The organism is Kitasatospora sp. NPDC091207 (assembly GCF_044768625.1).
GTDB lineage: Bacteria > Actinomycetota > Actinomycetes > Streptomycetales > Streptomycetaceae > Kitasatospora.
In genome coordinates this window covers 55,274-109,992 of sequence record NZ_JBIVVS010000027.1, presented here as the reverse complement: position 1 = coordinate 109,992, position 54,719 = coordinate 55,274, and the positions used below count along the sequence as shown (strand labels likewise).

56 protein-coding genes (2 of these 56 running past the window's edge) are annotated in these 54,719 nt (G+C 73.8%); 15 read left to right on the top strand and 41 right to left on the bottom strand.

The annotated features are described in order from the left end of the window. From ACIQTO_RS32180 to ACIQTO_RS32150, 7 genes are all read right to left on the bottom strand, one after another. A protein-coding gene (locus tag ACIQTO_RS32180) for a PQQ-binding-like beta-propeller repeat protein (protein ID WP_402395561.1) crosses the window boundary here: on the bottom strand, positions 1 to 425 show its 5' portion. The gene continues 1,555 nt to the left of window position 1, outside the view; the window shows 425 of its 1,980 coding nt (coding positions 1–425); the start codon lies at positions 423 to 425; its stop codon lies off the left edge, out of view. Between the two features lie 179 nt (positions 426 to 604). Further along, entirely contained in the window at positions 605 to 907 is a 303-nt protein-coding gene (locus ACIQTO_RS32175) for a 4a-hydroxytetrahydrobiopterin dehydratase (protein ID WP_402395558.1), read from the bottom strand. Positions 908 to 945: 38 nt separating this feature from the next. Next, positions 946 to 1,122 carry a DUF1272 domain-containing protein gene (locus ACIQTO_RS32170; RefSeq protein WP_402395555.1) on the bottom strand — a complete coding sequence of 59 codons (177 nt, stop codon included), beginning with the start codon at positions 1,120 to 1,122 and terminating at the stop codon, positions 946 to 948. 73 nt (positions 1,123 to 1,195) lie between these two features. Next, complete coding sequence (locus ACIQTO_RS32165) at positions 1,196 to 1,954, bottom strand: sulfite exporter TauE/SafE family protein (RefSeq protein ID WP_402395552.1); 759 nt, start codon at positions 1,952 to 1,954, stop codon at positions 1,196 to 1,198. Positions 1,955 to 2,205: 251 nt separating this feature from the next. Beyond that, complete coding sequence (locus ACIQTO_RS32160; RefSeq protein ID WP_380574247.1) at positions 2,206 to 3,249, bottom strand: SPFH domain-containing protein; 1,044 nt, start codon at positions 3,247 to 3,249, stop codon at positions 2,206 to 2,208. 10 nt (positions 3,250 to 3,259) lie between these two features. Beyond that, positions 3,260 to 3,682 (bottom strand): NfeD family protein, encoded by a 423-nt coding sequence (locus tag ACIQTO_RS32155; RefSeq protein ID WP_402395549.1) that lies wholly within the window; start codon positions 3,680 to 3,682, stop codon positions 3,260 to 3,262. Between the two features lie 199 nt (positions 3,683 to 3,881). Beyond that, a complete protein-coding gene (locus ACIQTO_RS32150; RefSeq protein WP_402395546.1) occupies positions 3,882 to 4,673 on the bottom strand; it encodes an ABC transporter ATP-binding protein in 792 nt (263 codons plus the stop codon). 148 nt (positions 4,674 to 4,821) lie between these two features. Here ACIQTO_RS32150 and ACIQTO_RS32145 point away from each other — a divergent pair, with 148 nt between their 5' ends. After that, on the top strand, positions 4,822 to 5,619 hold the full coding sequence (locus tag ACIQTO_RS32145; RefSeq protein ID WP_402395543.1) for a hypothetical protein: 798 nt from the start codon (positions 4,822 to 4,824) through the stop codon (positions 5,617 to 5,619). A gap of 67 nt (positions 5,620 to 5,686) precedes the next feature. Here ACIQTO_RS32145 and ACIQTO_RS32140 read toward each other — a convergent pair whose 3' ends face one another. From ACIQTO_RS32140 to ACIQTO_RS32130, 3 genes are all read right to left on the bottom strand, one after another. Beyond that, positions 5,687 to 6,343: a response regulator gene (locus ACIQTO_RS32140; RefSeq protein ID WP_402395540.1), complete on the bottom strand. Its 657-nt coding sequence runs from the start codon at positions 6,341 to 6,343 to the stop codon at positions 5,687 to 5,689. Further along, positions 6,336 to 7,433 (bottom strand): GAF domain-containing sensor histidine kinase, encoded by a 1,098-nt coding sequence (locus ACIQTO_RS32135; RefSeq protein ID WP_402395578.1) that lies wholly within the window; start codon positions 7,431 to 7,433, stop codon positions 6,336 to 6,338. Before ACIQTO_RS32135 ends, ACIQTO_RS32140 begins: the two co-directional genes overlap by 8 nt. 286 nt (positions 7,434 to 7,719) lie before the next feature. Next, a complete protein-coding gene (locus ACIQTO_RS32130; RefSeq protein WP_402395537.1) occupies positions 7,720 to 10,320 on the bottom strand; it encodes an FHA domain-containing protein in 2,601 nt (866 codons plus the stop codon). A 299-nt stretch (positions 10,321 to 10,619) separates the two neighbouring features. On the opposite strand from ACIQTO_RS32130, the gene serB reads away from it, so the two are divergent. Continuing rightward, positions 10,620 to 11,876 (top strand): phosphoserine phosphatase SerB, encoded by a 1,257-nt coding sequence (gene serB, locus ACIQTO_RS32125; protein ID WP_402395534.1) that lies wholly within the window; start codon positions 10,620 to 10,622, stop codon positions 11,874 to 11,876. A 71-nt stretch (positions 11,877 to 11,947) separates the two neighbouring features. Here serB and ACIQTO_RS32120 read toward each other — a convergent pair whose 3' ends face one another. The 3 genes from ACIQTO_RS32120 to ACIQTO_RS32110 all read right to left on the bottom strand — a co-directional run bounded on the left by ACIQTO_RS32120 (position 11,948) and on the right by ACIQTO_RS32110 (position 14,170). Continuing rightward, positions 11,948 to 12,475 (bottom strand): SixA phosphatase family protein, encoded by a 528-nt coding sequence (locus ACIQTO_RS32120; protein WP_402395531.1) that lies wholly within the window; start codon positions 12,473 to 12,475, stop codon positions 11,948 to 11,950. A gap of 204 nt (positions 12,476 to 12,679) precedes the next feature. Then, a complete protein-coding gene (locus ACIQTO_RS32115; protein WP_402395528.1) occupies positions 12,680 to 12,802 on the bottom strand; it encodes an SGM_5486 family transporter-associated protein in 123 nt (40 codons plus the stop codon). A gap of 66 nt (positions 12,803 to 12,868) precedes the next feature. Continuing rightward, positions 12,869 to 14,170: a CynX/NimT family MFS transporter gene (locus ACIQTO_RS32110; protein WP_402395527.1), complete on the bottom strand. Its 1,302-nt coding sequence runs from the start codon at positions 14,168 to 14,170 to the stop codon at positions 12,869 to 12,871. Positions 14,171 to 14,300: 130 nt separating this feature from the next. On the opposite strand from ACIQTO_RS32110, the gene ACIQTO_RS32105 reads away from it, so the two are divergent. Beyond that, on the top strand, positions 14,301 to 14,975 hold the full coding sequence (locus ACIQTO_RS32105; RefSeq protein WP_402395525.1) for a FadR/GntR family transcriptional regulator: 675 nt from the start codon (positions 14,301 to 14,303) through the stop codon (positions 14,973 to 14,975). A gap of 105 nt (positions 14,976 to 15,080) precedes the next feature. Here ACIQTO_RS32105 and fabI read toward each other — a convergent pair whose 3' ends face one another. Then, positions 15,081 to 15,848, bottom strand: coding sequence for an enoyl-ACP reductase FabI (gene fabI, locus ACIQTO_RS32100; protein WP_402395523.1), 768 nt, complete (start codon positions 15,846 to 15,848; stop codon positions 15,081 to 15,083). 2 nt (positions 15,849 to 15,850) lie between these two features. Beyond that, positions 15,851 to 16,570 carry a 3-oxoacyl-[acyl-carrier-protein] reductase gene (gene fabG / locus ACIQTO_RS32095; protein ID WP_402395520.1) on the bottom strand — a complete coding sequence of 240 codons (720 nt, stop codon included), beginning with the start codon at positions 16,568 to 16,570 and terminating at the stop codon, positions 15,851 to 15,853. Between the two features lie 359 nt (positions 16,571 to 16,929). On the opposite strand from fabG, the gene ACIQTO_RS32090 reads away from it, so the two are divergent. The 6 genes from ACIQTO_RS32090 to ACIQTO_RS32065 all read left to right on the top strand — a co-directional run bounded on the left by ACIQTO_RS32090 (position 16,930) and on the right by ACIQTO_RS32065 (position 22,764). Next, positions 16,930 to 18,075 carry an MBL fold metallo-hydrolase gene (locus ACIQTO_RS32090; protein ID WP_402395518.1) on the top strand — a complete coding sequence of 382 codons (1,146 nt, stop codon included), beginning with the start codon at positions 16,930 to 16,932 and terminating at the stop codon, positions 18,073 to 18,075. Between the two features lie 148 nt (positions 18,076 to 18,223). Then, positions 18,224 to 19,777 carry a TldD/PmbA family protein gene (locus ACIQTO_RS32085; protein ID WP_402395575.1) on the top strand — a complete coding sequence of 518 codons (1,554 nt, stop codon included), beginning with the start codon at positions 18,224 to 18,226 and terminating at the stop codon, positions 19,775 to 19,777. Further along, the gene (locus ACIQTO_RS32080) at positions 19,777 to 21,174 is read left to right on the top strand and encodes a metallopeptidase TldD-related protein (RefSeq protein WP_402395515.1); all 1,398 of its coding nucleotides are present in this window, start codon (positions 19,777 to 19,779) and stop codon (positions 21,172 to 21,174) included. Before ACIQTO_RS32085 ends, ACIQTO_RS32080 begins: the two co-directional genes overlap by 1 nt. Positions 21,175 to 21,207: 33 nt before the next feature. After that, positions 21,208 to 21,756, top strand: coding sequence for an RNA 2'-phosphotransferase (locus tag ACIQTO_RS32075; RefSeq protein WP_402395512.1), 549 nt, complete (start codon positions 21,208 to 21,210; stop codon positions 21,754 to 21,756). Between the two features lie 102 nt (positions 21,757 to 21,858). Continuing rightward, a complete protein-coding gene (locus ACIQTO_RS32070; RefSeq protein WP_402395511.1) occupies positions 21,859 to 22,242 on the top strand; it encodes a DUF3099 domain-containing protein in 384 nt (127 codons plus the stop codon). 264 nt (positions 22,243 to 22,506) lie between these two features. After that, on the top strand, positions 22,507 to 22,764 hold the full coding sequence (locus ACIQTO_RS32065; protein ID WP_402395509.1) for a hypothetical protein: 258 nt from the start codon (positions 22,507 to 22,509) through the stop codon (positions 22,762 to 22,764). A gap of 75 nt (positions 22,765 to 22,839) precedes the next feature. Here the strand turns inward: ACIQTO_RS32065 and moaA are convergent, their stop codons facing one another. The 4 genes from moaA to ACIQTO_RS32045 form a co-directional block, all read right to left on the bottom strand. Further along, entirely contained in the window at positions 22,840 to 23,829 is a 990-nt protein-coding gene (gene moaA, locus ACIQTO_RS32060) for a GTP 3',8-cyclase MoaA (RefSeq protein ID WP_402395506.1), read from the bottom strand. A gap of 93 nt (positions 23,830 to 23,922) precedes the next feature. Beyond that, positions 23,923 to 25,533, bottom strand: coding sequence for a cation acetate symporter (locus ACIQTO_RS32055; protein WP_402395503.1), 1,611 nt, complete (start codon positions 25,531 to 25,533; stop codon positions 23,923 to 23,925). Further along, complete coding sequence (locus tag ACIQTO_RS32050; RefSeq protein ID WP_402395501.1) at positions 25,530 to 25,886, bottom strand: DUF485 domain-containing protein; 357 nt, start codon at positions 25,884 to 25,886, stop codon at positions 25,530 to 25,532. Before ACIQTO_RS32050 ends, ACIQTO_RS32055 begins: the two co-directional genes overlap by 4 nt. Positions 25,887 to 26,136: 250 nt before the next feature. Beyond that, positions 26,137 to 27,180 (bottom strand): zinc-dependent alcohol dehydrogenase family protein, encoded by a 1,044-nt coding sequence (locus ACIQTO_RS32045; RefSeq protein ID WP_402395498.1) that lies wholly within the window; start codon positions 27,178 to 27,180, stop codon positions 26,137 to 26,139. A gap of 158 nt (positions 27,181 to 27,338) precedes the next feature. Here ACIQTO_RS32045 and ACIQTO_RS32040 point away from each other — a divergent pair, with 158 nt between their 5' ends. Both ACIQTO_RS32040 and ACIQTO_RS32035 read left to right on the top strand, forming a co-directional pair. After that, positions 27,339 to 28,334, top strand: coding sequence for a DEDDh family exonuclease (locus ACIQTO_RS32040; protein WP_402395496.1), 996 nt, complete (start codon positions 27,339 to 27,341; stop codon positions 28,332 to 28,334). A gap of 31 nt (positions 28,335 to 28,365) precedes the next feature. Continuing rightward, positions 28,366 to 29,160 (top strand): SURF1 family protein, encoded by a 795-nt coding sequence (locus ACIQTO_RS32035; RefSeq protein WP_402395493.1) that lies wholly within the window; start codon positions 28,366 to 28,368, stop codon positions 29,158 to 29,160. Positions 29,161 to 29,178: 18 nt separating this feature from the next. Here the strand turns inward: ACIQTO_RS32035 and ACIQTO_RS32030 are convergent, their stop codons facing one another. Together ACIQTO_RS32030 and ACIQTO_RS32025 are read right to left on the bottom strand one after the other, a co-directional pair. After that, positions 29,179 to 29,511, bottom strand: coding sequence for a thioredoxin family protein (locus ACIQTO_RS32030; RefSeq protein ID WP_380574280.1), 333 nt, complete (start codon positions 29,509 to 29,511; stop codon positions 29,179 to 29,181). Continuing rightward, on the bottom strand, positions 29,512 to 29,937 hold the full coding sequence (locus ACIQTO_RS32025) for a MerR family transcriptional regulator (protein ID WP_402395490.1): 426 nt from the start codon (positions 29,935 to 29,937) through the stop codon (positions 29,512 to 29,514). Positions 29,938 to 30,115: 178 nt separating this feature from the next. Between ACIQTO_RS32025 and ACIQTO_RS32020 the strand changes: the two genes are divergently transcribed. Then, complete coding sequence (locus ACIQTO_RS32020; protein WP_402395488.1) at positions 30,116 to 30,883, top strand: SDR family oxidoreductase; 768 nt, start codon at positions 30,116 to 30,118, stop codon at positions 30,881 to 30,883. A gap of 26 nt (positions 30,884 to 30,909) precedes the next feature. Here ACIQTO_RS32020 and ACIQTO_RS32015 read toward each other — a convergent pair whose 3' ends face one another. The 9 genes from ACIQTO_RS32015 to ACIQTO_RS31975 all read right to left on the bottom strand — a co-directional run bounded on the left by ACIQTO_RS32015 (position 30,910) and on the right by ACIQTO_RS31975 (position 38,046). Continuing rightward, entirely contained in the window at positions 30,910 to 31,551 is a 642-nt protein-coding gene (locus ACIQTO_RS32015) for an alkaline shock response membrane anchor protein AmaP (protein WP_402395485.1), read from the bottom strand. Positions 31,552 to 31,627: 76 nt separating this feature from the next. Then, positions 31,628 to 32,431, bottom strand: a complete 804-nt coding sequence (locus tag ACIQTO_RS32010; RefSeq protein ID WP_402395482.1) for a DUF6286 domain-containing protein — start codon at positions 32,429 to 32,431, stop codon at positions 31,628 to 31,630. Then, on the bottom strand, positions 32,428 to 32,781 hold the full coding sequence (locus ACIQTO_RS32005; RefSeq protein WP_402395480.1) for a hypothetical protein: 354 nt from the start codon (positions 32,779 to 32,781) through the stop codon (positions 32,428 to 32,430). Before ACIQTO_RS32005 ends, ACIQTO_RS32010 begins: the two co-directional genes overlap by 4 nt. Next, the gene (locus ACIQTO_RS32000; RefSeq protein ID WP_329490120.1) at positions 32,781 to 32,972 is read right to left on the bottom strand and encodes a hypothetical protein; all 192 of its coding nucleotides are present in this window, start codon (positions 32,970 to 32,972) and stop codon (positions 32,781 to 32,783) included. The genes ACIQTO_RS32005 and ACIQTO_RS32000 overlap by 1 nt, the downstream gene beginning before the upstream one ends. Positions 32,973 to 33,012: 40 nt before the next feature. Next, complete coding sequence (locus ACIQTO_RS31995) at positions 33,013 to 33,525, bottom strand: Asp23/Gls24 family envelope stress response protein (protein ID WP_402395477.1); 513 nt, start codon at positions 33,523 to 33,525, stop codon at positions 33,013 to 33,015. Between the two features lie 166 nt (positions 33,526 to 33,691). Next, complete coding sequence (locus ACIQTO_RS31990) at positions 33,692 to 34,498, bottom strand: enoyl-CoA hydratase/isomerase family protein (protein ID WP_402395474.1); 807 nt, start codon at positions 34,496 to 34,498, stop codon at positions 33,692 to 33,694. 232 nt (positions 34,499 to 34,730) lie between these two features. Continuing rightward, positions 34,731 to 34,964, bottom strand: coding sequence for a helix-turn-helix domain-containing protein (locus ACIQTO_RS31985; protein WP_049658450.1), 234 nt, complete (start codon positions 34,962 to 34,964; stop codon positions 34,731 to 34,733). Positions 34,965 to 35,313: 349 nt separating this feature from the next. Then, the gene (locus ACIQTO_RS31980) at positions 35,314 to 36,912 is read right to left on the bottom strand and encodes an ABC-F family ATP-binding cassette domain-containing protein (protein ID WP_402395471.1); all 1,599 of its coding nucleotides are present in this window, start codon (positions 36,910 to 36,912) and stop codon (positions 35,314 to 35,316) included. A gap of 204 nt (positions 36,913 to 37,116) precedes the next feature. Next, on the bottom strand, positions 37,117 to 38,046 hold the full coding sequence (locus ACIQTO_RS31975; protein WP_402395468.1) for a hypothetical protein: 930 nt from the start codon (positions 38,044 to 38,046) through the stop codon (positions 37,117 to 37,119). Positions 38,047 to 38,400: 354 nt separating this feature from the next. Between ACIQTO_RS31975 and ACIQTO_RS31970 the strand changes: the two genes are divergently transcribed. After that, the gene (locus tag ACIQTO_RS31970) at positions 38,401 to 39,693 is read left to right on the top strand and encodes a glycoside hydrolase family 26 protein (protein WP_402395465.1); all 1,293 of its coding nucleotides are present in this window, start codon (positions 38,401 to 38,403) and stop codon (positions 39,691 to 39,693) included. Positions 39,694 to 39,723: 30 nt separating this feature from the next. On the opposite strand, the gene ACIQTO_RS31965 is transcribed toward ACIQTO_RS31970, so the two are convergent. From ACIQTO_RS31965 to ACIQTO_RS31925, 9 genes are all read right to left on the bottom strand, one after another. Further along, the gene (locus ACIQTO_RS31965; protein WP_402395463.1) at positions 39,724 to 40,887 is read right to left on the bottom strand and encodes a GNAT family N-acetyltransferase; all 1,164 of its coding nucleotides are present in this window, start codon (positions 40,885 to 40,887) and stop codon (positions 39,724 to 39,726) included. Beyond that, positions 40,884 to 41,615 carry a Wzz/FepE/Etk N-terminal domain-containing protein gene (locus ACIQTO_RS31960; RefSeq protein ID WP_402395461.1) on the bottom strand — a complete coding sequence of 244 codons (732 nt, stop codon included), beginning with the start codon at positions 41,613 to 41,615 and terminating at the stop codon, positions 40,884 to 40,886. The genes ACIQTO_RS31965 and ACIQTO_RS31960 overlap by 4 nt, the downstream gene beginning before the upstream one ends. Positions 41,616 to 41,680: 65 nt before the next feature. After that, positions 41,681 to 42,796 carry a glycosyltransferase gene (locus tag ACIQTO_RS31955; protein WP_402395459.1) on the bottom strand — a complete coding sequence of 372 codons (1,116 nt, stop codon included), beginning with the start codon at positions 42,794 to 42,796 and terminating at the stop codon, positions 41,681 to 41,683. Continuing rightward, complete coding sequence (locus ACIQTO_RS31950; protein WP_402395456.1) at positions 42,793 to 43,626, bottom strand: polysaccharide deacetylase family protein; 834 nt, start codon at positions 43,624 to 43,626, stop codon at positions 42,793 to 42,795. Before ACIQTO_RS31950 ends, ACIQTO_RS31955 begins: the two co-directional genes overlap by 4 nt. A 178-nt stretch (positions 43,627 to 43,804) precedes the next feature. Continuing rightward, positions 43,805 to 45,544 carry a lipid II flippase MurJ gene (locus tag ACIQTO_RS31945; protein WP_402395453.1) on the bottom strand — a complete coding sequence of 580 codons (1,740 nt, stop codon included), beginning with the start codon at positions 45,542 to 45,544 and terminating at the stop codon, positions 43,805 to 43,807. Continuing rightward, positions 45,541 to 46,857 (bottom strand): O-antigen ligase family protein, encoded by a 1,317-nt coding sequence (locus tag ACIQTO_RS31940; protein WP_402395450.1) that lies wholly within the window; start codon positions 46,855 to 46,857, stop codon positions 45,541 to 45,543. Before ACIQTO_RS31940 ends, ACIQTO_RS31945 begins: the two co-directional genes overlap by 4 nt. Before the next feature lie 5 nt (positions 46,858 to 46,862). Further along, positions 46,863 to 48,386, bottom strand: coding sequence for an exopolysaccharide biosynthesis polyprenyl glycosylphosphotransferase (locus ACIQTO_RS31935; RefSeq protein ID WP_402395447.1), 1,524 nt, complete (start codon positions 48,384 to 48,386; stop codon positions 46,863 to 46,865). A 334-nt stretch (positions 48,387 to 48,720) separates the two neighbouring features. Beyond that, on the bottom strand, positions 48,721 to 49,875 hold the full coding sequence (locus ACIQTO_RS31930) for a glycosyltransferase (RefSeq protein WP_402395446.1): 1,155 nt from the start codon (positions 49,873 to 49,875) through the stop codon (positions 48,721 to 48,723). Positions 49,876 to 50,082: 207 nt separating this feature from the next. After that, positions 50,083 to 50,523, bottom strand: a complete 441-nt coding sequence (locus ACIQTO_RS31925; protein ID WP_402395443.1) for an SRPBCC family protein — start codon at positions 50,521 to 50,523, stop codon at positions 50,083 to 50,085. A gap of 526 nt (positions 50,524 to 51,049) precedes the next feature. Here ACIQTO_RS31925 and ACIQTO_RS31920 point away from each other — a divergent pair. Beyond that, positions 51,050 to 51,937, top strand: coding sequence for a winged helix-turn-helix transcriptional regulator (locus ACIQTO_RS31920; RefSeq protein WP_402395441.1), 888 nt, complete (start codon positions 51,050 to 51,052; stop codon positions 51,935 to 51,937). Between the two features lie 41 nt (positions 51,938 to 51,978). Beyond that, positions 51,979 to 52,872, top strand: a complete 894-nt coding sequence (locus ACIQTO_RS31915) for a HipA family kinase (RefSeq protein ID WP_402395572.1) — start codon at positions 51,979 to 51,981, stop codon at positions 52,870 to 52,872. 59 nt (positions 52,873 to 52,931) lie between these two features. Here ACIQTO_RS31915 and ACIQTO_RS31910 read toward each other — a convergent pair whose 3' ends face one another. Further along, the gene (locus ACIQTO_RS31910; RefSeq protein ID WP_402395438.1) at positions 52,932 to 53,297 is read right to left on the bottom strand and encodes a hypothetical protein; all 366 of its coding nucleotides are present in this window, start codon (positions 53,295 to 53,297) and stop codon (positions 52,932 to 52,934) included. A 220-nt stretch (positions 53,298 to 53,517) separates the two neighbouring features. Then, positions 53,518 to 54,719 carry the 3' portion of a S8 family peptidase gene (locus tag ACIQTO_RS31905; RefSeq protein WP_402395435.1) on the bottom strand. It continues 289 nt past the right edge of the window, so the window shows 1,202 of its 1,491 coding nt (coding positions 290–1,491); its start codon lies off the right edge, out of view — the gene reads right to left on this strand; the stop codon is at positions 53,518 to 53,520.

The window sequence follows — 54,719 nt, the reverse complement described above, 5'->3', positions numbered from 1 at the left end:
CCGTCCGCGGAGTACTCGGCACCCGCCGGCGCGTACAACTCCTCCCCGGTCGGCTGCTGCGGGACGGCGTACGGGGCGTACTGCTGCTGCCCGTAGTCGTCGTACCGGTAGTACGGCTGGTGCCGGCCGTCCGGGTGTCCGCCCTGGCCGTACCCGGTGTCCGGATGTCCGGGCCCGGGCTCCGCGTACCCGGCCTGCGGGTAACCGTCCTGCCCGTACCCGCCCTGCCCGTACCCGTGCTGCGCCTGGCCGTGCTGCGCCTGGTCATGCTCCGGGTAGCCGGTTTCCGCGTACCCGGTACCGGCGTCGTACCCGTGGCCGCCCTGCCACTGCTGCTGGTCCGAGTACCCCGTCTGCCAGTCCTGCTGCGCCTGCTGCGGGTACCACGGCTGCTGTGCGGCGTCTCCGAGGGGATCCTGCGCCATCCGTTCCGTCCCTCCCGACCGCCGGCAATGCGGCAGCCAGCATCTCACGCCACCCGGAGCGCCTCCTTCCGGCCTCCACAAGGCCGGTTCGGAGCCGGTTCGGAGCCGGCCCGGGACCGCTCGGGGGCCGGGCGGGCGGCACGGGACAGTCGGGACGGGACGGAACAGGAACGGGACCGTCAGGCGGACTCGGCCCGCAGGGCGGTGTCGATGCGGCCGGCGAGGGTGACGTCCAGCTCGGTGAGGCCCCCCGCGCTGTGGGTGGAGAGCGCGAAGCGCAGGGTCCTCCAGCGGATGTCGATGTCGGGGTGGTGGTCCAGCGCCTCGGCCTGCTCGGCGACCGCGACGACCACCCGGATCGCCGCGGGGAAGTCGGCCGCGTCGGCGGTGCGGACGATGGTGTCGCCGTCCCGGTTCCACTCCGGCAGGCCGGCCAGGGCGGCCGTGATCTCGTCCTCCGTCAGACGCGCTCTGCTGCTCATCGAACCGCTCCCGGGGGTCGGGGGTGAGTGGTGAAGGGTCAGGCCTTCCGGCGCGGACGGGGCACCAGCTCGCCACCGCAGTTGGGGCAGACGGCGGCCATGGCCTCGGTGCAGTCCGGACAGAAGGTGCACTCGTAGGAGCATAGGGACGCCGGGCCGTCCGCCGTCAGCGACACCGCGCAGCGTTCGCAGGTGTCGCGCATCTCCGGGGCCATGGTCTTCTCCGGATCGAACGCAGCCGAACACAACAGGGCAGAGCGGGCGACACCGACGGGCACGGACCGTCGATCAGCTGACGAGCAGCTTGGTGACGGCCACCAGGCCGACCACCACGATCACCCCGCGCAGCGCCGGCGGCGGCAGCTTGCGGCCGACCTTGGCGCCGAGCAGGCCGCCGCAGAGCGAGCCGACGGCGATCAACCCGGCGGCGGCCCAGTTGATGGTCGAGGTGAAGAGGAAGAACAGGGCGGCGACACCGTTGACGATCAGGGCCAGCGCGTTCTTCACGCCGTTGATCCGCTGCAGGTCCTCCTGGAGCAGCATGCCCATCAGGGCCAGCAGCAGGACGCCCTGCGCGGCGCCGAAGTAACCGCCGTAGATGCCGGTCAGGAAGACACCGGTGAGCAGGGTCAGGCCGCCGTCGGGGTCTCCCCCGGGCCGGCGCCGGGCGGCGACCGCCTTGGCCACCCGGGGCTGGATCACCACCAGGACGAGGGCCAGCAGGATCAGCGCCGGGACGATCGCGTCGAAGGCGCTGCTCGGCAGTTCGATCAGCAGCACGGCGCCGACCAGCCCGCCGAGCATGGCCGCGATGCCGAGGCGGACCAGTCGCCGGCCCTGGTCGGCCAGTTCCCTCCGGTAGCCGATCACGCCGCTGAGCGAGCCGGGCACCAGGCCGAAGGCGTTGGAGACGTTGGCGGTGACCGGCGGGACGCCGACGGCGAGCAGCACCGGGAAGGTGATCAGGGTCCCGGAGCCGACGATCACATTGATCATCCCCGCACCGACTCCCGCCACCAGGACGGCGATCGCCTCCCAGAGCGTCATGGGTCACCTCTCGTCTCGGACCTGTCCGAGGCGATCATGCCGGACGCCGGGGTGTGCCTACCAGAGCCCGCCCACGATTCGGGACGTACACCACACGCCCGTTCACCGGACGAAACGACCGCGCCACACGGCCGCCCCGGCCGGACACCGTCTCCCCCGGCGGGAACGCCGAGGGCCCGCCCCCCGTACCGCACGGGAGGCGGGCCCTCGGTCCCGGGCGCGACGGCGACGCGTCACGCGACGGGTTCAGCTCACTCCGGGTCGATCTTCCGGTACTCGCGGGCCGGGTCCACCCGGGGGCGGGCGGCGCCCTTGGTGTCGGTGTCCAGCGGACGCGGACCGGCCGCCGGGTCGAGCGGGACCTGGGTGGCGGCCGGCGCCGGGGCGCTGGGAGCCGCGGCCGCGCCGCCGTTGATGCCGCCGCCGTTCAGACCGGTGAACGCGCCGCCGAGGCCCTTGAGCGCGTCGCCGACCTCGCTGGGGATGATCCACAGCTTGTTGGAGTCGCCCTTGGCCAACTCGGGCAGGGTCTGCAGGTACTGGTAGGCGAGCAGCTTCTGGTCGGCGTCGCCGTCGTGGATCGCCTCGAAGACGGTACGGATCGCGGCCGCCTCACCGTCGGCGCGCAGCACCGCGGCCTGTGCCTCACCCTCGGCCTTGAGCACCTCGGCCTGCTTCTCACCCTCGGCCCGCAGGATCTGCGCCTGCCGGGCACCCTCGGCGGTGAGGATCGCGGCGCGCTTGTCGCGGTCGGCGCGCATCTGCTTCTCCATCGAGTCCTGGATGGAGGTCGGCGGCTCGATCGCCTTCAGCTCGACGCGGTTGACGCGGATGCCCCACTTGCCGGTGGCCTCGTCCAGCACGCCACGCAGACCGGCGTTGATCACCTCGCGGGAGGTCAGCGTCGACTCCAGGTCCATCGAGCCGATGATGTTGCGCAGCGTGGTGACGGTCAGCTGCTCGATCGCCTGGATGTAGCTGGCGACCTCGTAGGTGGCGGCCCGGGCGTCGGTGACCTGGTAATAGATCACCGTGTCGATGTTGACCACCAGGTTGTCCTGGGTGATCACCGGCTGCGGCGGGAAGGGCACGACCTGCTCACGCAGGTCGATCCTGTTGCGGACCCGGTCGATGAACGGGACGACGATGTTCAGCCCTGCGTTGAGCGTCCGGGTGTAGCGGCCGAAGCGCTCCACGATCGCGGCGCTGGCCTGCGGGATGACCTGAATCGTCTTGATCAGCGCGATGAATGCCACCACGACCAGGACGACCAGGACGATAAGGACGGGTTCCACGGACTCTCCCCTAGACGACCAGGGCGGTCGCGCCCTGGATTTCGACGACGTCGACCTGCTGCCCCGGCTCGTAGACACTGCCGGGGTTGAGCGCGCGGGCCGACCAGATCTCGCCCTTGAGCTTGATCCGCCCGCCCTCCCCGTCGACTCTTTCCGCGACGACCGCGGTGGCGCCCGGAAGCGCCTCGATACCCATCTTGATCTGCGGGCCCTTCCTGATCTGCCGGTACGCGATGGGGCGCACCACGACCACCAGGGCGGCCGAGACCGCGACGAACGTCAGGACCTGCCACACCGCCCCGGCACCCAGCCCGGCCACGCCGGCCGCGGCGAGCGCGCCGACCGCGAACATCGCGAACTCCGGCATCGCGGTGACGACCAGCGGTATGCCGAGGCCTACGGCGGCCAGGAGCCACCAGATCCAGCTGTCCACGTGTCCATCCTAGGGAGCGAAGGGCCTTCGAGGCGGTCAGTTCCCGCAGGTGGAGGGGTGGAAACCGGTCGCACGTGCGACCGGTCCGAGTTCAGCCGAGTTCAGCGGCTTCCGAAAGGGCCCGGCGCACGTCCGACACACGTCCGCCGGACGGCCCGCCGGATGTCCGACGTGCGTCCGGCGCGGGCTCCGGGGCTCCTCAGCCGAGCGGCAGGCCCTGCGCGGACCAGCGGTCGCCGTGGCGCTCCAGGGTCAGCGGCAGGCCGAAGCACTTGGAGAGGTTGCGTGCCGTCAGCTCGGTGTCGATCGGACCGGCGGTGAGCACCTTGCCCTGGCGGATCATCAGCACGTGCGTGAAGCCCGGCGCGATCTCCTCGACGTGGTGGGTGACCATCGCCATGGCCGGCGCGAACTCGTCCTGGGCCAGCGCGCCGAGGCGGCGCACCAGGTCCTCGCGGCCGCCGAGGTCCAGACCGGCGGCGGGCTCGTCCAGGAGCAGCAGCTCGGGGTCGGTCATCAGGGCGCGGGCGATCAGGGTGCGCTTCTTCTCGCCCTCGGAGAGGGTGCCGAACTTGCGCTCGGTCAGCCCGGCCATGCCGAGCCGGTCCAGCAGGGCGAGCGCGCGCGACTCGTCGGCCTGCTCGTACTGCTCCTGCCAGCTGACCGTCATGCCGTAGGCGGCGGTGAGCACCGTCTGCAGCACGCTCTGGCCGGCGGGCAGCTTGTCGAACATGGCGGCGCCGGCCAGACCGATCCGGGAGCGCAGCTCGAAGACGTCGACCTCGCCGAGCTTCTCGCCGAGGACGGACACCTTGCCGGCGGTCGGGAAGAGGTACGTGGAGGCGATCTGCAGCAACGTGGTCTTGCCGGCGCCGTTGGGGCCGAGGATGACCCAGCGCTCGCCCTCGGAGATGGACCACGAGACCTGATCGACCAGCGCGCGCCCCTCCCGGACCACGGATACGTCCACCAGCTCCAGCACGTCGCTCATGCCTATGCCTTCCCCAAAACAGAAATTCGGCCGTCGGTGCGGGCGGGGCAGCCTACTCCGGCGGCCGGTGGGCACGGAGTGGGTGCGCCGCACGCGCATGGGCAAACCTACGCCACGCGGATGACCGCCGATTCCGTAGGCTGGCCGGATGCTCGCGACTCCTGCCGACAATCCGTACGAAGAGCCCCGTTCGGGGCGGCTGGCCGCTTGGGGCAACGCCCTGTTGACCGGTCTGGTGCCGCCCGACAACGCCGCCGCGGCGGTGCTGGGCGGTGACGAGAGCCACCGGGTGACCGGGCTGCCCGGAGACGCGCCGGGCGAGCGGCACGGGCTCACCTGGGCGCTGGGGCGGCTGCGGGTGCTGGGGGTGAAGGGGCTGCGGCTGGCCCTGCCGTCCGCCGGGCACCCGCTGGGGCTGACCGGTCCGGCACCGTTCAACGAGCGCGCCCTGGGCGCGGGCGAGGCCGTGCTGGCGGTCGGGGCGCCGCTCGGGCTGGTGCCGGAGGTCGAGGTGTTCGGGCCGGTCGGGGACCGCTCGGCGACGGTGCTCTGGCGCTGCTCCGAGGTCAACGACGCGCCGCCGGCCGACGTGCCGTCGCTGCACGAGGCCGAGCGCGAGCTGGCGGAGGGGCTGCGGGAGGCGACGGCGCTGCTGGCCCGCCTCGACGTGGCCGGCGCGGGGCCCGAGGCGCTGCGGGCGCTGGAGGCGTTCAGGCGGCGCGGGCACGTCGAGCTGCTCGCTCCCGGGTACCCGCCGCGCGCCGTCCGGGTGCTGGAGTCGGCCCGGCAGGTGACGGCGCTGCTGTCGATCGCCTCGGGCGGCCACGGCGCGGCGGTCAGCGCCTCCGAGATGGCCTCCCGCCAGGCGGTGCTGGACCCCCTGCGGCGGACCGCCCGCCGGGCCCAGGTGGCGGCGTACAACGCGCTGGTGGACGAGAAGGGGTGAATTCCGCCCCTCGGATCAGCGGGCGGGGTCCGGGAGCGGGCTCCGGGCGGCGGGGTCCGGCCCCCGCCTAGGTCTCCCGGGCCTCGCCGTGCCGGACCGCCCAGAGCGCGGCCTGGGTCCGGTCGGCGAGGTCCAGCTTCATCAGGATGTTGGAGACGTGCGTCTTCACCGTCTTCTCCGAGAGGTGCAGGCTCCGGGCGATCTCCCGGTTGGAGCGCCCGTCGGCGATGTGACCGAGCACCTCGCGCTCGCGCTCGGTCAGGGCGGCCCCGCGGCCCTGCGGCTGGCGGGGGCCGTCGTCGGCGAGCAGGGCCTCGGCCAGCTCGGGCTGGAGCAGCACGTGCCCGGCGTGGACCGAGCGGATCGCACCGGCCAGCGCCTCCGGGTCGACGTCCTTGTACACGTACCCGGCGGCGCCGGCCCGCAGCGCGGGGACCATGGTGCGGTGCTCGGTGACGCTGGTGACGATCAGGATCCGGGCCCGGCTGCCCTCGCCCTTGAGCGTGCGCAGCGCCTCGATGCCGTCGACGCCGGGCATCTTGAGGTCCATCAGGACGACGTCCGGGTCGAGCTCCCGGGCCCGGTCGACACCGTCCGCGCCGTCGGCGGCCTCGCCGACCACCTCGATGTCGTCCTGCACCTCCAGGAAGGTACGCAGACCGCGGCGGACCACCTGGTGGTCGTCGACCAGCAGGACGCGGATCACTGGCGTGCTGTCAGGCACCGGGAACCTCCATCTCGACGACCGTCCCCTTCCCGGGGGCCGAGTCCAGGGTGAGCGTGCCGCCGACGGCGGCGGCGCGGTCGCGCATCGAGGCCAGGCCGAGGTGACGGCCGGCCCGGCGGACGGACTCGGGGTCGAAGCCCCGGCCGTCGTCGCGCACCCGCAGGACGGCGCCGCGGGTGGGCGTGCCGGCCAGGGTGACGATGACCCGCCGGGCGTCGGAGTGGCGCAGCGCGTTGTGCAGGGCCTCCTGGGCGATCCTCAGCAGGGCCGCCTCCTGGGCCGGCGGGAGGGCGCGGACGCCGTCGGCGGTGAAGGCGACGTCGGCGCTGTGGGCGCGGTCGAGGACCTGGACCTGGGAGGCGAGGGTGGCGCTGAGGCCGTCCTCCTCCAGGGCGGCGGGGCGCAGCTCGACCACGACGGCGCGCAGCTCGTCGGCGGCCTCGGCGGCGAGCTTGGCGACCTCGGCGAGCTCGGCGCGGGCGCGGGCCGGGTCGCGGTCGACGAGCTTGGCGGCGGCCTTGGCGGTGAGGCGCAGCGAGAAGAGCTTCTGCGAGACGGCGTCGTGCAGGTCGTGGGCGATCCGGGCGCGTTCGCCGGCCAGGGTCAGCTCGCGGCTGCGCTCGTAGAGGCGGGCGTTGGAGAGGGCGAGGGCGGCGTGCGCGGCCAGTATCCGCAGCAGTTCCTCGTCGTGGTCGGTGAAGCCGCCGCCGCCCCGCTTGTTGGCCAGGAAGATCACGCCCATCACCTGGGACTCGTCCTCGGCGGCGTCGGTGTCGAGGATGGGCATGCCGAGGAAGGCGTCCATCTCGGGGTGGGCGGCGGGCCAGCCGCCGAAGGCCGGGGCCTCGCGCACGTCGGCGAGCCGGGTGGGGCCGGTCTCGTGCAGCATCTTGGCGAGCACGCCGTGCTGGCGGGGCAGCGGGCCGATGGCCTTCCACTGCTCGTCGGTGACGCCGTCCACGACGAACTGGGCGAAGCCGCCGTGGTCGTCGGGCACGCCCAGGGCCGCGTACTCGGCGCCGAGCAGGCCGCGGGCGGAGGCGGTGATCCGCCGCAGCACCTCGCGCACCTCCAGGTGGCGGCTCATCGCCAGCAGGGCCTGGCTGACGGCCTCGATGCCGGCCAGGCAGGGCTCGCAGGCGGGCAGCGGGCCGGGGGGCGGCGGGCCGACCGGGATCCGGTCGACGGGCAGCAGGCCGGCCGGGTGCCGGCGGTCACTGGGCGCGGTGGGCATACCGCCAAACTACCGCCGCCGGGCCGGCCGCCGCGTCGGTCCACGGGCGCGCGGGGAGCAGGTCCGCAGACCTAGGTACGCCGAGGGGCGGCCCGCCCCGTCGCCGGGAGGGGCCGCCCCTGGGCGGGCGGTGCGGGCCTCAGCCCTTCTGCATGACCTCGGGCTCGTGGCGCCGCTGGAGGCGGGTCACGATGATGCCGATGACGACGGACATCGCGATCAGCGCGCCCGCGTTGATCACCCACTGGGTGACGGTGCTGTCCCACAGCGGGTCGTAGTCCGGGTTCTGGAAGTCCTTGTTCCAGGGGCCCATGAGGTGCGACAGGTCGAGCGTGGTGGCCACGATGCCGGTGCCCCAGCGGGCCGGCATCAGCCAGGCGGCCTGCTCCAGTCCGGGCTTGCCGAAGATCTGGAAGAGGCAGCCGGTGAAGACGACCTGCACGATCGCGAACATGACCAGCAGGGGCATGGTCTTCTCGGCGGTCTTCACCAGCGCGGAGATCATCAGGCCGAACATCATCGCGGCGAAGCTCAGCAGGATCATGCCGATGGTCATCTCGATCACCGGCAGGTTCTCGACGAGCAGGCCGTGCGCGGGCAGCTTGCGCGGCAGGAAGCCGACGGCGGAGATGATCGCGCCCTGGATCACGCTGAAGATGCCCAGCACGATGATCTTGGACATCATGTACGCCGAGCGGGAGAGCCCGGTGGCTCGTTCCCGCTCGTAGATCGCCCGTTCCTTGATCAGCTCTCGGACCGAGTTGGCCGATCCGGAGAAGCAGGCGCCGATCGCCAGGATCAGCATGATCGTCGCGGCCCCGCTGTTCAGGTGGAGCTGAGTCTTCGGATTGGCCGCGAGTCCCGGTTCATTGGGGATCAGCACGCTGACCGCGCCGATGACGGCCGGCAGCAGCACCGACAGGGCCAGGAAGCCGCGGTCCGAGGCGAGCACCGACATGTAGCGGCGCATCAGCGTCCACAGCTGCGAGCCCCAGCTCTGCGGCTTCGGCGGCCTGATGGCCTCCTGGACGATCGGGGCGGACTGCACCGCCCCGGCGTCCACGTCCGCGGAGTACTGCTGGTAGTGCACCGAGCCCCGGTAGCGGCCGGCCCAGTCGTGGTCCGGGTAGTTCTCGAAGGCCTGGAAGACGTCGGCCCAGGTCTCGTAGCCGAAGAAGTGCAGCGCCTCGTCCGGCGGGCCGAAGTAGGCCACCGAACCGCCCGGCGCCATCACCAGGAGCCGGTCGCAGAGCGCGAGTTCGGCCACCGAGTGGGTGACGACCAGGATGGTGCGGCCGTCGTCGGCGAGGCCGCGCAGCATCTGCATGACCTCGCGGTCCATGCCCGGGTCGAGGCCCGAGGTGGGCTCGTCCAGGAAGATCAGCGAGGGCTTGGTGAGCAGCTCCAGGGCGACCGAGACGCGCTTCTGCTGGCCGCCGGAGAGCGCGGTGATCCGGTTGTCGGCGCGCTTGTCCAGACGCAGCTCGTAGAGCACCTCGTCGATCCGCGCCTCGCGCTCGCGGGCCTCGGTGTCGCCGGGGAACCGCAGCCGGGCCGCGTACTTGAGGCCGGTGCGGACGGTCAGCTCCTTGTGCAGGATCTCCGACTGCGGCACCAGGCCGATCCGCGAGCGCAGCTCGGCGAACTGCTTGTAGAGGTTGCGGCCGTCGTAGAGGACGTCGCCGCGGTCGGCCGGGCGGTAGCCGGTGAGGGCGCGCAGCAGGGTCGACTTGCCGGAGCCGGACGGGCCGATGACCGCGACCAGGGACTTCTCCGGCACGCCGAAGCTGACGTCGTTGAGCAGGACCTTCTTGCCGCCCTTGAAGTCGACCTCGACGGTCAGGTGGCGGGCGGAGAAGGAGACCGCGCCGGTGTCGACGAACTCCTGCAGCTGGTCACCGACCAGGACGAAGCTGGAGTGGCCGACCGTCAGGCGGTCCTGCGGCCCCATCAGCTGGCGCTGGACGGGCCGGCCGTTGAGGAAGATGCCGTTGTGGCTGCCCAGGTCGACGATCTCGTACCGGCCGTCGGGCAGCTGGCGCAGCTCGGCGTGGTGACGGGAGACCTGGAGGTCGGAGACGACGATGTCGTTGTCGAGCGCGCGACCGATCCGGACGGTGTTCATCCCGGCGGTCAGGTTGCGGATCATCGTCGGCTGCGGGCCGCCGGCGTCGTGCCGCGGGGCCTGCTGCGGGAACCCGCCCTGCTGGGAAACCTGCTGCGGGAAGCCCTGCTGCTGCGGGAAGGCCGGCGGCTGGGGCTGCCCGCCCCACTGCTGCTGCGCCGGGGCCTGGGCCTGCGGCTGGTAGGGCTGCTGCTGCGCCGGCGGCTGCTGGGCCCACGGCTGCTGGACCGGCGCCTGCTGCTGGACGGGCGGCTGCGGCGCGGGGACGTGGCTGCGGCTGGTGGCGGCCTCGTGCCAGGCGGGGGCGGGCGCGGCGGCCTGGACGGGCGCGGAGAAGCTCAGCCGGGGGCCGTTCTCGGCGTTGCCGAGGTTGACGACCGCGCCCGGGAAGAGCGGGGCCTGCTGGGTCCGGGCGCCGGCGGTGTAGGTGCCGTTGGTGCTCCCGTGGTCGTCGAGCTGCCAACCGGCCCCGTTGAACGAGATGGTGGCGTGCTGCCAGGAGACCCTGGCGTCGTCGAACGGGAAGTCCGACTGCGGGTTGCGCCCGATGGTGTAGGACCGCCCCGGCTCCAGAGTCCGCTGCTGTCCGTTGATCTCAATGACGAGTTGCGGCACTGCTCGCCTGCCCCGCTCTCTCGGTCCCCCGATTTTGCCCCCGGCCGGGGGTGTGATGATCCTGAATCTGACGGGGGAATCATTCCAGCCCGCCGCCCGTTGGTGAAAGTCACCCCCGGTGACTGTGACCAGGCGGCAACGATTCGCGGACGCCCCTGCCACCACCCGGGAGGTCGCCTCCGCGCCACCGTCCGGTCACCCGGATCGTCCGCACACCGCCCACACCCTGGCCGCCCTCCCGTCCACGACGCGGACGGGTGCCGTGACGGCGCCGGCCGGCGGGTAGCGTGGGAGTCACCATGAACGCATCGCCCTTGGCCGCCGAGCCGTTCCCCGCCCCGCAGCCCCGGACCGAGGACGAGCGCACCCTGCTCGTCAAGGTGTTCGGCAAGGACCGCCCCGGCATCACCGCCGGCCTCTTCGCCACCCTCGCCGGTTTCGGCGTCGACGTCATCGACATCGAGCAGGTCGTGACCCGGGGCCGGATAACGCTGTGTGCCCTGGTCACCCCGCCGACTACGCCGGGCGCCGAGGGCGGGCTGCGCTCCACCGTGCACCGTTGGGCCGAGGAGCAGAAGCTCCAGGCCGAGATCATCTCCGGTATCGGCGACAACCGGCCGCGCCGCGAGGGCCGTTCGCACGTCACCGTGCTGGGCCACCCGCTGACCGCCGCCGCGGTGTCGGCGCTCACCGCCCGGATCACCGCCTCCGGCGGCAACATCGACCGTGTCTTCCGGCTGGCCAAGTACCCGGTGACCGCCGTCGAACTGGCCGTCTCCGGTGTCGCCACCGACGAGCTGCGCGCCGCGCTGGCCCAGGAGGCGGCCCAGCAGCGGGTGGACATCGCGGTGGTGGCGGCGGGCCTCGAACGCCGGGCCAAGCGCCTGGTGGTCATGGACGTCGACTCCACGCTGATCCAGGACGAGGTGATCGAGCTCTTCGCCGCCCACGCGGGCTGCGAGGAGGAGGTCGCCGCGGTGACGGCCGCGGCGATGCGCGGCGAGCTGGACTTCGCCGAGTCGCTGCACGCCCGGGTGGCGCTGCTGGCCGGACTGGACGCCGGGGTGACCGAGAAGGTCCGCGCCGAGGTCCGGTTCACGCCGGGCGCGCGGACCCTGATCCGCACGCTGCAGCGGCTGGGCTTCCAGGTCGGGGTGGTCTCCGGTGGCTTCACCCAGGTCACCGACCACCTGGTGGAGCAGCTGGGCCTGGACTTCGCGGCCGCCAACACCCTGGAGGTGGCGGACGGCAAGTTCACCGGCCGGGTGGTCGGCGAGATCGTGGACCGGGCCGGCAAGGCCCGCTGGCTGGCCCGCTTCGCCGAGCAGGCGAAGGTGCCGCTGGAGCAGACGGTGGCGATCGGCGACGGCGCCAACGACCTGGACATGCTGAACGCGGCCGGGCTGGGTGTGGCCTTCAACGCCAAGCCGGTGGTGCGGGAGGCCGCCGACACCGCGGTGAACGTGCCGTTCCTGGACACCGTGCTGTACCTGCTGGGCATCACCCGCGAAGAGGTCGAGGCCGCCGACCTGCTGGACGGCACGCCGACCGAGTAGCGCGGAACGTGAGGGGCGCGGGGCTGGTCCCCGCGCCCCTCACGTTCGCCGGGCCGGCCGGCCCGGTCGGCTCAGTCCTGCGGCGTGTAGTACGAGACCAGCGCGGCCACGCCCGGCTCGACGCCCTTCCAGGAGCCGCTGAAGCTGAGCACCGCGACGGCCGCGGTCGGGAAGCCGCCGAGCCGCAGCCGCTCCAGCGCCTCCCGGTCGCCCTCGTCACCGGCCAGCACCTGCGTCAGCCCGAGCACGCCGGGGTTGTGGCCCACCAGCACCACGTCCGCGTACTCCTCCGGGGTCTCCTGCAGGACGGTGATGATCTCGCCGGGGCTGGCCTCGTAGATCCGCTCCTCGTACACGGTCTTCCGGGCGCGCTTGGGCAGCTCGTGCGCGGCGAGCTTCCACGTCTCGCGGGTACGCAGGGCCGGGGAGCAGAGCACGTAGTCGGGATTGATGCCGGAGTCGACCAGCCAGCGGCCGGCGTCCGGGGCCTGGTGACGGCCCCGGTCGGCCAGCGGCCGCTCGTGGTCGTCGACGCCGTTGGGCCAGTCGGCCTTGGCATGGCGGAGAACGATGATCCTGCGGGGCGTGTCGGCGCTCATACCCAGCAAGCTTGGCAGAAAAGCCGCCCGGGGGCGCGATGCCGCCGGTTGCCGCCACTCTCAGGAGTGGAGGGCGCCATCATGCGCCGTTCACCGGCGGTTGGCACGCCGGACGGCGGCCGGTCCACGCGTCGGCACCCGGCCGACGGCCGGGCGGGCGGACGGTGGGGCGCGGCGCGGCCGCGGCGGCCGGTGCGCGGCCGGTCAGCCGATGTTCTGGGCCACCGTGGCGACGATCGCCAGCAGCACCACGATGCCGACGATCAGTGCGGCGAGCTGGCCGAGCTTCTTGTGGCCGTCGGTGGGGTTCGGGTCGAGTACGGGCATGACCGGATTCTCCCACCCCGGCCACGCCCGTCCGTCACCGGCCCCGCCGGGGCCGCCGGTCCCGCCTCAGGCCTTCGCGGCCGCGGCCGGGCGCACCGCCTCGTCCTCGATGTGCCGGGCCATCGCCGCCCGCAGACCGAACAGCATCTGCGGCACCAGCAGCAGGGCGAGCAGGCCCAGCGGCAGGTACCACTCACCGGTCACGTCGTAGAGCCGGCCGATCAGGATCGGGCCCGGGATGGAGATCAGGTAGCCGACGCCCTGGGCGAAGGCGGAGAGCTGGGCCACGCCGCCGGCGGTCCGGGCCCGCAGGCCGATCATGGTGAGCACCAGCGGGAAGGCGCAGTTGGACAGGCCGACCAGGACGACCCAGATCCAGGACCCACCCGCCGGGGCCAGCGCCAGCCCGGTGTAGCCGGCGATGCCGCAGGCAGCCAGGACCACGACGAAGACGCGCTGGTCGCCGCGCCGGGCGGCGAGGTTGGGCAGCACGAAGGAGACCGGCACACCGATCACCATGGTGAGCGCCAGCAGCACCCCGGAGGTGCCCTCGGAGACGCCGGCGTCCTGGAAGATCGTCGGCAGGAAGCCCATCACGGCGTAGGCGCCGGTGGCCTGGAGCCCGAAGAAGCAGGCCATCGCCCAGGCGGTGCGGCTGCGGGTGATCGGCAGCCGGTCGGTGGTCGTGCCGGAGGCCTTGTCGCCGCGCTCGCGCTTGAGCGCGGTGACGATCAGCCAGAGCACCAGGGCGACCGCGCCGAGCGCGGCCCAGACGCCGAGCCCGACCCGCCAGTCGCCGCCGAGCGCGCTGGTCATCGGGACGGTGACCGCGGCGGCGAGCGCGGTGCCGGCCGACAGGGCCATCGAGTAGAGGCCGATCATCGGGCCGACCCGGTCCGGGAAGTAGCGCTTGATCACCACCGGGATCAGCACGTTGGAGACCGCCACCCCGGCCAGCGCCAGCGCGGTGAGCAGCAGGAACACCGCCGTGCCGCCCGCGAACGACCGGGCCAGGACACCTGCGGTGATCGCGCCCATGCCCGCGGTGACCACCGCGATCGGGCCGACCCGGCGGGCCATCCCCGGCGCGGAGAAGCCGAACACGGCGAAGCAGAGCGAGGGGACGGCCGCGAGCAGGCCGGCCACCGTCGGGCTCATCCCGAGGTCGGCCGTGACCTCCTTCAGCAGCGGCCCGAGGCTGGTGACCACCGGGCGCAGGTTGAAGGCGGCGGCGGCGATCGCGACGGCGAACAGCCAGCCGAGGTACTTGCTCCGGTCGGAGGAGGGGGAGGAGGAGGTGGCGGGCCGCTCGGTCTGCGGCCGGAGCCCGGTTGGCGGGGCGGTGGTGGTGTCTGCTGCGGGAGGCATGCGAGCCATCATAGAATGATGGGATGAATTAGCGCATCCTCGACTTGGCATGATGTCCCGACCCGCCCGAAGCCGACCCACCCGCCGGCCGACGCCCCCACCGCCGACCCGAAGCCGCAAGGAGCCCCCCGTGGCGCTGTCCTCTCCGAGGCGCACCCCGCTGTCCGACCAGGTGATCGCGCAGCTGCGCGCCCAGATCACCTCGGGCGAATGGCCCGTCGGCTCACGCATCCCGACCGAGGCCGCCCTGGTCGAGCAGCTCGGCGTCGCCCGCAACACCGTCCGCGAGGCGGTCCGCGCCCTGGCCCACAACGGGCTGCTGGACATCCGGCAGGGCTCGGGCACCTATGTGCTGGCCACCAGCGAGCTGGCCGGGGTCATGCACCGCCGCTTCGCCGACGCCGACCAGTCGCAGGTCGCCGAACTGCGGGTCACCCTGGAGACCTCGGCGGCCGGCCTCGCCGCCACCCGCCGCACCGCGCGCGACCTCGCCCTGCTGGACGCCACCCTGGCCCGCCGCGAGGACGCCTGGCGCTCCGGTGACGCCGAGGACTTCATCCAGGCCGACGCCGCCTTCCACCAGGCCGTGGTCGCCGCCGCCCACAACGACGTCCTGCTGGCCGTCTACGCCGACCTCGGCGAGGTCACCCGGGCCCACCTGCGGCACGACGTCGGCCCGGAGCTGATCGCGGAGCGCTACCTCGGCCACGCCACGATCCTCGACGCGATCCGGGCCGGCGACCCGCAGCGCGCCTCGCTGGAGGCCGGCCGCGCGATCGGCGCCTGCACCCCGCCCGACGCCTGACCCCGACCGGCGCCCGCGTCCCGGACGCACGCACGCACCGACGGAAACGCCGCTGCCCGGCACCCCCTTCGAGGGAGTGCCGGGCAGCGGTGTGCGCGGGAGGCGTCAGGCGCCGATGGCGTGCAGGCCGCCGTCCACGTGGACGATCTCGCCCGTGGTCTTCGGGAACCAGTCCGAGAGCAGGGCGACGACACCGCGGCCGGCCGGCTCCGGGTCGCTCAGGTCCCACTTCAGCGGGGAACGGGCGTCCCAGGTGGCGGCGAGGTCGCCGAAACCCGGGATGGACTTGGCGGCCATCGAGCCGATCGGGCCCGCCGAGACCAGGTTGACCCGGATGTTGCGCGAGCCGAGGTCACGGGCCAGGTAGCGGGAGGTGGCCTCCAGCGCGGCCTTGGCCGGGCCCATCCAGTCGTACTTCGGCCAGGCGAACTGGGCGTCGAAGGTCAGACCGACCACGGCCCCGCCGTCCTGCATCAGCGGCAGCAGCGCCGTGGTGAGCGACTTCAGCGAGAACGCCGAGACCTGCATGGCCGTGGCCACGGACTCCCACGGCGTGTTCAGGAAGTTGCCGCCCAGGGCGTCCTGCGGGGCGAAGCCGATCGAGTGGACGATGCCGTCCAGGCTCGGCAGGTGCTCGCGGACCTGGTCGGCGATACCGGCCAGCTGCTCCTCGCTGGAGACGTCGAGCTCCAGCACCTTGACCGGCTTCGGCAGCTTCCTGGCGATCCGCTCGGTGAGGGTCGGGCGCGGGAAGGCGGTGAGGATGATCTCCGCCCCCTGCTCCTGGGCGAGCTTCGCGGTGTGGAAGGCGATGGAGGACTCCATCAGCACGCCCGTGATCAGGATCCGCTTTCCTTCGAGGATTCCACTCATGTTCAGTGACCCATGCCCAATCCGCCGTCGACGGGAATGACGGCTCCGGTGATGTACGCGGCCTCGTCCGAACCGAGGAACCGCACGGTGTTGGCGACCTCGGCGGGCGCCGCGTAGCGGCCCAGCGGCACGCCCGAGACGATCTCCGCGCGGCGCTCGTCGCTGAGCACTGCGGTCATGTCGGTGTCGACGAAGCCGGGGGCGACCACGTTGACGGTGATGTTGCGCGGGCCCAGCTCGCGCGCCAGCGAGCGCGCGAAGCCGACCAGGCCCGCCTTGGAGGCGGCGTAGTTGGCCTGGCCCGGGGAGCCCGAGAGGCCGACCACCGAGGAGATCAGCACGACCCGGCCCCTGCGCGCGCGCATCATCAGCTTGGAGGCGCGCTTGACCACCCGGAACGTGCCGGTCAGGTTGGTGTCGACGACGGAGGTGAAGTCCTCCTCGGACATCCGCAGCAGCAGGGTGTCGTGGGTGATGCCCGCGTTGGCGACCAGCACCTCGACCCCGCCGTGGGTGGCCTCGATCTCCGTGAACGCCGCGTCGACCTGCGCGCTGTCCGTGATGTCGCAGCGCACCGCGAGCACGTCGTACTTGGCCAGCTCCGCGGGTACCTCACCCGAGCGGCTGGTGATGGCGACCTTGTCGCCCGCCTCGGCGAAGGCCAGGGCGATCGCGAGGCCGATGCCCCGGTTTCCTCCGGTGACGAGAACCGAGCGGCTCAACGATCCACCTCTCTCCGTAGTGTGCGCGCACGCGGAATGAGCACGCAGTGTGACGCTATCGGTCGTCCCGGGGCGGCGACGAATCGAGCCCCCACAGCGCCTCGCCGAAGGAACTGTCGCAATCCAACAATCCGCGCCGGGGCCGCTCCCACCCGATCCGCACCCGATCGGCACCCGGTCCCCACCGGCCCCGGCCTACCCTTGTGGCGTCCACTGCGGCGGTTCTCCGGGAACAACGCGACGGGGTGCACCCGTTGCCTCCGTGGTGCGGGACGACCGGGGCCGGCCGTACCGATTCCTGGACGGGCCCCGGCGCGCGGGGCCCGGCGGCCACGGCGACGAGCGAAGGCAGAGCACGGATGAGCGAGGCACAGCCCGGTACCACCCACCGGCGGGGACGACTGCTGGCCCTGGCCGCACTGGCGGCCGGCGCGGGAGCGGCCGCCTGGTCGTTGCGCGACCTGCCGGCGGCCTTCGGACGGCGGCCGGACGCCGCCCGCGAGGCCCGGGTGCGGAACTCCCCGCAGTACCGGGACGGCGTCTTCCACAACGCGCCGTCCACGGTGGCCCGGGCCAAGTCCGCGCCCGACATCGACCGGGACACCGTGCGCCGGATGCTGTTCGAGCGCGAGGGCCGGGTGCCCACCAACCCGGTCCCCACCGTCCGCCCGGCCGGCGGCCCGCGCCCGGCCGCCGAGGGCGTGGAGATCACCTGGTACGGCCACGCCTCCGCGCTGGTCGAGATCGAGGGCACCCGGGTCCTGCTCGACCCGGTCTGGAGCGACCGCTGCTCCCCCGCGGCGCACGTCGGCCCCAAGCGGCTGCACCCGGTGCCGGTGGAGCTGGAGGAGCTGCCGCAGGTCGACGCGGTGCTGATCTCGCACGACCACTACGACCACCTGGACATGGCGACGGTCAAGCGGCTGGTCCGCAGCCAGTCCGCGCCGTTCGCGGTGCCGCTGGGCATCGGCGGCCACCTGCGCCGCTGGGGCGTGCCGGAGCACCGGATCATCGAGCTGGACTGGGACGAGACCTGCACGCTCGGCGAGCTGGCCGTCACGCTCACCTCCGCCCACCACTTCTCCGGACGCGGCCTGACCCGCAACACCACGCTCTGGGGCTCCTGGGTGATCGCCGGACCGACCCGCAAGGTCTTCTACACCGGGGACTCCGGCTACTTCGAGGGCTACGCGCGGATCGGCGAGCGGCACGGCCCGTTCGACGCCGCGCTGGTGCAGATCGGCGCCTACGACACCGCCTGGGCCGACATCCACATGACGCCGGAGGACGCCGTCCTCGCGCACCGTGAACTGAACGCCGGTCTGCTGCTGCCCGTCCACTGGTGCACCTTCAACCTGGGCCTGCACCCGTGGGCCGAGCCGATCGAGCGGCTGCTGGTCGAGGCCAAGGCGCAGGCCGTCCCGCTCGCGGTGCCGCGCCCCGGCGAGCGGGTGGACGTCGACAACCCGCCGGAGCTGGACGGCTGGTGGGAGACGGTCGGCTGACCGGCCCACCCGCGCTCGCGGGCCGCCGCGTGTCACCACCGGAATGCGCTGGCCCAAACCCCCCGAACGGGACATGATGCCGTGCGGGTACCCCGGTCCGGAGTACCCGCACCGTCATCCCCCCGACCAGGGAGCCCGCTTGCCTCCGCTGCCCCCGACCAGCAGTTCCGGTGCCCCGCACGGACGCGCCGTCGACCCGCTGTTCCTCGCCTACCCACTGCGCGCCCTGGCCGACGCGGCGCTCACCCGCGCGCGTGAACTCGGCGCCGAGCACGCCGACTTCCGCCTGGAGCGGGTCCGCAGCGCGTCCTGGCGACTGCGCGACGCCCGGCCGGCCGGCACCTCCGACAGCGTCCAGCTCGGCTTCGCCGTCCGGGTCCTGCTGGACGGCGCCTGGGGCTTCGCCGCCGGGGTGGACCTCACCCCGGGCGCGGCCGCGCGCGTCGCCGAACAGGCCGTCGCGGTGGCCCGGCTCTCCGGCGGGATCAGCCGGGCGGCCGGGTCGACGGAGCGCGTCGAGCTGGCGGCCGAGCCGGTCCACCACGACGCCACCTGGGTCTCCGCGTACGAGGTGAACCCCTTCGACGTGCCCGACGCGGAGAAGACGGCGCTGCTCGCCGACTGGAGCGCGCGGCTGCTGTCCGCCGAGGGCGTCTCGCACGTCCAGGCCAGCCTGCTGACGGTGCAGGAGAACAAGTTCTACGCCGACACCGCCGGCACCGTCACCACCCAGCAGCGGATCCGGCTGCACCCCTCGCTGGAGGCCACCTCGGTGGACGAGCGCACCGGGGCCTTCGACTCGATGCGCACGCTGGCCCCGCCGGCCGGGCGCGGCTTCGAGTACCTGCGCGGCACCGGCTGGGACTGGGACGCCGAACTGGCGGAACTGCCGACCCTGCTGGCCGAGAAGATGCGGGCGCCGAGCGTCGAACCGGGCCGCTACGACCTGGTGATCGACCCGTCCAACCTCTGGCTGACCATCCACGAGTCGATCGGCCACGCCACCGAGCTGGACCGCGCGCTCGGCTACGAGGCCGCCTACGCCGGCACCTCGTTCGCCACCTTCGACCAGCTGGGCTCGCTGCGCTACGGCTCCGAGCTGATGCACGTCACCGGCGACCGCACCGCCGAACACGGCCTCTCGACGATCGGCTACGACGACGAGGGCGTCGCCACCGGGTCCTGGGACCTCGTCAAGGACGGGGTACTGGTGGGCTACCAGCTCGACCGGGGGATGGCGAGGCTCAAGGGCTTCGACCGCTCCAACGGCTGCGCCTTCGCCGACTCCCCCGCGCACGTCCCGGTCCAGCGGATGGCCAACGTCTCGCTCCGGCCGGCCGCCGACGGCCCCGACACCGAGGGTCTGTTCGCGGGCGTGGAGAACGGCCTGTACATCGTCGGCGACCGCTCCTGGTCGATCGACATGCAGCGCTACAACTTCCAGTTCACCGGTCAGCGCGCCTACGCCATCCGCGACGGCGAACTCGCCGGCCAGGTCAAGGACTTCGCCTACCAGGCCACCACCACCGACTTCTGGGGCTCGATGGCGGCCGTCGGCGGCCCGCAGACCTACGTCCTCGGCGGGGCCTTCAACTGCGGCAAGGCGCAGCCCGGCCAGGTCGCGGCGGTCAGCCACGGCTGCCCCTCCGCGCTGTTCCGCAACGTCAACGTGCTCAACACCCAGCAGGAGGCGGGTCACTGATGACCGCGATGCAGCCCCACGAACTCGTCGAGCTGGCGCTCGGCCTCTCCCGCGCCGACGGCTGCGTGGTGATCGCCGACGAGGAGTCGACCGCCAACCTGCGCTGGGCCGGCAACGCGCTCACCACCAACGGGGTGACCAGGGGCCGCCGGCTCACCGTGATCGCCACGGTGGCGGGCGCCGAGGGCACCGCCTCCGGCGTGGTCTCGCGCGAGGCCGTCACCCCGGACGAGGTGGAGGGCCTGGTGCGGGCCGCCGAGCAGGCCGCCCTGGCGGCCGGTCCGGCCGAGGACGCGCAGCCGCTGGTGGCCACCCGGCCGGCCTCGCCCGACTTCGGAGAGCCGCCGGCCGAGACGTCGATCGAGGTCTTCGCGGCCTTCGCGCCCGCCCTCGGCGAGGCCTTCGCCCGGGCCGCCGCCCAGGGCGAGCTGCTGTACGGGTTCGCCCGGCACGAGGTGGTCTCCAGCTACCTCGGCACCTCCACCGGCCTGCGGCTGCGCCACGACCAGCCGACCGGCACGGTCGAGCTGAACGCCAAGACCGCCGACCTGTCCGGTTCGGCCTGGGCCGGCGCCGCCACCCGGGACTTCGCCGACGTCGACGTCACCGAGCTGCACACCCAGCTGACCAAGCGGCTGGCCTGGGGCGCCCGCAGGATCGACCTGCCCGCCGGCCGCTACGAGACGCTGCTGCCGCCCTCCGCGGTGGCCGACCTCATGGTCTACCTGAGCTGGGAGATGGGCGGCCGGGACGCCGCCGAGGGCCGGACGGTCTTCTCCCGGGCCGGTGGCGGCACCAGGATCGGCGACAAGCTGGCCCCGCTGCCGCTGACGCTGCGCTCCGACCCGGCCGAGCCGGGCCTGGAGGCGGCGCCGTTCGTGCTGACGCACAGCACCGGCGGGGACTCCTCGGTCTTCGACAACGGCCTGGAGCTCACCGCCACCGAGTGGATCCGCGAGGGCGAGCTGGCCGAGCTGGTCACCACCCGGCACTCCGCCGGGCTCACCGGCCTGCCGCTGCGGCCGGCGCTGGACAACCTCGTGCTGGAGACGGCCGACCGGAGTTCCGCGCCGACGCTGGACGAGATGATCGCCCGCACCGAGCGCGGACTGCTGGTCACCTGCCTCTGGTACATCCGCGAGGTGGACCCGGCGAACCTGCTGCTCACCGGCCTCACCCGGGACGGCGTGTACCTGGTGGAGAACGGCGAGGTGGTCGGCGCGGTGAACAACTTCCGGTTCAACGAGTCGCCGGTCGACCTGCTCGGCCGGGTCACCGAGGTGGGCCGCACGGAGCGCTGCCTGCCGCGCGAGTGGGGCGACTGGTTCACCCGGGCCGCGATGCCGCCGGTGCGGGTCTCGGGCTTCAACATGAGTTCGGTGAGCCAGGCTTCCTGAGCCCGGCGCACGGGGGACGAGGGATCGAGGGTCATGGACGAGAAGCGCACGGTCAGAACCAGCAGGACGCTGTCCCGCGTCCTGCGGCACGAGCCCGAGCGGGTCGGGATCACCCTGGACGGGGCGGGCTGGGTCGGGGTGGACGTCCTGCTCGCCGCGCTGGCGGCGAAGGGCACCCGGCTGACCAGGGCCGAGCTGGACCACGTGGTGGCGACCAACGACAAGCGCCGCTTCGCCTACTCCGAGGACGGCCTCTCGATCCGGGCCAGCCAGGGGCACACGGTGGCGGTCGACCTCGGTCTGGCCGCCGCCGTGCCGCCGGCGCGGCTGTTCCACGGCACCGCCGCCCGGAGCCTGGACGCGATATTCCACGAGGGCCTGCGGCCGATGGCCCGCCGGGACGTCCACCTCTCGGCCGACACCGACACCGCGGTGCGGGTCGGCTCACGGCACGGCCGCCCGGTGGTCCTGGTGGTCGACGCCGCCGCGATGGCGGCGGCCGGCCACACCTTCCGGATCAGTGCCAACGGCGTCTGGCTGACGGACGCGGTACCGCCGGAGTACCTCTCCCGGCCGCAGTAGCCCGCGCCGCCCGCCCCCGGTCTCGTCGGCCGCCCCCGCGCGGCGTACCGTGAAGTGGCCGTGCGGCGAGGCGCGCGGGCGCGTGGACGAGGGCGGTAGGACATGGGCAAGAGCGCCGGCGGTGGACAGGTCCACCGGATCACGGGGGCACGCAGCAGCCTCACCGAGGACGTCCGGGGGCGACAGCGCCGCTATGTGGCGTCGATGCTGCTCCGCACCGTCTGCGTCCTGCTCGCGGTGATCCTCTGGGACGTCCAGCGGGTGCTGGCGTTCGTCGCGCTGGCGGGTGCGGTGCTGCTGCCCTACTTCGCGGTGCTGATCGCCAATGCCGGCCGCGAGCGGGCACCCGGGCTGCCGAGCACCTTCGACGTCCCGCCGGGAACCCCGCTGATGCTGGGCCCCGGTGGTAGGGGTGGGGCCGGTGGTTCAGCTGATGCCCCTGTGGCACAGAGCGTGCCCACCGATTCTTCACAGGGGCAGAACTGACTGTCCGTTTTAGAGGGTTTTCTAGCGACTCCCTCGACAGAAAGCTCAAAAGAACCTCAGATTAATCATGCAAGACCTCCCCATACCGGGGTCATGCCGTGACATACTGCGTACGCGCTCCGCATCCCCCGTCGGAGCGACGGACCGACGCCGGGCGGCTCCCCCCGTGGCTGCCCGGCGTCGCCATGCCCGGACCGTTTTCGCCGTCCGGGGCCGTGGCAGACTGGCGGTGCAGACCACCCGCCTATCGCTGAGGACGGCACCATGGAATCCCCGGGCTCCCCGCAGACGCAGACGCCGGTCTGCTCGGCCAAGGGCTGCCGGTCGGACGCCCGGTGGGTGCTGGTCTGGAACAACCCGAAGCTGCACACCCCGGACCGCCGCAAGACCTGGGCGGCCTGCGAGGAGCACCGCGAGCACCTCTCCCAGTTCCTCGGCGTGCGCGGTTTCCTCAAGGAGGTCGTCGCCCTCGCCGACTGGACCCCGCAGGACGCGCCGGGCCCGGGCCTGCCCTCCCGCTAGCGCCGCCACCCGCACCGCGCGGGCCCGGTCAGCACGCGGGCCCGGGCGCCCGAGCGGGCCCGGACACCGCGTGGGTCAGCCGCCGATCGCGGACATCGGCCGCTCGGGCTGGAGGAACTCCGGGTTGTCTATCCCGGCGCCCGCCTTCTTGCCCCACATCGCCGCGCGCCAGAGTTCGCCGAGTTCGGCGTCGCCCGCGCCCGAGCGCAGCGCGGTCCGCAGATCCGTCTCGCCGGTCGCGAAGAGGCAGTTGCGGACCTGGCCGTCGGCGGTCAGCCGGGTCCGGTCGCAGGCCCGGCAGAACGGGCGGGTGACCGAGGCGATCACGCCCACCCGGCCGGGACCGCCGTCGACCAGCCAGCGCTCGGCCGGGGCGGCGCCGCGACGGGCGGAGGGCTCGGGGGTGAGCGTGAAGCGGGTGGCGAGCCGCTCCAGGATCTCGTCGGCGGTCACCATCGAGGAGCGGTCCCAGCCGTGCTGGGCGTCCAGCGGCATCTGCTCGATGAACCGCAGCTCGTAGCCGTGCTCCAGGCACCGGGCGAGCAGCTCGGGCGCCTCGTGGTCGTTGACCCCGCGCATCAGCACGGCGTTCAGCTTGACCGGCGTCAGCCCGGCGGCCTCGGCGGCGGCCAGCCCGTCCAGCACGTCCTGGTGGCGGCGGCGACGGGTGAGGGTGTGGAAGGTCTCCGGGTCGAGGGTGTCGAGCGACACGTTGACCCGGTCCAGCCCGGCGGCGCGCAGGGCCTCGGCGGTCCGGGCGAGACCGATGCCGTTGGTGGTGAGGGAGAGCTCGGGGCGCGGTTCGAGGGCGGCGCAGGCGGCGACGATCCCGACCAGCCCGGGGCGCAGCAGCGGCTCGCCGCCGGTGAAGCGGACCTCCCGGACGCCGAGGTCGTGCACGGCGACGGTGACCAGCCGGACGATCTCCTCGTCGGTGAGCAGGTCGGGCTTGGCCAGCCACTGCAGGCCCTCCTCCGGCATGCAGTAGGTGCAGCGCAGGTTGCACCGGTCGGTGAGGGAGACCCGCAGGTCGATGGCCTGCCGGCCGAAGGTGTCGAGCAGCACGGCGGTCCCTTCCGGTGAGATCGCGGCCGGGAGATGCGGCCGACCCGGCCTCCGCAACCGCGGGGCCGGGCCAGCTTAGTCATCACCCGCCCGTCAGTGGGCGCCCAGCCCGGTCAGCGAGCGGACCTCCAGTTCAGCGTACTTCGCCGGGTCGGCCTTCTCCTTGGAGAGCAGCGTGCCGATCCAGCCGGCCAGGAAGCCGATCGGGATGGAGACCAGTCCGGGGTTCTCCAGCGGGAACCAGTGGAAGTCGGAGTCCGGGAAGAGCGAGGTCTTGGCCCCGGAGACGACCGGCGAGAAGAGCACCAATGTCACCGAGCTGATCAGACCGGCGTAGACGGAACTGACCGCGCCGGCCGTGGTGAAGCGCTTCCAGAACAGTGAGTAGAGCAGCGTGGGCAGGTTGGCGGAGGCGGCCACCGCGAAGGCCAGGGCGACCAGGGCGGCGGTGTTGAGCTTCCCCGCGAAGAGGCTGAGCACGATGGCGACCGCGCCGATCGCGACGGCGGCCCACTTCGCCGAGAGGATCTCCTCCTTCTCGGAGGCCTTGCCCCGCCGGATGACGTTGGCGTAGAGGTCATGGGCGAAGGAGGCCGACGAGGCCAGGGTGAGGCCGGCCACGACGGCGAGGATGGTGGCGAAGGCCACCGCGGAGATCACCGCCAGCAGGATCGCGCCACCGGTCGTGCCCGCGCCGCCGCCGAGTTTCTCGGCGAGCTGCGGGGCGGCGGTGTTGCCGGCCGCGTTGGCCGCCTTGATCGCCTTGGGGCCGACCAGCGCGGCCGCGCCGAAGCCGAGCGCCAGGGTCATCAGGTAGAAGCCGCCGATGATGCCGATCGCCCAGAGCACGGACTTCCGGGCGGCCTTGGCGGTGGGCACGGTGTAGAAGCGGACCAGGATGTGCGGCAGGCCGGCGGTGCCGAGCACCAGCGCGATCCCGAGGCTGAGGAAGTCGAGCTTGGTCGTCCCGCTGGCCCCGTACTTCAGCCCCGGTTCGAGGAACGCGGCGCCCTTGCCGCTGGCGTCGGCGGCGGCGCCGAGCAGCGCGGAGGGGTTGAAGTGGTACTTGGCCAGCACCAGGACGGTCATCAGCGCGGTGCCCGCGATCAGCAGCACGGCCTTGACGATCTGCACCCAGGTGGTGCCCTTCATACCCCCTATCACCACGTAGATCACCATCAGCGCGCCGACGGCGACGATGGTCAGGCGCTTGGCGCCGTCCCCGCTGACGCCGAGCAGCAGGGCCACCAGCGTCCCGGCGCCGACCATCTGGGCGAGCAGGTAGAAGATCGACACCACGATGGTGGAGATGCCGGCGGCGGTCCGGACGGGGCGCTGCTTCATCCGGAAGGCCAGGACGTCCGCCATGGTGTAGCGGCCGGAGTTGCGCAGCGGTTCGGCGACCAGCAGCAGCGCGACCAGCCAGGCGACCAGGAAGCCGATCGAGTAGAGGAAGCCGTCGTAGCCGGAGAGCGCGATGGCGCCGGCGATGCCGAGGAAGGACGCGGCGGACATGTAGTCGCCGGAGATGGCCAGACCGTTCTGGAAGCCGGTGAAGCCGCGGCCGCCGGCGTAGAAGTCGGCGGCGCCCTTGGTCTGCCGGCCGGCCCAGACGGTGATGCCGAGGGTGGCCAGGACGAAGAACCCGAACAGGGTCATCGTCAGACCGCGGTGCTCGGTGGCGGAGCTGGCGAGCAGACTCATTCGGCGGCCTCCCGGGGGGCGTGGACCACGGCGCCCTGGGCTTCGCGGATCGCGGCGGCGGGCGGGTCGAGCCGCCGGTCCGCGTAGCGCGCGTACCAGGCCGCGATGGCGAAGGTGGTGACGAACTGCAGCAGCCCCAGCACCAGGGCGACGTTGATGTGCCCGGCCACCTTGGTGCCCATCAGACCGGGGGCGTAGCTGGAGAGCAGGACGTAGAGCAGGTACCAGAGGACGAACCCGATGGTGACCGGGAACGCGAAGCTCCGGAAGGACTTTCGAAGGGTGCGGAACTCCTCGCCCTCTTCGATGAGTTGGACTTCGGTAGGGGCAGTGGTGATCGGCGGCGATTCCACGTTGTCTCCTCACTCCTTCGGCGTAGTGGTCGCACCAGTGGAACGATCGGACGTGAGGGGCGTCACAGTCCGGATGCGCGCCGCGCAATGCTAGGAGCGTCCCGCCCGCCCCGAAAGGGGTTGACCGTGATCAGCCATTCGTTCACCCTCCCGCACTAGTCAATTGGCCGAAAACCATCACTTCCGGTCAACGGAAAGGGCGGCACCGCTGTGCGGTGCCGCCCCTGCCGGAGCCTGTGGTGACGATGCGTCAGAAGGTGATCCGGACCTTCAGCGCGGAGCGGTCGTCCATCGCCCGGTAGCCGTCCGGCACACCGTCCAGGTCGACGGTGCGGTCGAAGACCAGACCGGGCTGGATGGCGCCGGAGAGGACGTCCTCCAGCAGCTCGGGGATGTACGCGCGGGCCGGCGCGACGCCACCGTTGAGCGAAACGTTTCGGCCGAACATCTGGCCGATGTCGACGCCGGCGCTGCCGCCGTGCGGCACCCCGACGTAGCCGACCGCGCCGCCGTCCCGGGTGATCGAGATCGCGGTGCGCATCGACTCCTCGGTGCCGACCGCCTCCAGGACGGCGTGCGCGCCCTGTCCGCCGGTCAGCTCCTTGACCGCCTCGATCGCGGCCTCGCCGCGCTCGGCGACCACGTCCGTCGCCCCGAACCGCCGGGCCAGGTCGGTACGGGCGGTGTGCCGGCCGAGCGCGATGATCCGGCCCGCGCCGAGCCGGTGCGCCGCCAGTACGCCGCACAGGCCCACCGCGCCGTCGCCGACCACCGCGACGGTGGCGCCGGGGCGCACGCCCGCGGTGACCGCCGCGTGATGGCCGGTGGCCATCACGTCGGAGAGGGCGAGCAGGTGGGGCAGCAGCTTCTCGTCGCCCGCCGCCTCCTTGGGCAGCCGCACCAGCGTGCCGTCCGCGAACGGGACGCGCACGGCCTCGCCCTGGCCGCCGTCCGAGCCGACCTGGCCCCAGAAGCCGCCGTGCGGGCAGGAGGTCTGCAGCCCTTCGCGACAGAAATCACAGGTGCCGTCCGACCAGACGAACGGCGCGACCACCAGGTCGCCCGGCCGGAGGTCGCGGACCTCCGAACCGGTCTCCTCGACCACGCCGAGGAACTCGTGCCCGATCCGCTGCCCGGCCACCCGCTCCGCCACCCCCCGGTAGGCCCAGAGGTCGCTGCCGCAGATACAGGCGTTCACCACGCGCACCACGGCGTCGGTCGGGTGTTGGATCACCGCGTCCGGCACCTCCTCGATCCGGATGTCGTTGGGGCCGTGGATCACGGTGGCGCGCATGGGGGTTCGTCCTTCACAGAGACGGCCGCGTGGGGGTGTCGAGCGGCCGGGGAATATTCGACTGGGTGTACGACGAATACGCGTCCCACTCTATTCCGGCCGGTCGGTACGAACATTTCGACCGAGGACGGCCTCGACGGCGCTTATTCTGTTTGACCATGCATGCGATCCAGCCCGAGACGAACGGCGCGCCGCGGACCGTCCCCGTCCCCGCCCAGCGCTCCGCCGCCCCCGACGAGGGGTTCGCGGTGGTCGACGTCGAGACCACCGGCCTCGGCCGCTCGGACCGCGTCATCTCGGCCGGCCTCTACCAGCTGGACGCCGACGGCGAGGTCACCGACCACTGGTACACGCTGGTCAACCCCGGGCGCGATCCCGGCCCGGTCTGGATCCACGGCCTCACCGGTGACCTGCTGGCGGGCGCACCGACCTTCCCGGAGATCGCCGAGGAGTTCGCCGAGCGGCTGCGCGGCCGGGTCATGGTCGCCCACAACGCGCTCTTCGACTGGAACATGATCTCCCGCGAGTTCTCCCGGGCCGGCCTGCACGCCCCGGTGGACCAGCGGATCTGCACCATGGTCCTCTCCCGCGACCTGCGGCTGCCGCTGCCCAACGGCAAGCTGTCCTCGCTCGCCGGGTACTTCGGTGTCAGCCAGCGCCAGGCGCACAACGCCCTGGACGACGCCCGGGTGCTCGCCGAGGCGTTCCGCCCCAGCCTGCACCTGGCCCGCTCGGGGGGCGTCCCGCTGCCGCTGCAGACCTGCGTGGCCGTCACCGACCTCGGCGAGGAGGAGCCCGCCTCCCCCGGCCGCAGCTCCTGGACCGGCTCCTCCTACCGGCAGGCCCGCAAGCGCCCGCCGTGCCCGTACCCGAACCCGGGGCGCTGGGAGGACGGCAAGCCGCTGGTGCAGGGCATGCGGGTGGCGTTCACCGGCGACACCGCGACCGACCGCGAGCTGCTGGAGGACCGCGCGGTGGAGGCCGGCCTGCACATCGCCTCCTCGGTGAGCAGGCTCACCAGCCTGCTGGTCACCAACGAACCCGGCGGCTGGAGCGGCAAGGCCCGCAGGGCCCGCGAGGTCGGCACCCCGGTGGTCGGCGAGGACGCCTTCCTCCAACTGCTGCGCGAAGTCGCGCCGCACCCCGGTGCGTGAGCCGGGTGTGAGGTGGGCGTACCGTGCCCATGTGTACCGTTTTCTGCTCTCCCGGCGCTGGCTGATCACGCTGCTGATCGCCCTGCTGATGATCCCCGCCACCATCCGGCTGGGGTTCTGGCAGTTGCACCGCCACGAGGCGCGGGTGGCCCGCAACGAGCTGATCGCGCACGCCCTCACCGACCACCCGGTCCCGTTCGACACGCTGTCGGCCGCGCCCGGCGCCGCGGTCACCAAGGACCTGAACTGGCGCGCGGTGACGGCCACCGGGCAGTACGACCCGGAGCACGAGTTCGTGGTCCGCAAGCGGACCAGCTCGGAGGAGAAGGTCGGCTACTTCGTCGTCACGCCGCTCAGGCTCTCCGACGGCAAGGGCACCGTCCTGGTCAACCGCGGCTGGGTGGCGTCCGGTGAGTCCGCCACCACCTACCCGGCGGTGCCGGCGGCGCCGGCCGGGGAGGTCACCCTGGCCGGCCGCCTGCGCCCGGACGAGGTCGCGTCCGGCAGCATCCGGGACCGGGCCGGCCTGCCGGACCGGCAGTTCAACCTGATCAGCAGCGACCAGCAGACCAGGGAGAGCGGCGTCCCCCTGCTCGGCGGCTACCTGGAGCTCACCGCCACCACCCCGGCCCCGGCCGACCAGCCCGAGATGCTGCCCGAGCCCAACCACTCCGACATCGGCCCGCACATGGCGTACGCGATCCAGTGGTGGCTGTTCACGGCGATGATCCCGGTCGGTTTCTGGGTCATGGTCCGCCGCGAGGCCAAGGACCGCGCCAAGGAGGCCGCCGGGGCCGAGGTGGAGCCGGAAGCCGTACCGGCGTAGCCGCGGACGTGCCGCGAGCTACAGGACGTCCTCCAGCTCGCGCAGCAGCCGCACCTTGGCCCGGGCGCCGACCATCGACTTCACCGGCTCACCGCCCCGGAAGAGCATCAGTGTCGGCATCGACAGGACCCCGTACGCGGCCTGGGTCTGCGGATTGTGGTCCACGTCCACGGTGACCACGGTGAGCCGGTGCGCCTCCTCCTTCGCGATGTCGGCCAGGACCGGCACCATCTGGCGGCACGGAGGACACCAGTCCGCCGTGAACTCCACCAGGACCGGCCCGTCGGCCGCCAGTACCTCGGTCGCGAACGTGTCGTCCGTGACCTCCGGAACCCCAGCGATCTTCCCCATTTACCGCTCCTCCCACTCGACTGCCAACTCACACTGCGGCGTCTGCCAGGCGGCCTCGGCCGCCAGTTCGTCGCGGGCCTGCTCGGCCCGGGCGAACTGTTCGGCCACCTGCGTACGGACCTCCTGGAGCCGGGCGACGCACTCGTCCAGCTCGGCCAGCTTGCGCCGGTAGACCTCGAGCGAGGCCGGGCAGGAGTCCCCCTCCGGGTGGCCCGCCCGCAGGCACTCCACGAACGGGCGGGTCTCCTCCAGCTCGAAGCCGAAGTCCTGGAGCGTGCGGATCTGCTTCAGCAGCCGCAGATCGCCCTCGCCGTACGCGCGGTAGCCGTTGCCCGCCCGGCGGGCGGGCAACAGTCCGAGCTGCTCGTAGTAGCGCAGCGCCCGGGTGGTCGTCCCCGCCCGCTCCGCCAGCTCACCGATCCGCATGACCGCACCATTCCTTCCGGCCGCCGTTCGAACGCCGTCGGGTACGACGGTAGACCTTGACGCGGGCGTCAAGGCCAGCGTGCCGACGCGGTCGGCCGAAACTCGCCGGTACGGGCACCCCGGCGGCCGGGCCGCGCCCCCTACCCCGCCGCTCCCCCGACCCGGCAGGATGGGAGCCATGGATCTTGGACTGAAGGACACGGTGTACGTGGTCACCGGCGCCACCCGGGGCCTCGGCCTCGCGGCCGCCCGGGAGCTGGCCGCCGACGGCGCCCGGGTGCTGGTCAGCGGCCGGAGCAAGGAGTCCGTCGACGCGGCGGTGGCCGAGCTCGACGCCCTCGGCGGCGGCGCGGCGCACGGCCTGGTGGCCGACAACACGGACCCGGAGACCGCCGGGCGGCTGATCACCGGGGCGGTGGAGCGCTTCGGGCGGCTGGACGGCGTACTGATCAGCGTCGGCGGCCCGCCGGCCGGCCCGGTGAGCACCGCTCCCGAGGAGGCCTGGCGCGGTGCCTTCGAGTCGGTCTTCCTCGGCGCCCTGCGGCTCGCCCGGGCCGCCGCCGAGGCGCTCGGCGAGGGCGGCGTGATCGGCTTCGTGCTCTCCGGCTCGGTCCGCGAGCCCATCGCCGGCCTCGGCATCTCCAACGGTCTGCGGCCCGGCCTGGCGATGGCCGCCAAGTCGCTCGCCGACGAGCTGGGCCCGCGCGGGATCCGGGTGGTCGGCCTGCTCCCGGCCAGGATCGACACCGACCGGGTCCGCGAGCTGGACGCCCTCGGCGGCGACGCCGCCGCCGCCCGGGCCCGCAACAGCGCCACCATCCCGCTCGGCCGCTACGGCACCCCGGCGGAGTTCGGGAAGGTCGCGGCCTTCGCGCTCTCCCCCGCCGCCTCCTATCTGACCGGTGTGATGATCCCGGTCGACGGGGGCGCCCTGCGCGGGCTCTGACCCACCCGCCGGAGCGGGGTCACCGGCTACTCGACCCGCGACCGCCGACGCCGGCCGCCGCGTCCCGCAGCGGCGGCCGGCTTCGCCGCCCGCACCCGCATCCGCAGTTCGGCGGGCAGCTCGGCCAGCCCGAGGCTGGACCGGGCGTCGCTGCGCGGACCGGTCTCGAAGTGCTCCACCAGCTCGGCCGGCTCACCCCCCGGGGTCAGCCGCACGGCGGCCCGCAGCCTCGGCCGCCCCGACCCGCGCAGCAGCCGGACGGACACCCGTTCGACCTCCGGGAGGACCACCGTCCCGGTCTCCAGCGCCTCCTCCAGGGCCCGGGTGCGCAGCCGCAGCCGCAGCCCGCTCGCACCGGGCGTGGGGAGGACGATGGTCGCCGGGCCGCTGCGCCGCAGTTGGCCGAAGAGCCACCAGGCGGCGCCGGCCACCAGCAGGGCCAGCCCGGCGATCACCGCCGGCCACCACCAGGACTCGTCCACCCAACGGGTCCGTGACGCGGCGCTGACGACCGGCCGGTCCGGCGCGGCGAGCGGCCACCGGTCGGGCAGGTCCACCCCGAGCCGCGCGTAGAGGTCGAGCCCGCCGGCCAGCACCAGCAGGCCGGTCACCAGCAGCAGGACCCCGACCACGCCCAGCAGCACCCGGTTGACGGTGGACCGGCTCATCGCACCCCTCCTCGTCCGACCCGCACCCACGTCCGCACACCCGTACCGCACCACCCGCGCCGGGCCGGCACCGCGCTCACCCGGTCCCGCCGGGCCTGTCACCCTCGCCGGCCCCATCAGCCCTACCGAGCGCTGTCGCCCCGCCGGTCCCGTCACCCTCGCCGGCCCCATCAGCCCCATCGGCCCCGCCGAGCGCTGTCGCCCCGCCGGCCACGGTGGCCGCGTCGCCCTCGCCGGGGTCGGCCACCGGCGGGAGGACCGCGGCGCCCTCCGGCGGCGCGGCCGGGACTGCCCCGGCGCCGCCCCGGCCGCGCTTCGCCCGTACGTCGAGCCGGAGCGGCCGGGCCAGGGTGACCCCGGCCAGCTCCGCGCGCAGCTGCCGCTGCACCGAGGCGGCGTCCGCCGGACCGGTGAGCAGCACCTTCACCCGACGCCGGTTGACCCGGACGGTGAGGTGCTCGATGCCGGGCAGGCCGGCGGCCCGGTCGTGCAGGAGGGTGCCGACGCCGGCCCGGTCGATGGCGGCGGACGTGCCGCCGAGTGGTCGCAGCGGCAGCCAGCGGCGCAGGCCCGGGGCGAGTGCGAGCCAGAGCAGCCAGCCGCCGAGCAGGACGGCCGCCCCGGCGCCGAGCAGCACCCAGGGGTCGTCCAGATGGCGGGTGGCGAGTTCGTCGCCGGCCTCGGCCCGCCAGCGGCCGGCGGCGTGCCCGGTGCGCACGGCGATCACGTCGTAGAGCAGCGCGGTGCCGAGCACCAGGACGGCCACCGCGACCAGCGCGGCGGCCACCGTCCGGGGGGCCCGCGGCCGGGGCACCTTGACCGTGACCGGCTCCGGCCCGGCGGTCTCCGGCGGGAAGGCCTCCGGTGCCTGATCGGTCATGCCGCCCCTCCGGTGACCAGCCGCTCGACGACCACCACCACCTCGGCGACCCGTGTCCCGGTCAGCCCGCCGACCTGCGCGACGATCCGCTCCCGCACGGCCCGGGCGAGCGCGGCGAGGTCGGCGGGGAACGGCAGGTCGACGGCGACCCGGACGGTGACCGTGCTGCCCGGCGCGGCGACCGAGACCTTCGGCGGGCCGCCCCGCTCCGCCCGGCCGCTCCACGCGTCGGCGAGGGCCTCGCGGGCGGCCCGGGCGGCGATCCGGGCGTAGACCCGGTCGGCGACCCGCAGCCGCCCGCGGGCGCCGGGCTCGCGGCGGCGGGTGGCCGGGGTGGCGGGGGTGGCCATCAGCGGCGCCGGTCGCGGCCGCGCAGCAGATCGCCGAGGTCACCGATCTCGATGTCGCCCTCCAGCAGGCGCCCGACCACGAAGCCGACCACGCCCAGCGCGGCCACCAGCAGGAACGCGGCGAAGCCGCCGAAATAGCCGGCGAAGCCGAGGGCCATACCCACCACCAGGCCGACGATGGCCAGGTTCATCCGCTACTCCTCGTCTTCCGCTGCCGCCCCGTCGTGGGGGCTACTTCAATTTGGGCCGCTGTCCGGAGGGGACGCTCTCCTCTTCCTCCTCCTCGACGTCCGGCTCGTCGGGCAGATGGACGTCGTTGACCGCGATGTTGACCTCGACGACCTCCAGGCCGGTCATCCGCTCGACCGCGTCGATGATGTTCTCCCGCACCTGGCGGGCCAGTTCGGGGATGACCACGCCGTACTCGACGACCAGCGCGATGTCGATGGCGGTCTGCTTCTCCCCCACCTCGGCCTTGATCCCGCGCCCGATGCTGGACTTGCCCCCGGGCACGCGGTCGCGCATCGCGCCGAAGGTCCGGGACAGGCCCGAGCCGAGGGCGTGGATGCCGACGACCTCGCGGGCGGCCATGCCGGCGATCTTCTCGACCACGCCGACGGCCAGGGCGGTGCGGCCGCGTTCGGCGACCACCCGGGCGGCGTCGGCCGTCGGGGCGCCCGATCCGGGCGCGGCGGGGGTGGAGGGGTTCTTGTGCATGGTGGCGGGCGTCGGAGTGTCAGGCATGGGCGGTTCTCCCGTCGTACGGCTCCAGCTATATCGCAAATCGCTCCAACTCTGGCATTTCGCCACGATCTCCGCCCCCGGAGCGCCGCCCGGTGACACGACGGAACGCCGAAGGCCCGGCTCGCGGGATGGTCCCCGGAGCCGGGCCTTCGGCGTGATAACGCGTTCAGTCGCCGATGCCGGCCAGATCGCGCAGCCGGCGGGCCTGCGCCACCCGTTCGGCCGAGCGCTGCTCGTCGTACGAGCGGCCGCCCGCCCCCTGGAGCAGCGCCTTGGTCTCGATGACGGCGCTGCGCGGGGCGGCCAGCAGCGCGGCGGCGAGGTCGCGGGCGGCGGAGTCCAGCTCGGCGCCGGGGACGGCCAGGTTGGCCAGCCCGATCGCGGCGGCCTCCTCGGCGCCGACCCAGCGGCCGGTGGCACAGATCTCCAGAGCCCGGGCGTAACCGACGAGTTCGGTGAGCGGCTTGGTCCCGGCCAGGTCGGGGACGAGGCCGAGCGAGGTCTCCTTCATGGCGAACCGGACGTCGTCGGCGACCACCCGCAGGTCACAGCCGAGGGCGAGCTGGAAGCCGGCGCCGACGGCGTGGCCCTGGACGGCGGCGATCGAGACCAGGTCGGGCCGGCGCCACCAGGAGAAGGCCTCCTGGTAGGAGGCGATGGTGTCGTCGAGGTCCTTGTCCTCGGCGGCGGCCAGCTGGAGGAAGGTGCGCTCGCCGGGGATGCCCTCGGGGGTGAACATCGCGCGGTCCAGGCCGGCCGAGAAGGAAAGGCCCTCGGCGCGCAGCAGCACCACCCGGACGCTGCCGGGCAGCTCCCGGCCGACGACCGTCAGCGCGCGCCACATCGCGGGCGACTGGGCGTTGCGCCGTTCGGGCTGACAGAGGGTGACGACGGCGAGTTCGCCGTCGATCTCCAGACGGACGCCGTCCTGCTCCCAGTGCGAGGCCTGCGGGTCGGTGGCGGGGGCGGTCATGCGGGAACCTCCGGTGGCGAGGGACTTGGCTACCGGAGAGTAACAAAACTGGGCGCGCGATGGCAGGGCAACGACGACCGCCGGCCCGGAAGGATCCGGGCCGCACCCGGGCGCAGGGCGGCGGGCATGACGATCGGCGGCCGGTTCGCTCTGACCGGAGGCGGACGATCAACCATCGTCGCCCCGGCCCGCGCCCTGCCGCCGAGTCATCCGTCCATGATCTGACGGACCGTCAGGAGCTGGCTCCAGCAGTAGCTTTGTTCTTGCCCCGCGTGGCACCGCCGCGGCCCCGGAGGATCACTCCGGACTCGCTCAGCATCCGGTGCACGAAGCCGTACGAGCGACCGGTCTCCTCCGCGAGAGCGCGAATGCTCGCCCCGGAGTCGTACTTCTTCTTGAGATCGGCCGCGAGCTTCTCACGCGCGGCACCGGTCACCCGGCTGCCCTTTTTCAGAGTCTCGGCCACCCGTGCCTCCTCGTAGCGTTGCTCGGTCAGATTCCCATGATCACCCATCCACCGCCTCCTGGCCACCCATTCGACAAGGTCGATGCCGGGAATGCGTGGTCCGCCGGTGGTGATCCGAGCGCACAAGGGCGCTCACGCAGAGTGCACGCCCCCGGGGTGATACCGCCATTCGGCGCGAAAGAGCTGATCAGCAGCGTCGGCCCGACCACGATCGAGTGGCGGGCCGACGGAAGCTTCTCAAACGGAATCCCGGACCTCTTCATTCCCGGACACGCCGTAAGTACTAGTTTTTCTGGTCCAAAGAGTGGATGAGGTGTCCACTCCAGGCCGGCCGGAAGCCGGGCCCGGGTCAGGCCAGCGAGACCAGGTCGTGGTAAGCCGGGCTCCAGAGGTCCTCCACACCGTCCGGCAGCAGGATGATCCGCTCCGGCTGGAGCGCGTCGACCGCGCCCTCGTCGTGGGTGACCAGCACGACCGCGCCGCTGAACTCGCGCAGCGCGCCGAGGATCTCCTCGCGGCTGGCCGGGTCGAGGTTGTTGGTGGGCTCGTCGAGGAGCAGCACATTGGCGCTGGAGACCACCAGCGCGGCCAGCGCGAGCCTGGTCTTCTCCCCGCCGGAGAGCACCCCGGCGGGCTTGTCGACGTCGTCGCCGGAGAACAGGAACGAACCGAGGATCTTGCGGATCTGCACCAGGTCGGTGTCGGGGGCCGAGGAGCGCATGTTCTCCAGCACCGAACGCTCCGGGTCCAGGGTCTCGTGCTCCTGGGCGTAGTAGCCGATCTTCAGGCCGTGGCCCGGGATCACCTCGCCGGTGTCGGGCTGCTCCACCCCGGCCAGCATCCGCAGCAGGGTGGTCTTGCCGGCGCCGTTGAGCCCGAGGATGACGACCCGCGAGCCCCGGTCGATGGCCAGGCCCACATCGGTGAAGATCTCCAGCGAGCCGTAGGACTTGGAGAGCCCGCTGGCGGTCAGCGGGGTCTTGCCGCAGGGGGCCGGGTCCGGGAAGCGCAGCTTGGCGACCTTGTCGTTCACCCGCACCTGCTCCAGGCCGGAGAGCAGCTTCTCCGCGCGGCGGGCCATGTTCTGCGCGGCCACCGTCTTGGTCGCCTTGGCGCGCATCTTGTCGGCCTGCGAGTTGAGGGTCGCGGCCTTCTTCTCGGCGTTGGCCCGCTCGCGCTTGCGGCGCTTCTCGTCGTCCTCGCGCTGCTGCTGGTACTGCTTCCAGCCCATGTTGTAGACGTCGATCGCGGAGCGGTTGGCGTCCAGGTAGAAGACCTTGTTGACGACCGTCTCGACCAGTTCGACATCGTGCGAGATGACGATGAAGCCGCCCTTGTACGTCTTCAGGAAGTCCCGCAGCCAGGCGATCGAGTCGGCGTCGAGGTGGTTGGTGGGCTCGTCGAGGAGGAGCACGTCGGAGTCCGAGAAGAGGATCCGGGCCAGCTCGACGCGGCGGCGCTGACCACCGGAGAGGGTGTGCAGCTCCTGGTCGAGGATGCGGTCCGGCAGGCCCAGCGCGGCGGCGATGGTGGCGGCCTCGGCCTCGGCGGCGTACCCGCCCTTGGTGAGGAACTCGGTCTCCAGGCGCGCGTACTTCTTCATCGCGTTGTCGCGGGTGGCGCCCTTGCCGTTCGCCATCCGCTCCTCGTTCTCGCGCATCTTCTTCAGCACGCTGTCGAGGCCGCGGGCGGAGAGGATGCGGTCCTTGGCGAGGACGTCGAGGTCGCCGGTGCGCGGGTCCTGCGGGAGGTAGCCGACCTCCCCGGAGCGGGTGACCGTGCCCGCCGCCGGCATGCCCTCGCCGGCCAGCACCTTGGTGAGCGTGGTCTTCCCGGCGCCGTTGCGCCCGACCAGACCGATCCGGTCCCCCGGGGCGACCTTGAAGCTGGCGGACTCGATCAGGATGCGGGCACCGGCGCGCAGCTCAAGGGCGTTGGCGGAAATCATGGCTGGGACTACTCCTGGGACGTGGGCGGGCGCCTGGGCATGGCACAGGGCCGGGGCAGCGGAAGGGGGGCGTCGTCGGCAGATCGGCGGACCGCGCGGAGCGGTGCCGCTCGTCCGCTAGTGCCCGGAGAGAACAGCCATGACGGCAAGTCTACCGGGCCCCGTGGCGGGGCTCGGTGGAATTCCTCGCTGCGGGTACCGGTCTCAGGGCTGCGGGGTGCCCTCCGGGGCGGCGCAGCTGCCCTGCGGGCGCACGGCGGCGAAGGTCTCGGCCGGGCTGCCACAGGCCGCCTCGGGGGCCGCCGCCTTGGTGTCGAACACCTTGGGGCCGACGATCGGACCGTCCGTGATCAGCACCCGGCGGCCGTCCAGCGCCTTCATCGACACCGTCGGACCGGCGTTGAGCTGCCAGCCGGTGCTGTCCAGGCGGTAGCCGGTGACGCCGCCGGAGACCGGCTGGCCGGTGCTGTCGGTGCAGCTGCGCGGGACGAGCACCGCGTACTCGGTGCCCACCGAGCGGGTCGGGTCGTAGACGCAGTTCCCGGCGGCCTTGGAGTTGTAGCGGAGGTCACCGTCGGCGTCGCGGAAGCCCATGGTCAGGTTGGGCGTGACCACGGCCACCCAGGGCGAGGACTGCTGGACGGTGTACAGGGCCGCGGCGGCGCGCTCCCGCTGGAGCTGCTTGCGCTGCTCGTCGGTCCGCTTGTCGGCGCCCGGCTCGCCCACGCCGGCCAGCCAGTCCTCCAGGCCGGGCACCGCGCGGTGCCAGCGCACCTCGTGGTCACCGGGACGCACCGAGGTGACCAGGCCGTCGTCCCAGACCACCACGGCGTTCTCGCCCGCCATCGACAGGTAGAGCGCGGTGGCGCCCTCACGGCGGTACGACCACGCGTGCTCGCCGGTGGCCCGGTTGTAGGCCTCCAGGCCGGGGCCCACCTTCAGCTCCAGGCCGTCCGTCCCCAGCGACTGCGCGTTGACCGGGCGGGCGCTCGCGCCGCCCGGCTCGGCCACCCGGTCCCCGAACGGCACCGCCTTGTTGGCATGCGCGGCCGCGCCCGCCACAAGGACCAGCAGCACCGCCAGGGCAGGGAGGATCGATCGGGGGGTGAGGACACGCAGCGGCTTCCAGGACACGGGCGGAGCGTACCTTTCGACACCCTCACGAGTCAGCCGGACCCCGCCGGACGTCCGGACAGTGGTTGCGCGAACGGCCGATTCGCGCCCTTCACCGGATCCGCCCGCCCACCTGCGCCGTCGGCCTCCGGCCGCCGCGACGGCACCGCGGCCGGCCGGCCGGCGTAGGCCCTCCAGGGCCGTCCGGACTGTTACAGAGGTGATACACGGCGCATTGCGGCAGACGGCGTTCGAATATCGCCCACTTTAGGGTGACATTCGGCTTTTCCGACGCCCGAGGGGCCTACTGTCTGTGCGCGGGGTATCACGGTCCGTCCCGCCACCCCCGCCCCCGTGACGCCCGGAGGAGAGCCCATGCGACTCGGCCGCCTGACGCTGGCCGCCGCCGCCCTGCTGATGCTGACCACCGCGAGCGTCCCCACCGGGACGCCGCTCAGCCAGACCGAACGGCACGCCCTCTCCTCCGACGGCATCCAGCCCCGCGGCGCCGCCCCCCGCCCGGCCGTCCAACGGCCCAGGCACGAGGCCCCGTTCGGTGCCTTCGTCGGCTCCTGGGACAAGTACATCCCCCAGCTGGGCCGCTACGCGCAGTGGCTGAACAACGCCAACGTGCAGGTCGGCCACACCTATCTGGCCGGAAACAGCTGGGCGGACGTCGAGGGCGAACCGGTGGTGCTCGGCATGTGGTCGCAGTGGCGGCTGGCCGACCCCTCCCGGATGCTCATCCTCGGCGTCCCGATGCTCGTGCCCAACGAGGCGAACGTGCCGGACGGCGAGGTGGCCAAGCTGCTCGCCCAGGGCGCCCGCGGCGACTTCGACCGGCACTTCCTGCGGCTCGCCCACCGGCTGGTGGCCCTCGGCGGCGCGGACACCGTGCTCACCCCCGGCTGGGAGATGAACGGCGTCACCTACACCCACCGCTGCAAGCCCGACCCGACGGCCTGGAAGGCGTACTGGCGGCGGATCGTCACCGTGATGCGCTCGGTGCCCGGGCAGCGGTTCCGCTTCGACTTCACGCCCAACCGGGGGCTGGACGCGATCCCGTGGACCAAGTGCTACCCCGGTGACGACGTGGTCGACATCATCGGCATGGACAGCTACGACCAGCCGGCCGGCGCCACCTTCGACGACTACGTCCGCGAGCCGTACGGGCTGCAGGACCAGGTGGAGTTCGCCGCCAAGCGCGGCAAGCCGGTCTCGTACCCGGAGTGGGGGCTGTTCCGCAACGGGGACAACCCGGAGTTCGTGCAGCGGATGGTGGAGTGGATCCGCACCCACGACACCAGTTACCAGACCGTCACCGACTACTGCCCGCACGGGTTCTGGCAGTGCGGGCAGAACCCGCGCTCCAGCAGCCGGTTCAAGCAGCTGATGGCCGGGTCGAAGGGGGCGCCGCTCGCGCCGGCGCCGACGCCCCCGGCGCCCTCCCCGGCCCCGGGGGTCACTCCCTCCGCCGTGCCGTCGGCGCCGGCCACCGCCTCGGCCGGCCCGTCGCCGTCCGCCTCCGCGACCGCCTCCGTCTCCGGGGCGGCGGCCGCGCCGTCGTCCGCACCGGCCCTGCCGTCGCCGTGGAGCACACCCTCGGCCCCGGCCCCGGCCTCGCCCTCGGTCCCGCCCGCGCCGAACGGGCTGCCGGCCCGGCGCTGAGGGCCGGCACCCGGGCCCGCCGGCGGGCGGTCAGCTCCGCCGGCGGGCCGCCAGCGCCTCCTTGAGCCTCGGCAGGCGGGTGCGCAGCACGTGCACCGCGGCCTGCCGGGCCCGGACCGAACCGGCCCGGGCGGCGGCCGCCGGGGCCGGCCCGCGCGGGCCGAACAGCAGCCGCTGGTTGGGCAGCCGGTCCGGCCGCCAGCGCTGCTTGTACGGCTCCTGGCCGCGCAGCAGGCTGAGCACCGGGATGCCCGCGCCGACCGTCTCGTCCAGCGCCGCGCCGAACAGCAGGCCGGCGATGTCCAGCCGCTCCCGCAGCTCCGGGTGCGCGCCGTACAGGTAGAGACCGCCGAAGGACGGGCAGAGCAGCAGCAGGTTCACCGCGACCAGCTCGCCGTCGAGCCAGTACTGGTGGACGGCGGCGCGGCCGGTGGCGACCAGACCGGTGGTGGACTCGACCAGGTGCCGGGCGAACCGCTCGGTGCGGTGCTCCGCCGTGACCCCCCGCTCCCGCCACTGCAGGAAGTGCAGCCTGAGCAGACCCGCCACGGCCTCGGGCACCTCCTCCGGGGGCGTCGGGCGGACCTCGACCCCGGCCTCCGCGATCTTGCGGAGCTTCACCCGGCTGCGCTGGGCGGTCTTGCCGGGCACCCGCTTGAGCAGCTCCTCCATCGGGACGGCCGGCAGGTACTGGCAGAGCGAGTCGGCGAACCGGCTCCGGCGGCCGCGCCACTGCTCGAAGACCCGCTGGACGGCCGCCTCGGGGCGCACCTCGCGCAGCTCCAGGGTGTGCCAGGGGCGGGTGAGCGGGAGGGCGGCGGCGAACTCGGCGGCGGCCCGGTCCGCGCAGGAGTCGTCGAGCAGGATGTCGGTGAAGTCGATCAGCCCGTCGCCGAGGCCGCTCAGCCCGCCGAGCGGGCCGCGGCGCCGCCGGAACGCTCCGGCGCCGACCAGCCGGCCGTTGCGGCGGACCAGCAGCACCAGCAGCTCGCCCGGGCGGCCGTACTGGCGCCACCAGGAGCGCTGCCAGACGGCGGCCTGGAAGAAGGTGGCCGTCCGGCAGCGGGTGACCAGGTCGTCCCACTCCTCGGTGAGGAGGTCGAGGGCGTCGTCCTCGCGGCGCAGTTCGGTGGTCCAGCGGGGTGCGCCGGCCTGGGTGGGCAGGCCGGCGGTGACCGGCGCCTCGGTGCTCATCGGCTGCTCCCGGCGGCGCTCTTCTCCTGGGCCGGGGCCTTCCCGGCCGGGGCCTTCTCCGCAGGCGCCGCCCCGGCGGCGGGCTGCTCCGCCGGGGTCTCCTCGGCGCGCGGGCGCGGGGCGGTCGGCGCGGGCTCCGCGCCGGGCCCGGCGGCGGCCGGCGCGGGCCCGGTGTCCCGGCGGCGGGTCATCATCACCAGCGCGCCGATCAGCACCCCGGCGGCGGCACCGACCGCGACGTCCAGCTGCGCGGACGGGGTGGTCGGCTTGTCCGGCTCGGCGGCGGGGGCCAGCGGGACCAGCCGGACGCCGGTCTCCTTGCTGCTGGTGTTGGCGAAGGCCACCAGCGAGCGGGCCACCGCGTCGGCGGCCTGGACCGCCTCCAGCGGCCGCGCGCCGGTACCGGTGATCTCGATCATCGGGGCGTCCGGGGAGGTGGTGCCGTGCACCAGGGCCTCCAGCTCCGCGCGGCTGTGCCCGGTCTCGGCCGCGGCCGCCGCGAGCACCTGGGGCTGGCCGGCCAGCCGGCCGTACGCCTGGGCGAAGTTCACCGCGGTGACGCTCTCCCCCTGGGTCTGCGGCACCACGATCACATAGGAGTTGGCGGCGTACGAGGGGTGGGCGACGACGGCGTACCCGGCACCGGCGGCGGCGCCCAGCGGCACCGCGAGGACCACCGGCCACCAGCGGCGGGCCAGGCTGCGGACGCTTCGGCGCGGTTCGGACATGGGGTCCTCCTTGGATATGGGGGCCGCCCGGCCGGCGGCCCGGGGGTTCGGCGGCTGCCGGCGGCTCAAGCGGGTGCCAGGCGGTCGTAGAGGGCGCCGAGGTCGGCGGCCACCCGGACGATGTCGTAGTGGCCGACCGCCGGGGGCCGGGGCAGCGGCTCGGTGCTGTGGTCGTTGAGGTGGCGCAGCTCGCGCAGTGCCGCGGTGTAGGCGGCGGCCTCCGAGGGGATCCGGCGGGCCTGCGGGGCGGCGGTGGGTGGGAGTTCGTCCAGGGCCGGGCAGGCGCTGTGGCGGACCGGCAGGCCGGCCGCGAGGCCCTCCAGGACACCGAGGCCGAAGGTCTCCTCGGTCGAGGGGGCGGCCAGCACGTCCAGCGCGGCGAGCAGGTCGGGGACGTCGTCGCGCTCGCCGGTCAGCACCAGGCGGTCCCGGACGCCGAGTTCGGCGGCCCGGCGCTCCAGGGCGGCGCGCTCGGGGCCCTCGCCGACCAGCACCAGCCGGGCGGCCGGGTCGAGGTCGGCGAGCGCCTCCAGCAGGACGTGGAAGCGCTTGCCGGGCACCAGCCGGCCGACCCCGCCGACCACCCAGCCGGCCTGCGGGAGGCCGAGGTCGGCGCGCAGCCGGTGCCGGGCGGCGGCCCGGTCGGCGTCGGGGCGGCGGTAGCGGGCGGTGTCGATGCCGTTGGGGATCAGCTCGACCCGGGCCGGCGGCACCCCCCAGGCGTGCAGGGTCTGGGCGACCTGCCGGGAGACCGCGACGGTGGTGGTGCCCAGGCGTTCGGCCGCCAGGTAGAGCCCCTTGACGCCGCGGGTGACGGGGCGGCCCTCGATCACCCCCGCGTGCAGGGAGTGCTCGGTGGCCACCACCGCCCGCACCCCGGCGAGCCGGGCGGCCAGGCGCCCGTACAGGCCGGCCCGGTAGAGGTGGGTGTGCACGAGGTCGTAGCGGCCGGACCGGATCAGCCGGACCAGCCGGGGCAGCGCGCCGACGTCCCGGTTGCCGCGCATCGCGAGGTGGTGGACGGTGACGCCCTCGGCGCGCAGCGCTGCGGCCACCGTGCCGGGGTTGGTCAGCGCGACCACCTCGCAGTGCTGGTGCGCGGGCAGGTGCCGCAGCAGCAGTTGCAGTTGCCGCTCGGCGCCGCCGGAGGCGAGACCGGTGACGATGTGCAGCACCCTCACCGGCCGGCCCCCCGGCGGGCCGCCCGCTCCCCTCCGGGTCGCTCGGGTCCGCTGCCGGCCCTGGCGCCCGCGCCACCCTGCCGTTCCTCGCCCTCGGCGGCGACGCGCCGCTGACGTCCGGGGCGGGCCGCGAGGCGGCTGCGGCGCAGCTCGGTGACGGTGTCGCGCAGGCGGTGCCGGCCGCGCTTGGCGCGCAGTCGCCAGGCGCCGTCGCGGTCGCCGACGTAGCAGCGGGGCAGCGCGTAGCGGCCGGTGAGCGGGGAGTGCGCGATGGCGCAGGCGTAGTCGTAGCCGGCGTCGCGGACGGCCAGGGTGGCGGGCAGGTCGACGGCGCCGTAGGGGTAGCAGAAGCCGGTGACCGGGCCGCCGACGACCTCCTCCAGGGCCCGCCGGCTCTCCCTGGTCTGGGTGGCGAGCGCCTCGGCGGGCAGCCCCGGCAGGGCCTGGTGGCCGAGCCCGTGCGAGCCGATCTCCCAGCCGGCGGCGGCGAGTTCGGTGACCTCCTGGACGGTCAGCAGCTTCTTGCGCGGGCCCTTCACGTCCCAGTCGTTGGCCCGGCCGAGCAGGTCGGCGACCACGTAGGCGGTCGCGGTGAAGCCGTACGCCTGGAGGATCGGTACGGCGAAGCGGCCGAAGTCGGCGTACCCGTCGTCGAAGGTCAGGCCGACCAGGTTGTCCGCCCGGCCGCCGGCCCGGGCCCGCATCAGCTCGCGGACCGAGACGCCGCGCTGACCGCGCCGGTGGAGCCAGGCGATCTGTTCGGCGAACCGCTCGGGGCTGACGGTCAGCTGGTACGGGTCGTCCTCCTCGACGGCCACCGAGTGGTACATCAGGATCCACGGCGAGGTGCTCTCCGGAGCGGGCGCCCGGGTGGCCGGGCGGCGGCTCCGGGGCAGCCGTGCCTCCGGGCGGTGGGCACCGTCACGCGGCGCCCCGCTCCGCGGACCGGCTGCCGTCGGTGTGCCGGAGCGGCGTGCGCCCGACAGCACCGACCGAGCGGATCCCCGTTCAACGTCCATGGGGAGGCTTCCCTTCATCGGCGACGGATGGCGGGCACAGGGCCCGGACGGCGGCGAGGACCGGTCCGCGCACCTCGTGGGCACCGAGACCGGTGCCCAGGGCGGCGAAGGCGAGCGCCACGGTGAGGCCCCCGAGCAGCGTCGAGAGCAGGGGGTCGGCGGGGAGCCCGGCGGCCGGGGTGCCGAGGGCGGCCGCGCCGGCGGCGGCCGCGAGCAGCCGGGCGTGGCCGCCGAGGACCAGCCGCAGGCGCAGCGCGATGCCGCGCAGGACGAGGCCGCGCAGCAGCAGCACCGCGGTGGTGGTGATGCCGGCCGCGTTCCCGGCGGCGAGGCCGAGGGCGCCGAACCGCGGGGTGGCGAGCACGCCGACGGCGACGGTGACGACCAGGCCGAGCACCATGACGGCGGCCGGGTACCAGTCGAGCAGCCGGCGGCCGCGGTCGTCGCTGCGCGGGTCCCCGGCCCGGCGGACCACCGGGCGGAGCGAGAAGTAGGGGCGGATCATCACGCCGATCAGCGCCTGCGCGGGCAGGCCGAAGCTGTAGACCCGGATGACGGCCGCGGTGGCGGCGGTGTCCTGGGCGCCGAACGCGCCGCGCTGGAAGAGCAGGGCGACCACCGAGGGCGCGCAGGCGAGCAGGAAGGCGGTGCCGAACAGGACGACGGCGGCCGCCTGCCCGAGGTCCTTCTCGACCCGGTCGCGGGCGGCGGTGAGATCCCCGGCGGCGAGCGCCCGGGCGACCAGCGGGAACGTGACGGTGCAGATCAGGATGGCCGCCGTCATGGCCAGTTGGGAGACCTTGGCGGCGTAGTTGAGGTGCGAGATGGTGCCGGGCGGCAGCGCGGAGCCGAGGAAGCGCTCGATGAAGACCTGCGCCTGCCGGGTCAGCGTGAAGGCGGCCACCGGCAGCAGGGCGAGCGGGATCAGCACGAGCGCGGGGCGCGCGTACGCGGGCACCTCACGGCCGCCGGGCCGGGCGATGGCCCCGGCGGGGCGGGCGGCCCGCAGCCGGCGCAGGAACGGGGCGACCAGCAGGCCGGCCATCAGCAGGCTGCCGAGGGCGACGCCGACCGCGGCGGAGCGGACCCCCCAGAGCGCGTGGCAGCTGAGCAGGACGCCGAGGATGCCGACGTTGTAGGCGACGTAGATGCCGGCCGGGGCGGTGAAGCGGTGGTGCGCCCGGAGCGCGGCGGCGAGGTAGCCGGCCACACCGAACGGCAGGACTCCGCAGGCGGTGATCCGGGTGCAGGTGACGGCCAGGTCGGGGTTGGCCAGACCGGGGGCGAGCAGGTCGACCAGGTGAGGAGCGCCGAGCGCGACGCCGAGCGAGAGCGCGGTGAGCGCGAGCAGCAGCCAGGGCAGGGTGGCGCGGACCAGTTGGCGGACCGGGTCGGGACCGTCGGGGTGCTCCTCCCGCAGGACCAGGGCCAGGGCGAAGGCGGGCACCATGAGGAAGGACATGGCGTCCTCGATCAGCAGGGGTGCGGCGGTCTCCGGGACGGTCCAGGCGACCAGGAAGGCGTCGGTGCCCTGGTTGGCGCCGAAGTAGCGGGCCAGCAGCAGGTCACGGAGCAGGCCGAGGGCGGAGCCGGCGGCGCTGAGTACCGCGGTGACGCCGAAGGCCTTGGCGAGGAAGCCGCGCCGGGGGGCGGCCGGCGTCCCGGCGGCGGGGGCGGAGCGGGGGGCCGGCAGCGTCGGGGTGAGCGCGGTCGGCCGGTCGGTGGTCATCGGGGGGTCGCCTCCGGGGTGACGCCGCGGGCGGTGCGGGCGGCGAGGCCGAGGACGACGGAGGTCAGCACGGTGGTGGTACCGCCGATGTCCGCGTAGAGGAAGTCGACCAGCACCCAGACCAGCAGCGCGAGCGCGGCGAGGCCGGCGCCGCGGGCGCGGCGGAGGCAGCCGAGCAGCAGGCCGAGGAAGAGGGCGGCGTAGGCGACGATGCCGATCAGCCCCTGCTCGCTGAGGACCAGGAAGTACATGTTGTGCGGGGAGAGCAGCGGCTCGCGCTGGAAGCCGATGGTGGCGTCGGCGGCGTCGCTGCCGGAGGAGAGCCGCAACGGGGCGTGGCTGTCGCGCAGTTGCTGGAAGGCCTTGGGGCCGGCGCCGGTGACCGGGTGGTCCTGCCAGATGCGCCCGGCGGTGGACCAGAGGTCGTAGCGGTCGGACACCGACTGGTCGGGGGCGGCGGAGACGGAGCCGATCGAGCTGATCCGGGCGGTGACGCCGGAGGCGCCGAGGCCGAGCCCGCCGATCAGGACGACGGCGGCGGCCAGGCCGAGGACGGCGCCGCGGACGGCGAGCCGGGCGTCGGCGCGCAGCAGCAGGACGGCGGCGGCGGCGCCGGTGGCGATCCAGCTGCCGCGGCTGAACGAGACGGCGAGCGGGAAGGCCAGGAACGCGGCGGCCGCGTACATCGCGCGGCGCAGCCGGAGGTCGCGTTCACCGAGGGCCAGCGCGAGGGCGGCGAGCAGGCCGTAGCTGACCACGGTGGACATCGCCATGATGTCGAGCGCGCCGAAGGTGCCGACGGCCCTGATCGGCCGGCCGGTGTAGGAGGCGCCCGTCCCGGTGAGGTACTGGTGGGCGCCGACCACGCCCTGGATCAGTGCGGCGGCGACGAACGAGCCGAGCACCAGCCGCTGGTCGGTGCGGTCGCGCAGGGAGCAGAGGACGGCGGCGGGCACCAGGACGAAGACCTGGGTGAGCCGGACGAAGCCGGTGAGGCTGGCGGCCGGGTCGATCGAGCCGACGGTGGCGACGGCGGCGGCGAGCACGATCGCGCCGAACTGCGCGGCGGTGGTCCGGCCGATCGCGGGGGTGCGGCCGCGCAGCAGGCCGGCGGCGGTGACGGCGACCAGGGCCAGCGAGGCGAGGTCGGCGGCGGTGACGTGGACGGCGGCGGTGACGTCCTTCTCACCGGTGGGCACGCAGACCAGCAGCACGGTGGCGGCGGCCAGCAGACTGGGCCGGGCGGCGAGCGCCGTGCGTGCCCGGCGTAACGCCCGGGCGGGGGTCGGGGCGAGATCGAGGGTGAGGGCCACGCTGGTCAGCTTCCGTCCGGGTGGAGCATCAGGGCCGCGGTGCGGCAGAGGATCTTGACGTCCTGCCAGAGGCTCCAGCTCTCGATGTAGCGGTTGTCGAAGCGGGCCCGGTCCTCGATCGAGGTGTCGCCGCGCAGGCCGTTGACCTGGGCGAGGCCGGTGAGGCCGACCGGGACGCGGTGGCGGTCCGCGTACTCGGGGTAGGCCTGGCTGAACCGCATGACGAAGTAGGGGCGCTCGGGGCGCGGGCCGACCAGGCTCATGTCGCCGCGGAAGACGTTCCACAGCTGCGGCAGCTCGTCCAGGGAGCTGCGGCGCATCACCTTGCCGACGGCGCCCATCCGGTGGTCCTGGGCGATGTTCCAGCGGGTCGCCGACTCGTGCTCGTTGCTGGGGCGCAGGGTGCGGAACTTGAGGACGGTGAAGACCCGGCCGTCGAGGCCGGTGCGCTGCTGGCGGAAGAGCACGCCGGGGCCGGTGTCGAAGCGGACGGCGAGCGCGCAGAGGGCGAGCACGGGGGCCAGGGCGAGCAGGCCGAGGCCGGCGGCGGTGACGTCCACGGCGCGCTTGGCGGCCCAGCCCGGGCGGCGCATCGCCGGGCGGTCGACCTTGAGGCAGGGGAAGCCCCAGAGGTGGTCGCCGGCGGTCGAACGGCCGCTCTCCAGCGAGCCGTACTCGCGCAGCGCGGGCACCAGCCAGACCTGGCAGCCGAGCCGGGCGGCGTCGCGCAGGGCGGCGGCGGTCTCCGCCTCGTCGGCGGCGCCGGCGGTGGCCACCACGTGGTGGATCCGGTGGCGGCGGACCTCGCGCTCCAGCACCTCGCGGCCGCCGAGTACGGGCAGGTCGGTGTCGCCGGCCAGCAGCGGCGGGTCGGCGTCGAGGAAACCGACCGGGCGCATGCCGTACTCGCCGCGCTCGCTGAGGGCCGCGGCGACCCGGCGGCCGAGCCGGCCGGCGCCGAGCACCAGCACGGGGCTGGGCCGGCTGCGGCGGATCCGGCGGACCAGGTGGTAGAGCAGGGCGCGGCCGCAGACGGCGAGCAGCAGCTGGCCGCCGAGCAGCATGGTCAGCCGGGCCGGGGTGGCGGGGCCGCAGTCGGGCCAGCGGCCGTCCAGGCAGCCGGCCAGGGTGACGGCGAAGGCGGTGGCGACGACGGCCCGGACGGTCAGCGCGGGGAGTTCGTCGAGGACGGAGAGGGTGAGCCGGGCCCGGTAGAGGCCGCCGGCCAGGTTGAGCAGGAGCAGCAGGGGCAGCAGGGCGGCCACGCCCAGCAGTGGATCGACCCGGACCGCCGGGTCGAGGGCGCGGTTGGCGAGCCCCGTGGCGGTGCACAGGGCGAGGGCGTCGACGGCGACCAGGGCGACGGGCAGGGCGAGCCGGGAGCGGACCGGCCGGCGGTGGCGACGGGACGGCGGGGCGCTGCGGGTCTGGGCGGACCGGGCCGGGCGGTCGAGCAGACCGATGGCGGGCCGGCGCGGGCCGGACAGGGGCCGGCCGGCCCGTGGCACGCTGTCGTGGTCAATGGTCATCAGCGCACGAACTCCCCTGCTGTGTGCCCGGGGTGACGGCGGCCCGGCACCGGTTGGCCCGGGGCGGCCGTCCCGGCCCGGTGGGCGCGGTCCTGACTGCACCTGCTGCCGCTGGCGGCTTTCGGTTTCCTCGCGAATTCCCGGCGTGAAATCGAAATGAAGCAGGCAAAATCAGACAGTACCGAACGTGGGCCTGGATGCTGGAAGTTGACTTGCCATTTCATTCCAGCCGCCCATTAATAGGTATTTCTGATTTCACCCCTCGTCCACAAACCGGTTGAGGGTGCGAATACCGCGGCTCCGCAGCGGAGGGCATTCACGGCATGTGAAACGATCAGATCCGCTCTGGGACACGGGCACGGCGCCGTCCGGCCGCCGGGCCGGCGCCCAATAGATCCCGGTAGAGCGCGTCCACCTGTTCGACCACCGATCGCACGTCATGGCGGGCCACGGCATGGTCACGCAGTCGCGTTCCGCGTCGCTCGCACTCGATCGGATCGGACAATGCTTCGGCCATTCGGGTGGCGAGTGCGGCGGCGTCCTCGGGTGGCACGACGGCAATTTTGCGCTCGGCCGGCGGCAGGCATTCGCGGGCCCCGGGCACATCCGTCAACAGCACCGGACGGCCCGCCGCCATCGCCTCCAGCGGCGCCAGCGCCATCCCCTCCCAGCGCGAGGGCAGCACCACCAGATCGGCCGCCGCCAACCAGGGCCGCGGATCCGCCACCTCCCCGGCCAGCCGCACCCGGGACGGCTCGGCCGACTCCCGGACGGCGGCGGCCAGCCGGGCCTCCTCCGGCCCGGTGCCGACCAGGGCCAGCCGGGCCTGCGGCACCAGGCGCAGCACCTCGGGCCAGGCGTCGAGCAGGACGTCCTGGCCCTTCTGCCGGCTGAGCCGGCCCACGCAGACGGCCAGCGGGGCGTCAAGGTCCAGACCGAGCGCGATCCGGGCGGCCCGGCGCTCGGCGGGCGCGTAGTGACGCACGTCGACGCCGTTGGGCACCACCGCCCAGTCGGCGTGCAGGCCCGCGGCGACGCCGTCGGCCCGCTCCTGGACGCTGACACAGAGCAGGCGGTGCGCCCAGCGGGTCGCGTACCGCTCCCAGCGCAGGGTGGCCGCGGCCAGCGCGCCGTCGACGGCGGCGAACGACCAGGCGTGCGGCTGGAAGACCGTCGGCACCGCCCCCCGGATGGCCAGCCGGCCGGCCAAGCCGGCCTTGGCGCTGTGCAGATGGACCATGTCGGGCGCGGCGGCGCGGACGATCCGGCGCAGCCGCCAGGCCTCGGCGGCGACGGACGGGCCGGGCGAGCGGCGGGCGGGCCAGTCCTGGACCAGCGCGCCGGCGGCGGCGGCCTCCTCGGCCAGCCGCCCCCCGCCCGGGCAGGCGACCAGCACCCGGTGGCCGGCCTCGCGTTGACCGCGAACCAGGTCGACGACGACGCGGGCGACCCCGCCGTCGACGGGCTGCGAAATGTGAAGGATCGTCATATGCACGGCGGCGAGCCTAGGGTGGCTCCGCCGTGCCCGGGGGCCGTCGTCACCCGCAGGTGGCGGCCGTCCACCCGTACGGCTTGCCGGTCGTACGGGTGGGCGAACCCGTCGAATCTTCTTGCTGGCCGGGCGGCCGGCCCGGCGGGGCCCCGGGGCGACCGGTCGCCCCGACGGGCCCGGCCGGCCCGGTGGACCGCGTGGGTCTCAGCGGACCTCGGCGTCCAGGTTGGCCAGCACCTCGTCGTGGATCCGGTTCAGGCCCTTCGGCGCGAAGGTGCGCTCGAAGAAGCCGCCGATCCCGGTCGCGCCCTGCCAGCTGGCCGAGACGGTGACCTTCGACCGGCCCTCGCCGGCCGCGGCGACCGTCCAGGTGATCACCATGCTGGAGTTGGCGTCCTTCTCCACCAGCTGGTCCGGCGCCGGCGCCGAGACGGTGAACAGGCAGTCCCGCACCCGCTTCTCGGTGGCCTGGAGCCTCCAGTGCACCTGGGTGCCCGCTCCGGTGCCGCCGACCCGCACCTCGTACTCGCTGTACTGCGCGGGCAGCAGCTTGGGGCGGGTCACCTGGTAGTCGGCCAGCACCTCGTAGACCCGCTCGGGGGTGGCGTCGTAGACCCGCTCGGTGGTGGCCTGCACCTGTCCCATGACCTTGCTCTCCTCATCTGGACGTCCGGTTTCACCGGCAAGCCAACCACAGGGCACGGCCCGGGGCGGCGCAGGGGCTCGGGGTGGCCCGGGTACGTCCAGCCCGGGTGCGTCCGGCCCCGGGGCGTCCGGCCCCGGACGCTGCGGTGGCTGCCGGTCTCCGCCTTGAGCGCGGCCGGACTGCCGGCCGCGCCGATCGCGATGCAGCCGAGGCAGTCGGCGCCGCCGGCGCGGGCGGTGAAGTCCTCGGCCACCGGGCCGCCGCCGATGGCGTGCGGGCCCAGACAGGACAGGCCGAGGGTGAACACGCCGATCAGCAGACAGTCGACGGCGCAGGACCACGGGTGGGCCGGTGGGTCGTCGTCCAGGTGCGGCGCAGCGTCGCCCGGGCGACGGGCCCGTGCTCCCCCGTCGTTCTCGTCGGCGCTCGTTCCCGCTCGGGTTTTCATTGGAGCCTTACAAGTTCCCTTTCGGAACTCGTAAGGGGGTGCGAGGATGGACCGTCCTGACCGCGAGAGGAGCGACCGTGCTCAAAGAGGTACCCGAGCGGGACGCCACCTGCGCGATCGCCCAGTCGGCGGCCGTCATCGGCGACTGGTGGAGCATCCTGATCGTCCGCGAGTCGGCGCGCGGCCTGCTGCGCTTCGACGAGCTCCAGCACGAGCTGGGCATCTCCCGGAAGGTCCTCGCCGAACGGCTCGGCCACCTGACCGAGGCCGGCGTGCTGACCCGGGTGCCGTACCAGAGCGGCCCGGTGCGCTACGAGTACCGGCTCACCGAGGCCGGGCGGGCGCTGCTGCCGGTCCTGGTCGCGATGCAGGACTGGGCGGACCGCTGGCTGCTCGGCGACGGCGCGCTCTCCGGCTCGGCCGCGCCCGACAGCGCCGAGGCCGCCCGGATGGCGGCGCTGCCCGGCACCCGGCTGCCGGCACTCACCCTGCCCGCGCACACCGGCGGCGAGCTGGACCCGGTCGACCCGGCGGCCGGCGCCACCGTGCTGTTCTGCTACCCCGCCACCGGCCGGCCCGCGCCGCTGCCGGCCGGCTGGGGCGACATCCCCGGCGCGGTCGGCTGCACCCTGGAGAACCGGCTCTTCCGCGAGGCGTACCCCGAGTTCCGCGCGGCCGGCCTGGCACTGCGCGGAGTGTCCACCCAACGGCCAGACGAGCAGCGGGAGTTCGCGGAGGCGGAGGAGATCCCCTTCCCGCTCCTGTCCGACCTGGACGTCCGGCTGGCGGCCGCCCTGCGGCTGCCCACCTTCCACGTCGGCCAGGGCCTGCGGCTGAAGCGGGCGGTCCTCGTCCTGGACCGCGACCGGGTGGTGCGCCGGGTGGCCTTCCCGGTCACCGACATCCCCGCCGCCGTCCGGCAGGCGCTCGCGGACGCCCGTGAGGTGGCACGGGAGTCCCGCTGAACCGGTCGGGCACGGAAGGAGCACGGGTTAGGGTGACCGATGTGCTCGATCAGGTGACAGCAGTGCGCTACGTCGATCCGCTGCGGGCCGGCGGCTCCGTCCCCGGCGTCGTGGAGACCGACGACCTGGGCACCTACGTGGTGAAGTTCATCGGTGCCGCGCAGGGCCGCAAGGCGCTGGTGGCCGAGGTGATCGTCGGCGAACTGGCCCGGCGGCTCGGTCTGCCGGTGCCCGAACTCCGGTTGGTCGACTTCGACCCCGCGGTCGCCGACGCCGAGCCCGACCCCGAGGTCCAGGAGATCCTCCGGGCCAGCCGCGGGCTCAATCTCGGGATGGACCTGCTGCCCGGCGCCCGCGACTTCAGGCCCGGCATGATCCCGGTCGGCCCGGTCGAGGCCGGCCGGGTGGTCTGGCTGGACGCGCTCACCGGCAACGTCGACCGCAGCGTGCACAACCCCAATCTGATGGTCTGGCACGGGAAGCTCTGGCTGATCGACAACGGCGCCGCGCTGGTCTTCCACCACCGCTGGTCCAGTGCCGGGAGTTCGGTCGGCAAGCGCTACGACCTGAGCGCCCACGCCCTCGGCGGCTGCTCCCCCGATGTCGGGCTGGCCGACGCGGAGCTCGGGCCGCTGGTCACCACCGCGCTGCTGACGGAGGTCGTGGCGCTCGTCCCCGACACGTGGCTGGCCGACGAGCCCGGCTTCGACTCGGTGGAGGCGGTGCGGCAGGCCTATGTCGCCCAGCTGGCCGCCCGCGTGGCGCGCTCCCGCGAGTGGCTGCCGGACGGGTTCGCCACGCCCGAGCAGCTGGGCGAGGCCGAGCGCCGGCGCGCCGCCCGGAGCCGGGCCGGCCGGCCCGCGTGGCTCCAGGAGGTGCCGGACCTGCACGGCAAGCCGTCGGTCGAGACCGTCTGGGACCAGCACGTCGAGTGAGGGCCGGGCCGGTCCGGCCCGGGCGGTCGCCGAGCGGCGATGACGGGGTTCGCGCCGGTTCAGCCGATCGCCGGGCCGACCCAGCCGACGTACTCGACGGTCGTCCCGATCAGCAGGCCGAAGCAGTGCAGGGCGAAGAGTGCCGCCCGGTTCACCCGGCGCACCGCCGGGGAGAGCAGCGCCAGGGCCGGCAGCGCCAGGCCGAGCCCCGGGCCGAGGGCCGGCACCAGGGCGAAGCCCGCCGCCGCGGCCGTCGTCCCGCCGGAGGCGAGCCCCATCACGGTGACCGCCAGTGCGCCGCCCACGATCAGCCCCAGCACCGGACCGGCCGCGATCAGCTGAACGATCCCCAGCGCCACCCACGGCCAGGTCCGGTCGCCGCTCGGACGCGCCCGGGGCTGCCGGCCGGTGCAGGTCTCTGCCATGGCGTTCCGCTCCTCGACCAGGGTTGCGCTGGGTGGTGCGGGTCCATTCTGGTGAGCGCGCCGGAGCCGGCACCTGAGTACCGGTACTCAAAAGGGTGGGGAGCGGGACCTGAGTCCCACTCCCCACCCACGGTTCGATCACGTACCGGACTTCCGCGTCAGGCTTCCGCACACGGCTTCAGCGCTGGGCTTCCGCGCCCGGTGACGGCCGGTCAGCGCGTCAGCGCCACCACTGGACCGCCTTCTCGGCGTTGATGATGCCCGCGCCGTAGAAGCCGTTGTCGTCCGCGCCGCCCTCGCAGGTGGCGGTCCACTCGCCGGCGCCGCCCGGGTTGTACGGGCCCGACGGGCAGGCGTGCGACTCGGCCTGGTTGGTCAGCAGCTCGGTCAGCTCCTCCGGGCTCGCCCACGGGAAGGTGCTGGCGAGCAGCGCCAGGACGCCGGCGGCGTGCGGGGAGGCCATCGAGGTGCCCTGCATGTAACCGTAACGGCCACCGGGGATGGTGGAGAGGGTGCGGCCGTTCTGGTCCGGGGTGTTCGGGATCTGGTAGCGGCGGTCGCCACCGGGGGCGGCCACCGTGACCTTGCCCTTGCCGTAGCTGGAGTAGTACGCCTTGTCGCCGTTGACGCCCACCGAGGAGACCGAGACCACGCCGTCCAGCTCGGTCGGCAGGTTCAGGCAGTCCTGGGTGATCGGGCGGCTGCCCGGGGTGGTGTCGTCCGGGCTGCTGACGTCAACGGTCTTGTGGGCGAGGTCGATGTTCTCGTTGCCCGCCGCGGCCACGTTGAGGACGCCCTTGCGCTGCGAGAACTCGACCGCGCGGCGCACCGCGGTGGTGATCGCCGCCTGGTCGGCGTCGTTCTGGCAGTTGAACATCCACGGGTCGACGTAGTAGCTGTTGTTGGTCACCTTGAACTTGTGCTCACCGGCCCAGACGAAGCCGCAGATCGCGTACTCCGGGTAGATGAAGCCACCGTCGTCGACGACCTTGACCGCGGCCAGCTTGACGTTCGGGGCTATGCCCTCGATGCCCTTGCCGTTCTTGGCGGCGGCGATGGTGCCGGCCACGTGGGTGCCGTGGTCACCGTCGGGGCCCGGCTGCCAGGCGGCCCAGTCGGTGTTCGGCTTGCCGCCGTCGATGCAGGAGACCGACTGCGAGGCGTCGACGTTGGCGGCCAGGTCCTCGTGGGTGCCGTCGATGCCGGAGTCCAGCACGCCGACGGTCACGTTGCGGCTGCCCAGGGAGAGCTTGTGGGCCTTGTCCACGCCGATCTGACGCATGTCCCACTGGTTGGCCCAGTAGGGCTCCTGGCCGGCCGGGGCGGCGGCGGCCGGCTCGGCGGCGACCTCGGCCTTCTGCGTCTCGGCGGCCGTGATGCCCTTGGTGCGGCTGGCGCCGACCGACTGGACGCCCTTCGCCT

Bases quoted from the DNA above. Each gene is read 5' to 3' on its own strand.
- ACIQTO_RS32065 (WP_402395509.1), top strand. From the start codon at position 22,507: ATGGAATCCCCGGGCTCCCCGCAGACGCAGACGCCGGTCTGCTCGGCC.
- ACIQTO_RS32135 (WP_402395578.1), bottom strand. From the start codon at position 7,433: ATGAGCCGCCACCTGGAGGTGCGCGAGGTGCTGCGGCGGATCACCGCC.
- ACIQTO_RS32110 (WP_402395527.1), bottom strand. From the start codon at position 14,170: ATGCCTCCCGCAGCAGACACCACCACCGCCCCGCCAACCGGGCTCCGG.
- ACIQTO_RS31995 (WP_402395477.1), bottom strand. From the start codon at position 33,525: ATGCCTGACACTCCGACGCCCGCCACCATGCACAAGAACCCCTCCACC.
- ACIQTO_RS32175 (WP_402395558.1), bottom strand. From the start codon at position 907: ATGAGCAGCAGAGCGCGTCTGACGGAGGACGAGATCACGGCCGCCCTG.
- ACIQTO_RS32055 (WP_402395503.1), bottom strand. From the start codon at position 25,533: ATGAGTCTGCTCGCCAGCTCCGCCACCGAGCACCGCGGTCTGACGATG.
- ACIQTO_RS32080 (WP_402395515.1), top strand. From the start codon at position 19,777: ATGACCGCGATGCAGCCCCACGAACTCGTCGAGCTGGCGCTCGGCCTC.
- fabI (WP_402395523.1), bottom strand. From the start codon at position 15,848: ATGAGTGGAATCCTCGAAGGAAAGCGGATCCTGATCACGGGCGTGCTG.
- ACIQTO_RS31910 (WP_402395438.1), bottom strand. From the start codon at position 53,297: ATGGCAGAGACCTGCACCGGCCGGCAGCCCCGGGCGCGTCCGAGCGGC.
- ACIQTO_RS31945 (WP_402395453.1), bottom strand. From the start codon at position 45,544: ATGACCACCGACCGGCCGACCGCGCTCACCCCGACGCTGCCGGCCCCC.
- ACIQTO_RS32005 (WP_402395480.1), bottom strand. From the start codon at position 32,781: ATGGCCACCCCCGCCACCCCGGCCACCCGCCGCCGCGAGCCCGGCGCC.
- ACIQTO_RS32030 (WP_380574280.1), bottom strand. From the start codon at position 29,511: ATGGGGAAGATCGCTGGGGTTCCGGAGGTCACGGACGACACGTTCGCG.
- ACIQTO_RS32010 (WP_402395482.1), bottom strand. From the start codon at position 32,431: ATGACCGATCAGGCACCGGAGGCCTTCCCGCCGGAGACCGCCGGGCCG.
- ACIQTO_RS31930 (WP_402395446.1), bottom strand. From the start codon at position 49,875: ATGACGATCCTTCACATTTCGCAGCCCGTCGACGGCGGGGTCGCCCGC.
- ACIQTO_RS32015 (WP_402395485.1), bottom strand. From the start codon at position 31,551: ATGAGCCGGTCCACCGTCAACCGGGTGCTGCTGGGCGTGGTCGGGGTC.
- ACIQTO_RS31980 (WP_402395471.1), bottom strand. From the start codon at position 36,912: ATGATTTCCGCCAACGCCCTTGAGCTGCGCGCCGGTGCCCGCATCCTG.
- ACIQTO_RS32115 (WP_402395528.1), bottom strand. From the start codon at position 12,802: ATGCCCGTACTCGACCCGAACCCCACCGACGGCCACAAGAAGCTCGGC.
- ACIQTO_RS31990 (WP_402395474.1), bottom strand. From the start codon at position 34,498: ATGACCGCCCCCGCCACCGACCCGCAGGCCTCGCACTGGGAGCAGGAC.
- ACIQTO_RS32170 (WP_402395555.1), bottom strand. From the start codon at position 1,122: ATGGCCCCGGAGATGCGCGACACCTGCGAACGCTGCGCGGTGTCGCTG.
- ACIQTO_RS32075 (WP_402395512.1), top strand. From the start codon at position 21,208: ATGGACGAGAAGCGCACGGTCAGAACCAGCAGGACGCTGTCCCGCGTC.
- ACIQTO_RS31970 (WP_402395465.1), top strand. From the start codon at position 38,401: ATGCGACTCGGCCGCCTGACGCTGGCCGCCGCCGCCCTGCTGATGCTG.
- serB (WP_402395534.1), top strand. From the start codon at position 10,620: ATGAACGCATCGCCCTTGGCCGCCGAGCCGTTCCCCGCCCCGCAGCCC.
- ACIQTO_RS32145 (WP_402395543.1), top strand. From the start codon at position 4,822: ATGCTCGCGACTCCTGCCGACAATCCGTACGAAGAGCCCCGTTCGGGG.
- ACIQTO_RS32070 (WP_402395511.1), top strand. From the start codon at position 21,859: ATGGGCAAGAGCGCCGGCGGTGGACAGGTCCACCGGATCACGGGGGCA.
- ACIQTO_RS31965 (WP_402395463.1), bottom strand. From the start codon at position 40,887: ATGAGCACCGAGGCGCCGGTCACCGCCGGCCTGCCCACCCAGGCCGGC.
- ACIQTO_RS31925 (WP_402395443.1), bottom strand. From the start codon at position 50,523: ATGGGACAGGTGCAGGCCACCACCGAGCGGGTCTACGACGCCACCCCC.
- ACIQTO_RS31960 (WP_402395461.1), bottom strand. From the start codon at position 41,615: ATGTCCGAACCGCGCCGAAGCGTCCGCAGCCTGGCCCGCCGCTGGTGG.
- ACIQTO_RS31935 (WP_402395447.1), bottom strand. From the start codon at position 48,386: ATGACCATTGACCACGACAGCGTGCCACGGGCCGGCCGGCCCCTGTCC.
- ACIQTO_RS32150 (WP_402395546.1), bottom strand. From the start codon at position 4,673: ATGAGCGACGTGCTGGAGCTGGTGGACGTATCCGTGGTCCGGGAGGGG.
- ACIQTO_RS32000 (WP_329490120.1), bottom strand. From the start codon at position 32,972: ATGAACCTGGCCATCGTCGGCCTGGTGGTGGGTATGGCCCTCGGCTTC.
- ACIQTO_RS32025 (WP_402395490.1), bottom strand. From the start codon at position 29,937: ATGCGGATCGGTGAGCTGGCGGAGCGGGCGGGGACGACCACCCGGGCG.
- ACIQTO_RS32090 (WP_402395518.1), top strand. From the start codon at position 16,930: ATGAGCGAGGCACAGCCCGGTACCACCCACCGGCGGGGACGACTGCTG.
- ACIQTO_RS32020 (WP_402395488.1), top strand. From the start codon at position 30,116: ATGGATCTTGGACTGAAGGACACGGTGTACGTGGTCACCGGCGCCACC.
- ACIQTO_RS32040 (WP_402395496.1), top strand. From the start codon at position 27,339: ATGCATGCGATCCAGCCCGAGACGAACGGCGCGCCGCGGACCGTCCCC.
- ACIQTO_RS32165 (WP_402395552.1), bottom strand. From the start codon at position 1,954: ATGACGCTCTGGGAGGCGATCGCCGTCCTGGTGGCGGGAGTCGGTGCG.
- ACIQTO_RS32045 (WP_402395498.1), bottom strand. From the start codon at position 27,180: ATGCGCGCCACCGTGATCCACGGCCCCAACGACATCCGGATCGAGGAG.
- ACIQTO_RS32120 (WP_402395531.1), bottom strand. From the start codon at position 12,475: ATGAGCGCCGACACGCCCCGCAGGATCATCGTTCTCCGCCATGCCAAG.
- ACIQTO_RS31950 (WP_402395456.1), bottom strand. From the start codon at position 43,626: ATGTACCACTCGGTGGCCGTCGAGGAGGACGACCCGTACCAGCTGACC.